Annotated in this window: 48 protein-coding genes, 2 pseudogenes and 2 CRISPR repeat arrays (1 of these 52 running past the window's edge); of the genes and pseudogenes, 34 read left to right on the forward strand and 16 right to left on the reverse strand. The window is 67.5% G+C overall.

The window, feature by feature from the left end; genetic code table 11:
* Positions 1 to 122: 122 nt before the first annotated feature.
* Both Ssi02_RS33775 and Ssi02_RS33780 read right to left on the reverse strand, forming a co-directional pair.
* Positions 123 to 581 carry a MarR family winged helix-turn-helix transcriptional regulator gene (locus Ssi02_RS33775; RefSeq protein ID WP_204031658.1) on the reverse strand — a complete coding sequence of 153 codons (459 nt, stop codon included), beginning with the start codon at positions 579 to 581 and terminating at the stop codon, positions 123 to 125.
* A 100-nt stretch (positions 582 to 681) separates the two neighbouring features.
* Entirely contained in the window at positions 682 to 1,599 is a 918-nt protein-coding gene (locus tag Ssi02_RS33780; protein ID WP_307825852.1) for an alpha/beta fold hydrolase, read from the reverse strand.
* Between the two features lie 212 nt (positions 1,600 to 1,811).
* On the opposite strand from Ssi02_RS33780, the gene Ssi02_RS33785 reads away from it, so the two are divergent.
* A complete protein-coding gene (locus Ssi02_RS33785) occupies positions 1,812 to 2,894 on the forward strand; it encodes a HesA/MoeB/ThiF family protein (protein WP_239130253.1) in 1,083 nt (360 codons plus the stop codon).
* A 611-nt stretch (positions 2,895 to 3,505) separates the two neighbouring features.
* Here Ssi02_RS33785 and Ssi02_RS33790 read toward each other — a convergent pair.
* Positions 3,506 to 3,823, reverse strand: a complete 318-nt coding sequence (locus tag Ssi02_RS33790; RefSeq protein ID WP_204031661.1) for a hypothetical protein — start codon at positions 3,821 to 3,823, stop codon at positions 3,506 to 3,508.
* A 147-nt stretch (positions 3,824 to 3,970) separates the two neighbouring features.
* Between Ssi02_RS33790 and Ssi02_RS33795 the strand changes: the two genes are divergently transcribed.
* Positions 3,971 to 5,299: a helix-turn-helix domain-containing protein gene (locus Ssi02_RS33795; protein ID WP_275410782.1), complete on the forward strand. Its 1,329-nt coding sequence runs from the start codon at positions 3,971 to 3,973 to the stop codon at positions 5,297 to 5,299.
* A gap of 365 nt (positions 5,300 to 5,664) precedes the next feature.
* Here Ssi02_RS33795 and Ssi02_RS33800 read toward each other — a convergent pair whose 3' ends face one another.
* The 4 genes from Ssi02_RS33800 to Ssi02_RS33815 form a co-directional block, all read right to left on the reverse strand.
* On the reverse strand, positions 5,665 to 6,381 hold the full coding sequence (locus tag Ssi02_RS33800; RefSeq protein WP_307825853.1) for an SIR2 family NAD-dependent protein deacylase: 717 nt from the start codon (positions 6,379 to 6,381) through the stop codon (positions 5,665 to 5,667).
* 149 nt (positions 6,382 to 6,530) lie between these two features.
* The gene (locus Ssi02_RS33805; protein WP_204031664.1) at positions 6,531 to 8,024 is read right to left on the reverse strand and encodes a tripartite tricarboxylate transporter permease; all 1,494 of its coding nucleotides are present in this window, start codon (positions 8,022 to 8,024) and stop codon (positions 6,531 to 6,533) included.
* Positions 8,024 to 8,539, reverse strand: coding sequence for a tripartite tricarboxylate transporter TctB family protein (locus Ssi02_RS33810; protein ID WP_204031665.1), 516 nt, complete (start codon positions 8,537 to 8,539; stop codon positions 8,024 to 8,026). The genes Ssi02_RS33805 and Ssi02_RS33810 overlap by 1 nt, the downstream gene beginning before the upstream one ends.
* A 2-nt stretch (positions 8,540 to 8,541) precedes the next feature.
* On the reverse strand, positions 8,542 to 9,444 hold the full coding sequence (locus tag Ssi02_RS33815; RefSeq protein ID WP_204031666.1) for a Bug family tripartite tricarboxylate transporter substrate binding protein: 903 nt from the start codon (positions 9,442 to 9,444) through the stop codon (positions 8,542 to 8,544).
* Between the two features lie 196 nt (positions 9,445 to 9,640).
* Between Ssi02_RS33815 and Ssi02_RS33820 the strand changes: the two genes are divergently transcribed.
* Together Ssi02_RS33820 and Ssi02_RS33825 are read left to right on the forward strand one after the other, a co-directional pair.
* Positions 9,641 to 11,281, forward strand: a complete 1,641-nt coding sequence (locus tag Ssi02_RS33820; protein WP_204031667.1) for a sensor histidine kinase — start codon at positions 9,641 to 9,643, stop codon at positions 11,279 to 11,281.
* Positions 11,278 to 11,952 carry a response regulator gene (locus Ssi02_RS33825; protein WP_204031668.1) on the forward strand — a complete coding sequence of 225 codons (675 nt, stop codon included), beginning with the start codon at positions 11,278 to 11,280 and terminating at the stop codon, positions 11,950 to 11,952. The genes Ssi02_RS33820 and Ssi02_RS33825 overlap by 4 nt, the downstream gene beginning before the upstream one ends.
* 241 nt (positions 11,953 to 12,193) lie before the next feature.
* Here the strand turns inward: Ssi02_RS33825 and Ssi02_RS39075 are convergent, their stop codons facing one another.
* Entirely contained in the window at positions 12,194 to 12,343 is a 150-nt protein-coding gene (locus Ssi02_RS39075) for a GPGG-motif small membrane protein (protein ID WP_239130233.1), read from the reverse strand.
* 175 nt (positions 12,344 to 12,518) lie between these two features.
* Here Ssi02_RS39075 and Ssi02_RS33830 point away from each other — a divergent pair, with 175 nt between their 5' ends.
* Both Ssi02_RS33830 and Ssi02_RS33835 read left to right on the forward strand, forming a co-directional pair.
* Positions 12,519 to 13,679, forward strand: coding sequence for an AI-2E family transporter (locus Ssi02_RS33830; protein WP_204031669.1), 1,161 nt, complete (start codon positions 12,519 to 12,521; stop codon positions 13,677 to 13,679).
* Between the two features lie 255 nt (positions 13,680 to 13,934).
* Positions 13,935 to 14,132, forward strand: a complete 198-nt coding sequence (locus Ssi02_RS33835; protein WP_204031670.1) for a hypothetical protein — start codon at positions 13,935 to 13,937, stop codon at positions 14,130 to 14,132.
* A gap of 42 nt (positions 14,133 to 14,174) precedes the next feature.
* Here the strand turns inward: Ssi02_RS33835 and Ssi02_RS33840 are convergent, their stop codons facing one another.
* Positions 14,175 to 14,783: a TetR/AcrR family transcriptional regulator gene (locus Ssi02_RS33840; RefSeq protein WP_204031671.1), complete on the reverse strand. Its 609-nt coding sequence runs from the start codon at positions 14,781 to 14,783 to the stop codon at positions 14,175 to 14,177.
* A gap of 330 nt (positions 14,784 to 15,113) precedes the next feature.
* Here Ssi02_RS33840 and Ssi02_RS33845 point away from each other — a divergent pair, with 330 nt between their 5' ends.
* Positions 15,114 to 15,800, forward strand: coding sequence for a lysophospholipid acyltransferase family protein (locus Ssi02_RS33845; protein ID WP_204031672.1), 687 nt, complete (start codon positions 15,114 to 15,116; stop codon positions 15,798 to 15,800).
* Positions 15,801 to 15,995: 195 nt separating this feature from the next.
* A complete protein-coding gene (locus Ssi02_RS33850) occupies positions 15,996 to 16,211 on the forward strand; it encodes a hypothetical protein (RefSeq protein WP_204031673.1) in 216 nt (71 codons plus the stop codon).
* A 3-nt stretch (positions 16,212 to 16,214) separates the two neighbouring features.
* Here the strand turns inward: Ssi02_RS33850 and Ssi02_RS33855 are convergent, their stop codons facing one another.
* Both Ssi02_RS33855 and Ssi02_RS33860 read right to left on the reverse strand, forming a co-directional pair.
* Positions 16,215 to 17,141, reverse strand: a complete 927-nt coding sequence (locus Ssi02_RS33855) for an SDR family oxidoreductase (protein ID WP_204031674.1) — start codon at positions 17,139 to 17,141, stop codon at positions 16,215 to 16,217.
* Positions 17,142 to 17,161: 20 nt separating this feature from the next.
* Entirely contained in the window at positions 17,162 to 17,752 is a 591-nt protein-coding gene (locus Ssi02_RS33860; RefSeq protein ID WP_204031675.1) for a TetR/AcrR family transcriptional regulator, read from the reverse strand.
* Between the two features lie 353 nt (positions 17,753 to 18,105).
* Here Ssi02_RS33860 and Ssi02_RS33865 point away from each other — a divergent pair, with 353 nt between their 5' ends.
* Positions 18,106 to 19,245, forward strand: a complete 1,140-nt coding sequence (locus tag Ssi02_RS33865; protein WP_204031676.1) for a DUF418 domain-containing protein — start codon at positions 18,106 to 18,108, stop codon at positions 19,243 to 19,245.
* 61 nt (positions 19,246 to 19,306) lie between these two features.
* On the opposite strand, the gene Ssi02_RS33870 is transcribed toward Ssi02_RS33865, so the two are convergent.
* Positions 19,307 to 21,022 carry a right-handed parallel beta-helix repeat-containing protein gene (locus tag Ssi02_RS33870; RefSeq protein WP_204031677.1) on the reverse strand — a complete coding sequence of 572 codons (1,716 nt, stop codon included), beginning with the start codon at positions 21,020 to 21,022 and terminating at the stop codon, positions 19,307 to 19,309.
* Positions 21,023 to 21,134: 112 nt separating this feature from the next.
* Here Ssi02_RS33870 and Ssi02_RS33875 point away from each other — a divergent pair, with 112 nt between their 5' ends.
* The 8 genes from Ssi02_RS33875 to Ssi02_RS33910 all read left to right on the forward strand — a co-directional run bounded on the left by Ssi02_RS33875 (position 21,135) and on the right by Ssi02_RS33910 (position 30,134).
* Positions 21,135 to 21,962, forward strand: a complete 828-nt coding sequence (locus Ssi02_RS33875) for a TetR/AcrR family transcriptional regulator (RefSeq protein WP_204031678.1) — start codon at positions 21,135 to 21,137, stop codon at positions 21,960 to 21,962.
* 127 nt (positions 21,963 to 22,089) lie between these two features.
* A complete protein-coding gene (locus Ssi02_RS33880; RefSeq protein ID WP_239130234.1) occupies positions 22,090 to 22,908 on the forward strand; it encodes a helix-turn-helix transcriptional regulator in 819 nt (272 codons plus the stop codon).
* Positions 22,909 to 22,934: 26 nt separating this feature from the next.
* A complete protein-coding gene (locus Ssi02_RS33885; RefSeq protein WP_204031680.1) occupies positions 22,935 to 23,687 on the forward strand; it encodes an SDR family NAD(P)-dependent oxidoreductase in 753 nt (250 codons plus the stop codon).
* Positions 23,688 to 23,726: 39 nt separating this feature from the next.
* The gene (locus tag Ssi02_RS33890) at positions 23,727 to 24,266 is read left to right on the forward strand and encodes a GNAT family N-acetyltransferase (protein WP_204031681.1); all 540 of its coding nucleotides are present in this window, start codon (positions 23,727 to 23,729) and stop codon (positions 24,264 to 24,266) included.
* Between the two features lie 748 nt (positions 24,267 to 25,014).
* On the forward strand, positions 25,015 to 25,581 hold the full coding sequence (locus tag Ssi02_RS33895; RefSeq protein WP_204031682.1) for a hypothetical protein: 567 nt from the start codon (positions 25,015 to 25,017) through the stop codon (positions 25,579 to 25,581).
* 9 nt (positions 25,582 to 25,590) lie between these two features.
* A complete protein-coding gene (locus Ssi02_RS33900) occupies positions 25,591 to 26,022 on the forward strand; it encodes an NUDIX domain-containing protein (RefSeq protein ID WP_204031683.1) in 432 nt (143 codons plus the stop codon).
* 877 nt (positions 26,023 to 26,899) lie between these two features.
* Positions 26,900 to 28,807 carry an NHL repeat-containing protein gene (locus tag Ssi02_RS33905; RefSeq protein WP_239130235.1) on the forward strand — a complete coding sequence of 636 codons (1,908 nt, stop codon included), beginning with the start codon at positions 26,900 to 26,902 and terminating at the stop codon, positions 28,805 to 28,807.
* A gap of 610 nt (positions 28,808 to 29,417) precedes the next feature.
* The gene (locus Ssi02_RS33910) at positions 29,418 to 30,134 is read left to right on the forward strand and encodes a YqjF family protein (protein ID WP_204031685.1); all 717 of its coding nucleotides are present in this window, start codon (positions 29,418 to 29,420) and stop codon (positions 30,132 to 30,134) included.
* Here the strand turns inward: Ssi02_RS33910 and Ssi02_RS39675 are convergent.
* The 3 genes and pseudogenes from Ssi02_RS39675 to Ssi02_RS33925 form a co-directional block, all read right to left on the reverse strand.
* Positions 30,049 to 30,624 (reverse strand): annotated as a pseudogene (locus tag Ssi02_RS39675) (aldo/keto reductase); the annotation flags it as partial. The gene Ssi02_RS33910 and the pseudogene Ssi02_RS39675 overlap by 86 nt on opposite strands.
* A gap of 281 nt (positions 30,625 to 30,905) precedes the next feature.
* Positions 30,906 to 32,681 (reverse strand): tannase/feruloyl esterase family alpha/beta hydrolase, encoded by a 1,776-nt coding sequence (locus Ssi02_RS33920; RefSeq protein WP_204031686.1) that lies wholly within the window; start codon positions 32,679 to 32,681, stop codon positions 30,906 to 30,908.
* Positions 32,678 to 33,967, reverse strand: a complete 1,290-nt coding sequence (locus Ssi02_RS33925) for an MFS transporter (protein ID WP_204031687.1) — start codon at positions 33,965 to 33,967, stop codon at positions 32,678 to 32,680. The genes Ssi02_RS33920 and Ssi02_RS33925 overlap by 4 nt, the downstream gene beginning before the upstream one ends.
* A 127-nt stretch (positions 33,968 to 34,094) precedes the next feature.
* Between Ssi02_RS33925 and Ssi02_RS33930 the strand changes: the two genes are divergently transcribed.
* From Ssi02_RS33930 to Ssi02_RS33960, 7 genes are all read left to right on the forward strand, one after another.
* Positions 34,095 to 35,792: a (2,3-dihydroxybenzoyl)adenylate synthase gene (locus tag Ssi02_RS33930; protein ID WP_204031688.1), complete on the forward strand. Its 1,698-nt coding sequence runs from the start codon at positions 34,095 to 34,097 to the stop codon at positions 35,790 to 35,792.
* Positions 35,789 to 37,327, forward strand: a complete 1,539-nt coding sequence (locus tag Ssi02_RS33935) for an FAD-dependent monooxygenase (protein WP_204031689.1) — start codon at positions 35,789 to 35,791, stop codon at positions 37,325 to 37,327. The genes Ssi02_RS33930 and Ssi02_RS33935 overlap by 4 nt, the downstream gene beginning before the upstream one ends.
* Positions 37,324 to 38,064, forward strand: a complete 741-nt coding sequence (locus Ssi02_RS33940; protein ID WP_204031690.1) for a TetR/AcrR family transcriptional regulator — start codon at positions 37,324 to 37,326, stop codon at positions 38,062 to 38,064. The genes Ssi02_RS33935 and Ssi02_RS33940 overlap by 4 nt, the downstream gene beginning before the upstream one ends.
* A gap of 126 nt (positions 38,065 to 38,190) precedes the next feature.
* Positions 38,191 to 38,946, forward strand: a complete 756-nt coding sequence (locus Ssi02_RS33945) for a maleate cis-trans isomerase family protein (protein ID WP_239130236.1) — start codon at positions 38,191 to 38,193, stop codon at positions 38,944 to 38,946.
* Positions 38,947 to 38,975: 29 nt separating this feature from the next.
* Positions 38,976 to 39,653 (forward strand): VOC family protein, encoded by a 678-nt coding sequence (locus tag Ssi02_RS33950; protein ID WP_204031691.1) that lies wholly within the window; start codon positions 38,976 to 38,978, stop codon positions 39,651 to 39,653.
* 2 nt (positions 39,654 to 39,655) lie between these two features.
* Entirely contained in the window at positions 39,656 to 39,901 is a 246-nt protein-coding gene (locus Ssi02_RS33955; RefSeq protein ID WP_204031692.1) for a hypothetical protein, read from the forward strand.
* Between the two features lie 35 nt (positions 39,902 to 39,936).
* Positions 39,937 to 41,154, forward strand: coding sequence for an alpha/beta fold hydrolase (locus Ssi02_RS33960; protein WP_204031693.1), 1,218 nt, complete (start codon positions 39,937 to 39,939; stop codon positions 41,152 to 41,154).
* A 506-nt stretch (positions 41,155 to 41,660) separates the two neighbouring features.
* Here Ssi02_RS33960 and Ssi02_RS33965 read toward each other — a convergent pair.
* The gene (locus Ssi02_RS33965) at positions 41,661 to 41,810 is read right to left on the reverse strand and encodes a hypothetical protein (protein ID WP_204031694.1); all 150 of its coding nucleotides are present in this window, start codon (positions 41,808 to 41,810) and stop codon (positions 41,661 to 41,663) included.
* Positions 41,811 to 43,020: 1,210 nt separating this feature from the next.
* Positions 43,021 to 43,490: a CRISPR direct-repeat array (repeat unit 37 nt; unit sequence CCAGCACCGGCCTTCTGCGGCCGGTGAGCATCGCAAC).
* Between the two features lie 104 nt (positions 43,491 to 43,594).
* A CRISPR array of direct repeats spans positions 43,595 to 46,463; the repeat unit is 37 nt; unit sequence CCAGCACCGGCCTTCTGCGGCCGGTGAGCATCGCAAC.
* 353 nt (positions 46,464 to 46,816) lie between these two features.
* Here Ssi02_RS33965 and Ssi02_RS33970 point away from each other — a divergent pair.
* The 10 genes and pseudogenes from Ssi02_RS33970 to Ssi02_RS34015 all read left to right on the forward strand — a co-directional run.
* Positions 46,817 to 48,991: a CRISPR-associated endonuclease Cas3'' gene (locus tag Ssi02_RS33970; RefSeq protein ID WP_204031695.1), complete on the forward strand. Its 2,175-nt coding sequence runs from the start codon at positions 46,817 to 46,819 to the stop codon at positions 48,989 to 48,991.
* Positions 48,988 to 49,674 (forward strand): type I-C CRISPR-associated protein Cas5c, encoded by a 687-nt coding sequence (gene cas5c / locus Ssi02_RS33975; protein ID WP_239130237.1) that lies wholly within the window; start codon positions 48,988 to 48,990, stop codon positions 49,672 to 49,674. Before Ssi02_RS33970 ends, cas5c begins: the two co-directional genes overlap by 4 nt.
* 4 nt (positions 49,675 to 49,678) lie before the next feature.
* The gene (gene cas8c, locus Ssi02_RS33980; protein WP_204031697.1) at positions 49,679 to 51,409 is read left to right on the forward strand and encodes a type I-C CRISPR-associated protein Cas8c/Csd1; all 1,731 of its coding nucleotides are present in this window, start codon (positions 49,679 to 49,681) and stop codon (positions 51,407 to 51,409) included.
* Between the two features lie 41 nt (positions 51,410 to 51,450).
* Positions 51,451 to 52,311, forward strand: coding sequence for a type I-C CRISPR-associated protein Cas7/Csd2 (gene cas7c, locus Ssi02_RS33985; protein ID WP_204031700.1), 861 nt, complete (start codon positions 51,451 to 51,453; stop codon positions 52,309 to 52,311).
* Positions 52,308 to 52,979, forward strand: coding sequence for a CRISPR-associated protein Cas4 (cas4, locus tag Ssi02_RS33990; RefSeq protein WP_239130239.1), 672 nt, complete (start codon positions 52,308 to 52,310; stop codon positions 52,977 to 52,979). The genes cas7c and cas4 overlap by 4 nt, the downstream gene beginning before the upstream one ends.
* A complete protein-coding gene (gene cas1c, locus Ssi02_RS33995) occupies positions 52,972 to 54,000 on the forward strand; it encodes a type I-C CRISPR-associated endonuclease Cas1c (RefSeq protein ID WP_204031702.1) in 1,029 nt (342 codons plus the stop codon). Before cas4 ends, cas1c begins: the two co-directional genes overlap by 8 nt.
* Positions 54,000 to 54,290, forward strand: coding sequence for a CRISPR-associated endonuclease Cas2 (gene cas2, locus Ssi02_RS34000; RefSeq protein WP_204031705.1), 291 nt, complete (start codon positions 54,000 to 54,002; stop codon positions 54,288 to 54,290). Before cas1c ends, cas2 begins: the two co-directional genes overlap by 1 nt.
* 822 nt (positions 54,291 to 55,112) lie before the next feature.
* Positions 55,113 to 56,223: pseudogene (gene istA / locus Ssi02_RS34005) on the forward strand (IS21 family transposase).
* A complete protein-coding gene (istB, locus tag Ssi02_RS34010) occupies positions 56,220 to 57,005 on the forward strand; it encodes an IS21-like element helper ATPase IstB (protein ID WP_204031707.1) in 786 nt (261 codons plus the stop codon). The pseudogene istA and the gene istB overlap by 4 nt, the downstream one beginning before the upstream one ends.
* A 353-nt stretch (positions 57,006 to 57,358) precedes the next feature.
* Positions 57,359 to 57,671, forward strand: partial view of an NUDIX domain-containing protein gene (locus tag Ssi02_RS34015; protein ID WP_239130240.1) — the 5' end (the start) only. It continues 425 nt past the right edge of the window; the window shows 313 of its 738 coding nt (coding positions 1-313); the start codon lies at positions 57,359 to 57,361; its stop codon lies beyond the right edge, outside the window.

Here is a 57,671-nt window from a genome sequence, read left to right on the forward strand (position 1 = left end):
ACGGGGCAAACCTTCGGGGGTGTCCTCCACCTGCCCGGGTGAGGAGGCAGTGACGGCCGGGGGGAGGCGGGGCGAGGGCGGCGGTTATGACAGGATCCACCGGAAGGCACGGGCCGCCGGTGTCAAAGGGGTGTGGCGCGCATGCGTTCGGCGACACGCCGCTGCTGTGCCACCTGGCCGCGCACGAAATCGGACAGCAGCGAGAGTTGGTCGTCGGAATATGCCGAGAACTGCGCCTCCGACTCCCGCACCGCCTGCCCCCAGGCGTCCTCGGCGAGCGTGCGCGCCTTGTCCGTGGGGTGGATGAGCACACGCCGCCGGTCGGCCACGTCGCGGGCACGCTCGGCGAACCCGGCCCTCTCCAGCCGGTCGACCGCCACCGTGAGGGCCCCAGGGGTGAGCCCGGCGAGCTCGGCCAGCTCGCCCGAGGCCATCGGACCACGCGTGATCAGATAGGCGACGCACCGTGAGTCGGTGCGGTTGAGCCCCATCCGCTCGGAGATCGCCGCATCGGCCATCTCCGAGGCGTTTTGCAGGTCCGTGAGGGCCACCATGAGATCCTCGATGAGTCGCCGCCGCATCCGCAGATCCTAACGGAACACCCCCCTGTGCCCCCGCGAACGATCCATCTCCTTCCTCGCCGAGGTGGGCTCCCGCCGTACTAGACAGGCGGGCCAAGCATCACGGCCGTTCGCCGGCCGCGTGGTTCGCGATCAGCTTGGCCAGCTGAGTGGGGAGGCCGGTTTTGAAGAACCCGTGTCCCATGCCTTCGATCAGCCGCAGCCGTGCTCCCGGCACCGCCTCCGCCACCGCTCGCCCGTGGGCCGGAGGCAGCAGCGGGTCCGCCGCCCCGTGGATCACCAGGGTCGGCGCGGAAATGTGTGACAGCGGCACCCGTCTTGCGTCCGTCATCTGCCGCCCCGCCAGATCGTGCTGCGCGGCCGCACCCGGATTGTGTGCCCGGTCGTGCGCGAGCTCCGAGTGCGCACGAGCGGCTTGTTCGTCGAACCCGGGCGCGTCCCCATGGGTCAGGCGCCACGTCTCCACCGCGACCGCGACCCCCTCCTCGCGTGTGCCATGTGGCGCGGTGGCGAGCTCGATGAGCCGCCGCAAGAAGCTTGTGGTGGGCGCGGGCAGAGTGTGAGGATCGGGCTCCTGCCCGGCCATGGCACGCGCCCAGCCGGGACCGGCGTCGTGACCCATCGGACTCGTCATGATCGCCGTGAGTGTGCGAACACGCTCGGGATGGTGCACGGCCAGCAATTGCACAATCGCACCGCCGAGCGACGCACCCACCACATGCGCCGAGGAAACACCGTGCGCGTCCATCACCGTGAGCGTGTCGGCGGCCATGTCGTCGAGAGTGTAAGGGTGGGCGGAGTAGTCCACCGAATCAGACAGACCGGTATCCCGGTGATCGAAGCTAATAACCCGATAACCACGCCCGACAAGCACCTCCACCATCTCGCCGGGCCACCCGATCCCCTGCGCAGCAGTGCCCATGACCAGCACAATCGCCGGATGTGCGGGGTCACCGAACCCTTGACTCCAGATCCGCAGCGAACCCGACCGCGCATATATCTCTTCGTTTTTGAGCACGAGAGTCAATATAGCCGCGCCGCGAATATATTTGCAGCTCCCATTTCATTCGATATTTACCCTGAATTGTGGTATAATAAAGAGGCGGCGAGAAGAGTCTCCATATTCTTAGCTTGGGCCGCTCCGCATCACTAGTGCAACACCGCGCGGTCGCTTTAGCCTCGCCGGGTAGAGGTGTTCTTGTCGGGGCTTGGTGTGGGAGGCAGGTCGTGATGCGTCGTCCTCGGGTGAAGGTGGAACACACGCCTTATCGGTGTGAGGGGGGGACGGTCCGTATCGGGGGTGCGGTCTACGGGCTGGCCGCCGAGATCGAGGATCGGCGGGGGTGGGTGTGGACGGCGCTGGGGTTGATGGACGGCACGCGCGAGGTTGAGGAGGTCGTCGCGGGGCTGTGCCGTACTCATCCGGAGGTGTCGGAGCGGCAGGCGCGGGCGGTGGTGGAGGCGCTGGTCGGTTCGGGCTATGTGGAGAGCGGGGAGGAGGTCGTCCCGCCGGAGCTCAGCGAGGGGGAGGTCTCGCGCTATGCCCGGAACTACGCATATTTCCGGCATGCCGATCTGACGCCTCGTGAGCACGGCTGGGAGCCGCAGCTTCGGCTTAAGGCGGCCCGGGTGCTGCTTCTCGGGCTCGGCGGCACAGGTGGGCACGCCGGGTGGGCGCTGGCCGCGGCGGGGGTGGGGAGGTTGCACTGCGTCGACCCGGACACGGTGGAGGTGTCGAACCTCACCCGGCAGGTGCTCTACGACGAGAGTGACGTCGGCCGGCCCAAGGCCGAGGCGGCGGTGGAGCGGTTGCGGCGGGTGAACTCGGCGGTCGAGGTAACGGGGGAGCGGCGGCGGGTGGGGACGCGGGAGGAGCTGGCGGCGCTCCTCCGGGGGTTCGATGTGCTGGCGTTGTGCGCGGATGAGCCGCGTGGTCCGGACGGGGTGCGGGTGTGGGCGAACCGGGCATGTGCGGCGGCCGGTGTGCCGTGGGTGGGGGGCGGCTACTCGGGGCCGCTGGTGACGGTCGGGGTCTACGGTCCGGGCGGCACGTGTTATGAGTGCCTGCGCGCCGGGGAGGAGGCCCGGCTGCGGGCCGGGGTGCCGATCGACCTCGGCGGGCCGGGGGTGCTGGCGACGTCGGCGGGGCTTTCCGGGCAGTTTACGGCGCACGCGGTGATCGCACTTGTCACAGGGGTTCCGGAGCTACGCCCCGGCTATGTAACGGGTGTCAACCTCATAGACCCCACCCATCATGTCTATGTGCGGCATGAGCCGCGCCCGGGCTGCTCTATTTGCGGTCATCCGAGTTGAATGTCCTCAATGAGTTGGGCCTTGACTACCGAATGCAGCCAATCAGATGATCGGTTAGTCAAGTTTCATCCGATTCAGAAGTACGTTCATGCGGACTCCAGTGCACATAGGAAGGAGGGCGAATGGACGGGCTGAAGTACGAGGATGACGCGTCGCCGCTCGTGGAAATCACGATCCGGCTTCTCACCAGGCTCGAGACGACGAGCCTTAGCAATTCAATCGGCAACTGATCGACCCGCTCGGGCGGGTCCCCCGCGGGCCCGCCCGAACACACTCGTGGCCGGCCACCCCATTTGACGGTCATTGAATTACCCTTCAAACGGCGCGTCGCGCGGCGCCGTATTTCTCAACGGCGCAGATTCCCGGGAATCGAACAGGAATCTCTCACCTTCCGTCGCGCCGCGGTTTCAGCCACCTGTGGTCACGCCGCTTTCCGGTCGGCGCCCCCGCACACCTCCACCCTTTTCGGTCCCTTAAAATCGGGGGCCCCAACTCCTTTTCGGCCCCGGTTTATCGGGTGTGCCGCGCGGCCCCCACCCCTCTTTGGAAGCCGGCGGATTCCGTGCCCCCGCGCCGCCCGCGCCCCGAGGCCCGCACTCCGGGACCGCCCCTCATGCGGGGAACGCTCCCGTGGACTCCCGGTCGACCGCGATCCTGCGCGCGGCCGTGCCGGGTGATGCCCAGGGGCAGAACGCCCAGACGTGACGGCCGGCCGTGTCGGACCGGCCGGTCCACCACCGGTAGCCCCCCATGTCGTCCACCCACACGTTGACCCCGCATTCCAGCGCCAGCACGGCCAGCCCGCCGCGCTCGTGGACGACGCCGGCGAGGCCGAGCCGGAGGCAGTGCTCGGCCAGGTGCACGGCGGCACGGGTGGCGGGGGCCGGCGCCCTGGGGGAGGGACGGGCCGTGGTCGCAAGGTGCGGCATGGGTCGGACCTCCTGAAGGCCATCCGTCGAGAATCCCTGACGCGGCTTGCCCGCCTGAGGGGTTCTGCCTTGGACAGCGCCGACTGAATGTCATAGTGGTTGTTGCTCAGAGTGTGAGGCAAGACACGGAGAGTTGCATCAGGGTGCATGCAACATGTGCGACAAACCTCAAGGGCGGACGTGGCCGGACATCAGGAACGGAGCGATTCAAGCTGGCACGAGTTCGGGAGGGCTGTGCGGGCTCGGCGTGAGGAGCGGGGCGTGAGTCTGCGTGCTCTCGCCGACCGGATCCGATGGCACTACTCGTTGATCGCCAAGTGGGAGCAGGGCAGGAACCGCCCGTCGGCCGACGCGATCATCGCACTGGACACGGAGCTCGGCGCCGGAGGTGCGCTCCTGGCGCAGGCGCTGCACGCCGCCATGGCCGATCTTCAGCACAGCACGGTCACCACAAACCCCACCGAAGTTGACAAGGATGCCGAGATGGAACGTCGTCAACTGCTGCACCTGGCAGCGGGCATGGGAGCAGGGGCCTTAAGCTCCGACGAGCCGATCCGGAGCCTGCTGGATCCATCCCTCAGCGAACCCCGCACCGTCGAGGATTGGGAGCTGGCCTGCGCCGACCACCTCCACGCCATACACACCCGCCCCGCACAGCAGGTCAACGGCGATCTCCTGGTCGACCTGCTGACGCTCCAGCGGCAGATCACCTCTCCCGGCCGCGTCGACCTCACCGAGCTCCACCGGGTGCTGGCCACTCTCGCCGCCTACGAGGGCAGCGTGCTCACCCGCCTCGCCAACCCCGGCGCCGCCCTCCGGTGGTATCGCACGGCCCGCGCCGCCGCCGACGCCTCCGGCGAGCGCGACCTGCGCGTGCGGATCCGGGCACACGAGGCCGGCCACAGCCTCTACGGCCTGCGGGACCCCGCGACCGTGCTGCGGCTGACCGACCGCGCCGAGCAGATCGCCGGCGACGCCCCCTCGACCGGGCTCGCCATGACCCTCCGCATCAAAGCTCACGCTCTTGCGGCCATGGGCCGCCACGACGAGGCGCGGCAGGCGCTGCGGCTGTTCCTCACCGTCGCCGCCGCCGATGTGCCGGCGGTCGCCGGCTTCTGGGAACCCTCCGCGGACGGCCGCGTCGACTTCACCGCCGCCCAGGTGCACGGCGCCGCGGGCCGGGTGCGCGAGGCCGGCGAGGCGGTCGAACGCATACTGCGCAGCCCGGTCCTGGGTTACCACGCGCATGTGAACGCCCGCCTGGCCGCCGCGCAGTGCACGGTGGTCGCGGGCGGCATCGACGAGGGCGTGCGCCTCGCGGCCGCGGCGATCGCCTCGCTACCCCAGGCATACCGCAACGTCATGGTGACCGAGATGGCCCGCCGCGTCCTCCGCGCCGTCCCCCTCGATCAGCGGGAGCGCTCCCCCGTGACGGAGTTCCGCGTCCTCGCGATCGAGAACGGCGCCGTCGCCTGACCTCGGCCCCACCCCGGTGCCACCGCCGTGACGCAGGGGCCCTGGGCGCGGGCCCGAAGCGGGATTCACGGTGGCGCGGCCTCGGCCATCCCGCCGCCCGGCCCACCGGTCCGGCGGTGGCGCGGCCTCGGCCCTCGTGTCGCGTCGGCCAATCTGTGTGGGCCGGGCCATGTGCGCGGTAACAGCCGGCTCGGCCCTCATGTCGCGCCGGCCAACCGGGTTGACCACGCTCAGCGGGCCAGGCTGTGTCGCCCGGCTCGGGCGGCTTCGCCGTACTGGCCGGGTGGTTTGAGTGCGCGCGGCCGGGCATTCTTGGGATCAAACTCCCGGGCAAGGCGACTGCGGCGAAGCCTGAGCCGGCCGGGTCACAGGGCGGTGAGCCGCCGCACGAGCGCGGGAAGGGCCGTGCCGATGGGGTCGCGGATCACCTCGTCCGCCAGGGCGTCGTAGGGCGTCGGGGAGTCGTTGACGATGACGAGCCGGGCGCCCGACTCGGCGGCGATGCCGGCGAGGGACGCGGCGGGCTGCACCTGGAGTGAGGTGCCCACGGCGACGAACACCTCGCATGCCGCGGACGCCTCGACGGCCCGCCGTATGGTGCTGTCGTCGAGGTTTTCGCCGAACATGACGGTGGTCGTCTTCAGGACGCCGCCGCAGGCGAGGCAGGCGGGGTCGGCCTCGCCGGCGAGGATGCGCTCGCGTGCCTCGGCGAGGGTCGTGCGGCCTGCGCAGGCGGTGCACACGATGCCGAACATGTTGCCGTGGAGCTCCAGCACCCGGCCGGGGTCGGAGCCCGCCCGCTGGTGCAGGCCGTCGACGTTCTGCGTGATCAACCACGACAGCAGCCCGGCCCGCTCCAGCTCCACGAGTGCCAGATGGGCCGGGTTGGGCTGGGCCGTCCAGGCGGGACTGTCCAGGCGGAACCGCCACGAGCGGCGGCGGATGTCGGGGTCGTCCAGGTAGTAGTGGAGGGTGACGAGCTTGCTGTAGTCGGGGTCGGTCCGCCACAGACCGGCGGGTCCCCGGTAGTCGGGGATTCCGGACTCGGTGGAGATGCCCGCACCGGTCATGACGGTGATCACGTTCGCCCCTTGTCTTGAAGGTCTTTCCCGCAGGTCACGGTGCATCGTGAGAAAGACCTCAATTTAGCTGCGCACCGGCAACTCCGCGAACCAGGGCTACTTCGCCCTGGACTCCGGCCGCCTGCGTGAGACAGACGGCCTCCTCTTCATCAAGCGGATCGCCTGACCAGCCGTGCCGTACGGCGGAGCAGCGGCCAGGCCAGCACCAGTGCGATGATCACGTAGATCGTGATGGACACCGGCCCGCCGATGAGCCCTGACAGCTCCCCGCCGGTGAGCTGAAGGGATCGCCGGCCCTGGAGTTCGGCGCGCGGCCCGAGGATGACGCCCACGATGAGCGGCAGCACCGGCAGCCCGAACCGCCGCATGCCGAAGCCGAGTAGGCCGAGCACCGCGAGCAGCAGCAGGTCGAGCGGCTGGGCGTTGACGGCGTAGGCGCCCATGGAGGCGAAGAACAGGATCCCGGCGTAGAGGTAGGGCCGCGGGATCTGAAGGAGTTTCGCCCACGCCGGGGCCAGCGGCAGGTTGAGTACGAGCAGCATCAGATTGCCGACGAAGAGGCTGGCGATGAGGGTCCACACCAGCGCCGGCTGCCGTTCGAACAGCAGGGGACCGGGCTGGATGCCGTACGACTCGAACGCCGCGAGCATCACCGCCGTCGTGGCCGTCGTCGGCAGGCCGATGGCCAGCATCGGCACGAGGGTGCCGGCCGCGGAGGCGTTGTTGGCCGCCTCGGGGCCGGCGACGCCTTCGATGGCGCCCTTGCCGAACTCCTCGGGGTGCTTGGCCAGCCGCTTCTCCGTGACGTAGGAGAGGAAGGTGGGGATCTCCGCCCCGCCCGCGGGGACCGCGCCGAAGGGGAAGCCGAGGGCGGTGCCGCGCAGCCAGGGCCGCCACGAGCGCTTCCAGTCCTCCTTGCCGAGCCACGGCTGCCCCACGGGGATCACCACGGGTTTGGACCGGCGCAAATGGGCCGCGACCCAGAGGGCCTCGCCGACGGCGAAGATTCCGACGGCGACCACGATGACGTCGATGCCGTCGGCCAGTTGCGGGACGCCGAGGGTGAGGCGCTGCTGACCGGTGACGGCGTCGATGCCGACGATGCCGACGACGAGACCGAGGAGCAGGGACGCGAACCCTCGCACGCGGGACGTGCCGAGCACGGCGGACACCGCGACGAAGGCGAGGAGCATCAGGGCGAAGTAGTCGGGCGCGCCGAGGCTGATGGCGAACGTCACGACGTACGGCGTGACGAACACCAGCAGGATGTTGGCGAGGGTGCCGGCGATGAACGACCCGATGGCGGCGGTGGCGAGGGCCTGGGCCGCGCGCCCGGCCTTCGCCATCTTGTTGCCCTCGATGGCGGTGACGACCGAGGCGGACTCACCTGGGGTGTTGAGGAGGATGGAGGTCGTCGACCCGCCGTACATGCCGCCGTAGAAGATGCCGGCGAACAGGATGAACGCCTGGGTGGGCTCCATGCCGTACGTCAGAGGCAGCAGAAGCGCGACCGTCATCGCCGGCCCGATGCCGGGCAGCACGCCGACCGCCGTGCCCGCGGTGACGCCGATCAGCGCGACCAGCAGGTTGGCGGGGGCGAGGATGGCACCGAAGCCGGACAGCAGGTGGTTCAGGCTGTCCATCAGAGGATTCCCTGGAGTACGCCGGCGGGCAGGTTGACGCCGAGCCCGATGGCGAAGACGTAGAAGGTGATCAGCGACAGGGCCACCGCGATGACCAGGTTGCGCAGGTGGTGGCGGCTACCGAGGGCGAAAGCCGTACCCCAGAACAGCAGGGTGCCGCTGATGACCCACCCGGCGGGTTCGATGAGGACCGCGTTGACCGCGAAGGCGGCCAGCACCAGCAGGACGGTGCGCCAGTCGATGGGCGAGGAGGGGTCGATGTCCTCCCCGGCCTCGGGCTCGGCGCGCCCGCCGCGGACCACGTCGATCGTGTAGACGATCGAGGTGAGCAGCAGCAGCGCGCCGAGGATCAGCGGTACAGGGCGGGGGCCGACGGGATCGTTGCTGGAGGGCAGGTGGGCGATCTGCAGCGCGTCGGCGATCACCACCGCCCCGACCAGGGCGAGGAAGGCGCACACACCGTACTGCGCGGGATCCCCGCCCTGAGGGGCCGATCTGGGTGTTTCGGAGGTCACGCTTACGCCAGCCCGAGCTGCTTGAGGATGTCGGCGACGGCCTTGTCCTGCTCGGCGAGGTAGGTCGCGAACTCGTCACCGGCGAGGAAGGCGTCCTTCCAGCCGCGCTTGGCGCACTCCTCCTTCCACTTCGCGGAGTCGCGCGTGCGGGTCACGAGGTCCACCCACGTCTTGCGGTCGGCGTCGCTGATGCCGGGCGGGGCGACGATGCCGCGCCAGTTGGTGAAGATGAGGTCGATGCCCGAGGACTTGAGTGTGGGCACGTCCTGCAGCACGTCGACGGGCTCGGCGCTGGTGATGGCGAGGACCCGCACCTGACCGGCCTCGACCTGGTCGAGGAACTCGCCGTAGCCGCTCGCCCCGAACGCGATCTTGTTGCCGAGGATCGCCGGCAGCAGTTCGCCACCGCCGTCGTAGGAGATGAAGTTGACCTTCTTGGGGTCGATGCCGACCGTCTGGGCGAGCTGCATCGGCAGCAGGTGGTCGGGGCCGCCGGGCGACGAGCCGCCGCCGACCGTCACCTTCGAGGGGTCCTTCTTCCACGCCTTGACCAGGTCGCCGATGGTCTTGTACGGAGAGTCCTTCGAGACCACGATCGCCCCGGCCTCCTCGATCAGCTTGGCGATCGGGGTGGTCTGCGAGAGGGTGGCCTGCGACTTGGAGGTGTAGGACGCGCCCACGACCCCGAGGCCCATCTGCATCGCGAGCTTGCCGTTGCCCTTTTCGTTCACGGTGCGCTGGAGGCCGACGGTGCCGCCCGCCCCCGGCAGGTTGAAGACCTGCACACCGGAGGCGATACCGGTCTCCTCCATCACCCTCGCCAGGGAGCGTGCGGTCGTGTCGTAGCCGCCCCCGGGCGTGTTGGGCACCATGAGGCGAAGCCCGGCGGTGCCTTCCGTCGTCACCGGCGCTCCGTCACTGCGCTCGGCAGTGGCCCCACAGCCGACCGTAAACACAGAAAGCGCCACAAGCCCACTGATAACAGCAGTTAACCGAGTTCTCACAATCTTCTCTTTCGCTTTGCAGACAGCCAGCGCCATGATTGTGTGACTCTGCACGACCCCCGTCTGCCTTGTGTGACCAGCGAAGAATGAGTTCATTGTGGTCATAAGGTCTCGAAAGCTCACCCTCGCCGGGGAGCTCCTGATGCTGCAACTCGTCGTCGGCGTGATCGTCCTCGTCGCCGTCGGCGCGGTGTCGCTCGCCCAGTCGGCGTCCACCTTCGACCGCGTCGAAGGACGCCGCGTGACGGCCCTGGCCGAACAGACGGCGTGGGCGCCGCTCGTGCGCAGCCAGCTCGACCAGCCGGCCGCCGCCGAGGTGCTCGCGTCCCTGACCCAGCGCATCCTCACCGAGACAAACGTCTCCTCGGTGACCATCGCCAACAACCAGGGCATCATCGTCAGCTCCGCCGACCCCACCCTCATCGGCGACCGGCTGCCCGTGGCCGACAAGTCCGTCGCCGAGGCGCGCGGCTGGGTCGGCTACCTCGACGTGGACGGTTCCCACGAACTCGTGTCGCAGGTGCCCGTGCTCGGCGACGGCGAGGCGAACCACGGACGCCACCTCGGCACCGTGATGATCGGCATCGCCGCGCCCACCGTCGCCGAGTCCTTCGTCGGGGCCTCGTGGTATCTCCTCACCTACCTCGGCATCGCCGGCGGACTCGGCATCCTCGGCTCGTGGCTGCTGGCCCGCCGCATCAAACACCAGACCCTCGGCATGGAGCCCCGCGAGATCGCCGGTCTCGTGGAGCACCGCGAGGCCATGCTGTACGGCATAGCCGAGGGAGTCGTCGCCCTCGACCTCCAGCTCAGGCTCACGCTCGTCAACGCCGTCGGCCGCGACCTGCTCGACCTGCCCGAGGACTGCGTCGGCATGAGCCTGCGGGAACTCGGCATCGAAGGACGCCTGTTCGACGTGCTCGCCGGGGACGACGGCCACTCCAGGGACCAGATCGTGCTGCGGCGCGGGCGGGTGCTGGTCATGAACCGCATGACCGTCGTCAAGGACGGGCGCACCCTCGGCTCGGTGACGACCCTCCGCAACCGCACCGAACTCGCCAACCTGGAACGCGAACTCGGGCAGTTCCGCAGCTCCACCGAGCTGCTGCGCGCCCAGGCGCACGAGTTCGCCAACCAGCTCCACATCATCTCCGGCCTGATCCAGATCGGCGAACACGAGGAGGTGGTGAGCTACATCCGCACCCTCAAACGGCAGCGCGAATCCCTCGACCTGGCCGTCACCACCCACGTGCGCGACACGGCGGTCGCCGCGCTCCTCATGGCCAAGTGCTCACTCGCCGCCGAGCGCAAAGTGCGCCTGTGCCTGTCCGAGCGCACCACGCTCGACCGGCTCGCCCCCGAGGACTCCGCCGACGTCGCCACCGTGGTCGGCAACCTGGTCGACAACGCCCTGGACGCGGCGACCACGGCGGAGGGGGAGGGCGGGGCGCCCTGGGTGGAGGTGGAAGTGCGGCAGGATGCCTCCAGTGTGGAGATCGTCGTCAGTGACTCCGGGCCCGGCGTGGCCCCCGAGCTCGCCCAAGAGGTCTTCACCCGCGGCTTCACCACCAAAGCCGCCAAAGGCGGCGAGCGCGGCGTCGGGCTGGCCCTCACCCGGCTCGTCTGCCGCCGCCGTGGCGGCGAGATCGCCGTCGCCAACACCATCGACGGCGCGGTCTTCACGGCCCGCATGTCCGTCGGACAAGGAGCGAAGTACATGATGGAGAGCACGCGTTGATCGAGGTTCTGGTCGTCGACGACGACTTCATGGTGGCGCGGGTCAACCGGGGTTTCGTCAACACCGTCGGCGGATTCCGCGTCGTGGGCATGGCCCACACCGGCGAGCAGGCCATCGCGGCCGTGGCCGAGCACCGGCCCGACCTCGTGCTGCTCGACCTCTACCTGCCCGACATGTTCGGGCTGGACGTCATCACCCGGCTGCGGGCCGACGGCCACGACTGCGACGTGCTCGTCATCAGCGCCGCCCGCGAGATCGAGGCCGTGCGCGGCGCCGCCCGCCAGGGCGTCGTCGGCTACCTGCTCAAGCCGTTCGACGCCGCCGACCTGCGTGTGCGCCTGGAACAGTACGCCGCCCAGCACGGCGCCCCCGGCAAACCCCTGGTCAGCGGCCAGGCCGAGATCGACCGCTACCTCGCCCGCGCCCGCACCTCCACCGGCACCGTCATGCTCCCCAAGGGCATGAGCGTCGAGACCGCCGAACTCGTCGAAAACGCCCTCCGCGCCGCCGGCGGCACCCTGTCGGCCGCCGAGTGCGCCGCCGAGGTCGGCATCTCCCGCGTGAGCGCCCGCCGCTACCTCGAACACTTCGTCACCACGGGCCGCGCCGCCGTCACACTGAAGTACGGCTCAGCCGGCCGCCCCGAACGCCGTTACGGCTGGGCCACCTGAAATCTGGGCTGTGCGGACAACGGATGGATATCGACGCCTCCGTTGTCCTGCACATTGTGGAACGTTGCATCTACCACGGATCCGGTGCCTCTTTGTGATCTCCGGGATGTGGTTCCGCGCATGCGCGAAAAAGAAGGAGTTCGGCGAGGAATCAAGAGTGTGGTTTGCCTCTGCAACGCCGGCGTCAAAGGCGGGAGGGCATTCCGGGATGCCCGGGACGCCCTCCCGCGCCGGCTGCCGCTCACACGTCGAACATGCTCACTCCGCCCGGGCCGACGAGCAGTCCCACCACGATCAGCACGATCCCCCAGATGACCTGTCGGCGTGCGACCAGGACGTAGACGCCCCCGATTACCAGGGCCACGGCAAGAATCCATAGCAAAGTTCCCATAAGCGGCCTCTGCCCGCAGAAACCGGAAAGATGCAGGAATCGGGGAATGCCCAGCTCAGGGCAGTCGCCGGCGAGCCGGGATCGGACGGTCCAATTTCCGGCAAAGCTCGATGTTGTCCTCACATGAGGGCCCGCGCGGGGGAATGGCCTAGGGCATTGGAGGTCCGTACATGCCATGACGTCTGGAGACAAGCCTTCTGAGTCGTCCGATGAGGCGGGGCGGTCTCCCGAAGGAAAAGTTGAGCGGGCGGCCGAGAAAGCCGATGCGACCGCCACCGAAGAGCAGCCGTTCGGCAAGCAGGGGCGGCCATTCGATCGGCGGTCGCCGTTCTTTGTGGGAATGACGGCCGCGGCGGGAGTGGCCATCACCTACGGGGTGATCCTTCTGCTGGGGGCGGCCAAGAACGTGCTGGTGCTCATCGGGCTGGGGCTGTTCATCGCCATCGGGCTCGATCCGGCCGTCGGCTGGCTGATACGGCGGGGACTGCCGCGCTGGGCGAGCGTGTTGATCATCCTTGTCGCGACGCTGGCGCTGGTCGGGGCGTTCCTCGCGCTGGCCATTCCGGTGATCGTCGCCCAGGTGGCGCAGTTCGTCCACGAGGTGCCCGCCTTTCTCCGGGAGGCCACTAGCCAGAACACCTTCATCGGGCGGCTCAACACCCGGTTCAACCTGGCGCACGTCATCGAGGGGCTGGGCACGGGGAAGAGCGAGATCTCGCTGGTCGGCGGGCTCCTAGGTGCGGGCAAGGCGGTGGTGGGGGCGGCCGTCTCGACGGTGATCGTCCTGGCGCTGATCGTCTACTTCCTCGCCGACATGCCCCGGATCAAGGGCGCCGCCTACCGCTGCATACCCAACTCCCGGCGCCCCCGCACGATCCTCATCGGCGATGACATCCTGAACAAGGTCGGCATGTTCGTCCTCGGCAATCTCGTCACCTCTGTGGTCGCCGGTGTCCTCACCTACATTTGGCTGGCCATCTTTGATATCCCCTACGCGCTGCTTTTGGCCATGTCTGTCGCACTCCTGGACCTGATCCCCGTCGTGGGCTCCACCATCGGTGGCGTCTTGATTACCCTGGTGGCCCTGTCCGTCTCCCTCCCGCTCGCTCTGGCCACCGCCGGTTACGTCGTGGCCTACCGGCTCTTCGAGGACTACGTGCTGACCCCGCGTGTCATGGGCAAAGCCGTCGAGCTCCCCGGTGTGGTCACCGTCATCGCCGTCACCCTCGGCGCCGCCCTGCTGGGCATCGTCGGCGCCCTGTTCGCCATCCCCATCGCGGCGGCCCTTCGCCTCATCATGCGAGAGGTCGTGTTCCCCCGCCTCGACCGCTCTTGAGGACCAAAGGCGTGATCGGCCGCTCCAGCGGGTAGGCGCCCCTGTAGGAGGAGCTTCGCGCTCGCACTCCGGTTCGGGCGGCCCCACCAAGGAGCAGCTCTACCAGCAGGCGCGCAGGCGCAACATCAAGGCCCGCTCCAGCACGACCAAGGCCGCGCTGCGCTGACCCCGGGCAAGGGCCCGGCAGACCCCCTCAGGCCGAGGTCGCACTCCACCTGTTCACCGCACGAACATGGCCATATACGAGGAGGGACCATGTCGCACTCCAAACCCGACCACGAGGATGCTCCGCTGGCCGACCGCCGGGCAGACCAGCAAGAAGTCCACGACGAACCCGACTTCGCCGATGAGTTCGCCCCTTCGCCCACCGACCCGGCCGGCCAGCCCGAAGACGATCCCGACACCGATGTCCACGGACAGGACGAGGGCTACGAAAGGCCGACCTCGTCCTAAGCGGCGGCCGAGGCTTCGCTCATCCAGGAGAAAAGGTTCTGATCAGGCCCCTGTGAACACACCCCGGTGGCGCACAAGGGGAAGGTAGACCTCGTCGACGATTTCGACGATGACGCTGTCCGGGGTCGAGGGGGTGCCGCGCACGGAATACTCGTTGCGGAGGAGGGCGACGGCGACGGTGGCCACGCGGGGGTGGAGGGCTTCGGGGTGGACCTCGCCGCGGGCGACGGCGCGGCCGAGGACGGTCAGCCAGACGGCGTCCTCGTCGCCGGGGTGGTCGTGTAGCTGCGCCAGGAGCTCGGGTGCGCCCCCGGAGCTCGACATGAGGTCACGCAGGATCTCTCCGTACGGCGAAGCCCAGTGGCGGTTGGCGCGGCGCAGGAGTTCGAGCGCGTCGGAGCGCAGGTCGCCGGTGTCGGGGAGTTGCGGGTCGGCGCTGACTAGTTCGCGGTAGGCGGCGACGCCGAGGGCGGTGCGGTTGGGCCAGCGGCGGTAGATCGCGTTCTTGTTGGTGCCGGCTCGTCTGGCGACCTTGTCCATGGTCAGTCCGGCGTATCCCGACTCGGTGAGCTCCTGGACCGCGGCGTAGAGGATCGCCCGCTCCAGCGCGGCCCCTCGCCGCCGCCTCCGCACCGCCGGATCACCGGTCATGACACCTCCCGCTAGGCACCCTGCGTACCTTAACTGCTCACGCATTATGCAGCAATAATGGGAATTTAAGGTACGAATCGTACCTTAATCGGCCGAGGTGCATATGCCGCACCGGAGCGGTGAGCCGGTAAAGCGGCCGGCATCGCCTTCCGACATGCCGTGGACGCTCAAGGTCGCTTTCACCGCCCAGGCGGACTACTTTTTAAAGGAGTGGTGTGTCACCAGGTGAGACTTACGTCTTGAGGGGTATCACCACACGGCCGCGCCGCCGGGTTCCCAGTCTTCCCCGCGATCCGGAAGAGTAGGGAGTGACTGGCTGAGAGGGATGGTATGAGAGTCGAAACCGTGATTTATCCGCTGCTGAAGCATGTCCTGCTCGGGCCTGCCATGCGCGTCGCCTTCCGCCCGAAGGTGACCGGCCTGCACAACGTGCCCCGCAGCGGACCGGTCATCCTCGCCGCCAACCACCTGGCGGTCCTCGACTCCTTCGTGCTGCCACTGGTCGTGCCCCGCCAGGTCTTTTTCCTCGGCAAGCAGGAATACTTCGTCCGCCCCGGCGCCGTCGGCCGCATGCAGGCGACCTTCTTCCACGGGGCCGGCGCGATCCCCGTCGACCGCTCCGGCGGCCGGGCCGCCCTCGCCGCGCTCCAGGAGTGCGCCCGCGTGCTGGAGCGCGGCGACGTGCTCGCGATGCACCCCGAGGGCACTCGTTCCCCCGACGGCCGCATCTACCGAGGACGCATCGGCGTCGCCCGCCTGGCCCTGCGCACAGGGGCGGCCGTCGTGCCGGTGGCGCTCGACGGCACCGACCTCGTGCAGCCGCGCGGCACGGTCGTGCCCAGGCCACGCAAGATCAGCATCCGCATCGGAGAGGCGATGCACTTCTCCGACACCAGGGGCGCGACCCACCGCGACGCCACCCGCGCGGTGACCAACGAGATCATGCAGGCCATCCAGAAACTCTCCGGCCGCCCCTACGTCGACGAATACGCCCCCTCCTCCAGCCACGCCCTGTGACGCCGGAGGACCCCTCGCCGTGAGAGCGGGCGGGAGCCGTACGGATCGAACCTGGTCAGGGTGTCTGACCCGCTTGATCGACGATGCTGGAGGCGAGCACCGTCAGGCCTGCGGTCGAGCCGTCCCCGCTTTCCACCTTCACCCCGAGGAAGCGGTAGTCCTTGGCGTCGCACGTCGGGCACCTCGTCGTGGCCGATGTACAACACCACGGAGTGCGGCTGGCCTGTCGGCCAGCAGGCCGTGCCGACCGGCGTCTACAGCGGCGAGGGCGCCATCCGCCGCCTGGCCGACCGGCACAACACCATCGTCCACTGGCCTGAGAGCAACCCCGGGAGCCACCACTTCCTCGCCATGTCGGACCCCGACCCCCTGGCGGCCGACATCGCGGACTTTTTCGCCAAGGTCAGGTGAGCGTCAGAGGGGGTCGCCGAGGGGGCCGAGCTCCTTTTCCAAGGTCTCCGCCCAATAGGCGGCGAAATCCGGCTGAGTGCCGTCGGCGTCGGTGAAACCGTATTCCTGGTAGAGGTGCCAGGTGGCCAGGGCGCGGCCCGACTTGGCCATGATGCCGGGGTCGGCGGCCAGGGCGGCCACGGCGCGGCCGAGGTAGGCGGGGGTCTCCGACTGGGCGAAGTGGGGGTCGGACGCGATGCCGTCGCGCCAGGTCGACTCGGTGACGCCGAAGTGGTCGAGCATCGCCTCCGAGCGCAGGAAGCCAGGGGTGACGGCCACCGCGGCCACGCCATACCGCTTGAGCTCGGCGGCCTGCGCGAAGGCGAGGCGGATGACGGTGGACTTGGCGATGTCGTAGAAGAAGGAGCCGCGGTAGCGGGCGGTGTTGCCGTCGGTGACCTCGACCACAAGGCCCCCGGGGCGGCCGATCAGCAGCGGCAGGGCGAGGCGGCTCGTGATGATGTGGGTCTCGACGGCCTGCCGCAGCAGGCGGAGCCCCGTGTCGAGGTCCTGTTCCCACAGCGGGTGCTCCCAGTCGGTCAGCGGGTCGCCGCCCCACACCGAGTTGACGAGGATGTCGAGCCGCCCGTCCTGCTCGGCCGCGATGCGGTCGACCAGGGCGCGCACCTCGCCCGGGCTGCTGTGGTCGGTGCGCACGGCGATGCCGTGCCCGCCGGCGGCGGTGACGCGTTCGGCGGTCTCCTCGATGGTCTCGGGGCGGGCCATGCCGGAGCCGGCGCCGGCGGAGCTGCGGCCCGTGACGTAGACGGTCGCGCCCGCGGCGCCGAGCTCGACGGCTATGCCGCGCCCGCCGCCGCGGGTGCCCCCGGCGACGAGTGCCACCTTTCCGGCCAGGGGACGGCCGGTGTCCGGTTGGGCGGTGGCGGTCATGGTGTTTCCTCCTATGCGTGTCACGTCGTCAGGTGGGGTGCCAGCAGGGCGTCGATCTCCCGGTGGAGGCGCTCCGTCAACGTGCCTTCACGCTCGAGCGCCCAGGTGAGGCCGGCGCCGGCGATGATCGCCTGCACCGAGCCCGTCAGCGCCGCGACGTCCGTGCCCGTCCGCAGATCGCCGGCCTCCAGCGCTTCGGCGAGCAGCGCCTCGACGGCGCGCCCACGGGTCCGGTGTATGGCGAGGGCGTGCTCGTGCAGCTCGGGGTCGGACAGGTCGAGGCAGAGGAAGGCCAGGTGATTGGCGAAGGTCTCCGGCGTGGTGATCTCGGCGAAGGACTCCGCCGCCAGCGCCCGGAGCGCCGCGAGCGGCGAGGCGTGCTCGCCGCGTGTGCGCTGATGCAGGTCCTGGGCGTCCTCCGCCGATCGTGCGGCGAGGGCCAGCAGCAGCCCGCGCTTGGAGCCGAACCGCTGCATGAGCGTGCCTGGCACCAGCCCGACGGCGTTGGCCACCGACGCCAGCGTGAGCCTGGCCGGGCCCACCCGGCCGATCACCTCGGCCGCCGCGCGCAGGATCGCCGCGTCGTCGATGCCGCGAGGTCGTCCCGCCATCACCGCACTCCTCTCCTGTCGGCCAATAAATGACTGTTCATTTATTAAATCGCGCAGCCAGTGGAGGCGCAAGTCGCCCGGCTCCGGGCCGAAGGAGGAGACGCAGGTCATGCGCCCGCCCTTCGAGCCACCGGGGGAGACCCGGGCCGGCCGCTCGCCCTCCGGGGGGAGTGATCTCTCCTTCGACGGGACAGTCACCTCTCCTTCAACGGGAGGATGTGGCTTCGCCGTACGCGTGATGCCATACAGAGAAAGATCCGGCCAGGCTTCGAAACACATCGGCTAAGCGGCGAAGGCGGTCCTCCAGGAGGGCCGCCGCCGCGTTCTCAAAGGGCGGTCTGTACGTGACATCGGTGGTCGCGCCACCCGTGCGGCGCATTCACGAGGTCGACGCCGTTCGCGGCTTCGCCCTCGCCGGGATCCTCATCGCCAACATCGGCCTGTTCGCCGATCCGCGGATCTTCAGCGCTCCGGCCGCAGGGGCCGACGGAGTGGTGGGCTTCGTCGTCAACACGTTAGTCCTGTCGAAGTTCTACGTCCTCTTCTCCTTCCTCTTCGGCTATTCCTTCACCCTGCAGATGCGCTCCGCCGAACAGGCCGGGGCCGGCGTCGTGGGCCGCATATTGCGGCGGTCCCTCGGGCTCTTCCTCATCGGCCTGGTGCACGGCCTCCTGCTGTGGCCGGGGGAGATCCTCACTCTCTACGCCGCGCTCGGACTCATCCTGCTCACGATGCGCAACGTCAAACCCAGAACGGCGGTCATCACCGCGCTGGTGATCCTCGGCGTCGTCGCGCTCCTCTACGCCACCTTCGCCGTTCTGGCAACGTTGAGCCCGGAGCCCATCACCGCGTCGACACCCCTGACGGAGGCCGAGGGCGCGCGGATCATGGCCGAGATCAGAGGCGGTCCGCTCGAGGTGCTGGGCGTCAACGTGCAGCACTATCTGCAGACCGTGCCCCTTATCTGGTTCGCCCAGGGCCCGACCGCGATGGCGATGTTCCTCCTGGGGCTGGTCGCGGGCAAGTCGCGCCTGTTCGAGCGGCTCGACGAGTGGCCGGGCCGCCTGTCCGCCGTCCAGTGGATCGGCTTCGGCGTCGGCCTGCCCGCCGCCGTCCTCTACGCCTATCTCGCGGGGGACCAGAGCACCGGCTTCTTCGCCGCCATAGCCCTGACCACGCTGACCTCGCCCCTGCTGTCGGCCGCCTACGTGGTCACGCTGCTCCGCGCCGGGCGCCGTTTCCCCGCCGTGCACTCGGCGCTGGCTCCGGCGGGCCGGGTCGCCGCCTCCAACTACATCGGCCAGTCGGTGCTCTGCTGCCTCGTCTTCACGGGGTACGGCCTGGCCCTGGCCGGCCGGATCCCCCCACTCGGCGTGATGGGCGTCGCCGTGGTGATCTACCTCGTGCTGGTCGCGCTAAGTGCGTGGTGGCTGCGCAAGCACCGCTACGGGCCGGTTGAATACGTGATGCGGCGTTTCACCAACTGGCGCTGAACCTCAAGCGGGCTTCGCCGTACTCCCGGCGGCGGCCACGACCGCGGCGACCGGTTGAACCTCAGGCTGGCTTCGCCGTACTCGCGGCGGGGGCCCGGTGCCGGCCGGCGGCGGCCACGATCGCGGCGACCGACGGGTCGGTGCCGAACGCCTCCTCCGGCAGGGTCGTGTTGCCGGACAGGACGACGCCCTCGGGGGCCTCCCCGGGGTCGGCGTCCCAGAAGTTGCCGACGAACTCGACGTTCTCCATCGGCGGTGACACATGCAGCACCACCGGGTTATCGGCGCGGTGCACGACGTTGCCCTCGACGGTCAGGAACGCGGTGCCATAGTCGGTGTAGAGGCCGTAGTTGTAGGGCGTGACGGTGTCGCGCACGACATTGCCGCGCACCAGGCCGCCGCTGCCCTGGGAGTCGCCCTGGCTGCCGGAGACGTAGATGCCGCCGCCGTCGGCGAGCACCTGCATGGTGTCGTGCACCAGATTGTGCAGCACGCGGGTGCCGCGCCCCGCGTAGGCCACGATGCCCGCATGCGGCACATCGTGCACCTCGTTGTGCTCGACGACCGCGCCCTCGGTGCCGCTCAGCAGGACGGCGGGGGAGCCGCTGTAGTCGCGGCCGATGTGGTGGATGTGGTTGTCCACCAGCCGGTGTCCGCGGGCTCCCTCGTCCACGACGACCCCGCCCCCCGCCACCTCGTCGACGGTGCAGTCGCGCACCACGTTGTCCACGCCGCCGCCGCGGAACTCCAGCGCGACCCCGCCCATCCGGGTGAACCGGCAGTGCTCCAAGGTGATCTGTGAACAGTTCTCGAAGACCACGTTGCCGGGCATGGCGGCGCTGTCTTCGCCGGGTACGGTGACCCGCCCCTGGCCGTCGGCGAAGACGACGTCCTGGAGGGCGCCGCCGTCGTAGTAGCCGTTGCCGTGGTAGTGCAGAAACCCCTCGGGCGTGCTCGGCCGCAGCCAGGTCGCCTCGGCGAAGGTGACGCCGCGGAAGGCGACGTCCCGCACGTCGCGGGCGTGCAGCAGGGTCTCAAGCACCGGGGCCACGACGTCGCCGAGGTCCTCGCCGGGCAGCGGCAGATAGTGCAGGACGCCGCCGCTCAACGCGAAGGTGCCCTCGGTGAGGAAGGCCGAACTGTTCTCCGCGGAGGTGGGCGAGTCGGCGCCGTTGCTCTCCCCGGCCTCGGGGTCGTCCCAGGTGATGTGGGCCCGGTAGAGCCGTGCCGCCCAGCCGAAGGCGGGCTGCGCCATGGTGATCGTGGCCGACCCGCCGTCCGAGGTGATGCGCTCCACCTGGACGCGCGCCTCGGACCAGGGGTAGACGCCGCGGTAGACGAACTCCACCCCTTCGCCCCAGGCTCCCGGCGCGGGGTCGCCGGTGACGTAGCCCGTCTCTGTCCTCGTGAGGGCGAGGTCGAGGGGGATGGAGGCGCGTACGGCACGGCGGCCGGAGACGTAGAGCTGCCGGGTGGCCAGGCCGGGCACCTCGGCGCGGTGCACACCGTCCTCGCCCCTTTGCCAGCCGGTGACCCTCCGTCCGCCGCTGACGACGACGTCCTCCTGGGCGGCTGTGCCGTACCCGTGGGCCTCGAAGACGATGCCGGAGTCGGCGGCGGACAGCAGGAGCGGCGCGGTGAGGCGGTGCACACCGCCCCTGAGCGTGATCACGCTGCCGGGCCCGGCTGCCGCGCGGGCCCGGTCCAGCGTGGCGAACGGCTGCTCGATCGTGCCCGGTGCGGCGTCGTCGCCCGCCGGATCGACGTAGAACCTCAAGATTGCCTCCGCTTGTTTATGGCGTACACATAGTTGTACACCATATGCGGGGTTATGTGCGTTGACGTGCTGAGGTGTGATGAAATGTGTGATGAAAAGAGGAGGGGTGGGGATGGCGGATCCGGAGCGCAGCACCGAGTTGCTGTGGGGGGCCAAGGGCAGGCGCGGCCTCAACACGCAGCGCATCGTGCGCGCCGCGATCGAGGTCGCCGCCGCCGAGGGCCTGGAGGCGGTCTCGATGCGCCGGGTCGCCGAGCGGCTCGGCTTCACCACCATGTCGCTCTACCGGCATGTGCCGGGCAAGGCCGAGCTGATCGACCTTATGCGCGACGAGGTCATGGGGGAGGCGGCGCCCGGCGACGGCGGCCCCGGTCGAGAGACGGGGTGGCGCGGGGAGATCGCCTCCTGGGCGCGGGCGTCGCTGGCGCTCTACCGGCGGCACCCGTGGCTGACCGAGTCGCCGGGCACGAGGAGCGTTCCGGGGCCCAACGCGGTGGCGGGCTTCGACTGGGCGCTCGGCGTCGTGTCGCGGACCGGGCTACCACCGGCGCAGGTCGTGGCGGTCGTCACCTTCGTCGGCGGGTTCGTGGAGAGCGCCGCACGGCGGATCGTGGAGACCGAGCGCATGGAGCGGCTCACGGGTGTCGGCGAGGAGGAGTGGTGGGGCGCCAGGGGGTCGCTGTTCGACCGGTTGAGGGACGACTATCCGGCGTTGGAGCGGGTCTATCGGGAGGGGGCGTATGACGAGCCCCTTGACCCGTTTGAGTTCGGGCTGGAGCGGGTGCTTGACAGCATTGAGGTGCTGGTGCGTGATGAAAGGCGTGACGAAAGTCGCTGTCAGGTGTGCGGGAACCCTGTGGAGACCCCTGCGAAGGGGCGCCCGAGGAGTTACTGCTCCCGCGCCTGCCAGCAGCGTGCCTACCGGATGCGGAGGGGGTGACGGCCTCAGGCTTCGTGCCGGGGTTGGCCGCCGTGGGTGCGCCGAGGCCTGTTTAATCACCACATAGCATGACCCAATGGGCATTTCCCGGCTCTCCACAGAAGCGCGGCAGCGGCGCAGTTCCGAGATGCGCGCATTCCTCCGGTCGCGGCGGGCCCGGGTGATGCCCGCCGACGTGGGCATGCCGGCAGGCGAGGGCCGCCGTACCCCCGGGCTGCGGCGGGAGGAAGTGGCGGTGCTCGCCGGCGTAGGAGTGTCCTGGTACACCTGGCTCGAGCAGGGACGCGACATCAACGTCTCCGCCGACGTCCTGGACGCCATCGCCAGGGTGCTGCGCCTCGAGCCCGCGGAGCGCGAGCACCTCTACCTCCTCGCCGGCCTCAACCCGCCGCAGGCGGCGCCGTCCGAAAGACAGGTCCCCGATGCCGTGCGGCGACTGCTGGAGGGCTGGCTGCCGCGGCCCGCGTACGTCATCGACCGGCACTGGAACGTCCTCGCGCTCAACCGTGCGGCGGAGATCGTGTTCCAGTGCAACGAGCACGACCACAACTGCCTGGTCAGCTTCTTCACCAACGCCCGCTACCGTGCGGCGGTCGTGAACTGGCACGACGCGGCCCGAGCGATGATCGGCCTGTTCCGGGCGGACGCCGCCCGCTACCCCGACGACCCCGAATTCGGCCGCCTGGCCGCGGACATGTGCGCCGCGAGCCCCGCCTTCGCCGAAATCTGGGCGGAACTCCCCGTGGGCGGCCCCACTCACGGCACCAAGGCCCTGGAGATCCCCGGCCTGGGAACGCTGACCTTCGAGGCCACCACCCTCCCGCTGCCCGAACTGCCCGGCCACCGCCTATCGCTGCACACCCCAGCACCCGGGACGGGTACGGAGGCCCTGCTGGAACGCTTGGTGGTGGTATCAGACCCAGGCTCAGCCAACACTGCCGCGTAAACTCGCACCGCTCGAGGATCGTCGGCATGAAGCGATTCACGAACAAGACAGTTTTGATCACCGGCGGCACCAGCGGCATCGGCTTCGCGACCGCCCGCAGACTCCTGGACGAGGGCGCATACGTCGTCATCACCGGCCGCGACCAGGCCCGCCTCGACACCGCAGCAGACCGCCTGGACTCCGAGCGGACCCTGCCCGTCCGCGCGGACGTCAGCGTCGACGCCGACCTCGATCTCCTCATGCGGCGCATCGAGACCTGGTGCGGTTCTCTCGACGTGGTCTTCGCCAACGCCGGAATCGCGGACTTCAGGCCAGAGTTCACCCCGGAGGACTTCGACCACACCGTCGGAATCAACTTCAAGGGAGTATTCTTCACGATCCAAAAGGCACTGCTGCTGATGGGCGACGGAGGCGCCGTCGTCATCAACGCATCCTGGACCCTGCACCGCGGCCTTCCTGTGGCCTCGATCTACGCCGCGAGCAAGGCCGCCGTACACAACCTCGCCCGCACCCTCGGCACCGACCTCGCGCCGCGTGGCATCCGCGTCAACTCCGTCAGCCCCGGCTACATCGAGACCGAGATGTACCGCTCCGCCATCGACCCCGCCGCGGAAACCCGCATCACGGCGGAGGTGCCCCTCGGCACCCTCGGCCACCCAGACGATGTCGCCGCCGCCGTCGCCTTCCTGGCCTCAGACGACGCGTCGTACATCACCGGCCAGGACCTCGTCATCGACGGCGGCCTGGTGGCAGCGGCGCCTCTCGGCCTGCGCCTTTGACCGCCACGCCCTCATCGGGGCCACGTCTACCATCATTGCGTGGATGATCAGAGCCGTGACCGCGGAGTGTTACTGACCACGCGACTGTCGCTGCGGCGCCCGGCACCAGAGGACATCGACGCGATTTTCAGCATCCACCGCGACACCGCCACCTGCCTGCAGAATCCCTCCGACGCTCTGTCCCGGCGTCAAGAGGCCCTGGAACTCTTCCAGCGCTGGCACGATCACTGGCGGCGCTTCGGTTATGGATACTGGGTGGTACGACGTGGCGCTTCGGACTGGCAACTGGGGGTTTGCGGAACCAAGTCCATGGACTTGAACGGCATGAGCGTGCTCAACCTCTTCTACCGTTTCGAGGTCTCCTCGTGGGGTCAAGGGTTAGCTGGTGAGGCCGCGACGGTAGTTGTCGGATGGGTGTCTGAACGTGTTCCCGATCTGCCCATCATCGCTCGCGTCCGGCCGGCCAACATCGCGTCTCAACGCGTGGCCGTACGCGCCGGTCTGGTGCGAGTCGAACATATCGACACCACCGGGGAGGACGGTTTGGACTGGATCTACGCTACGAACCTGCCTGGCTAAGCGGGTCTGCTGACGCGGCAGCCGCGGCCGGCCTACTAGCATTACGTGGCATAACGACCTTCGAGCGGCTGACCAGCTAGTTCGCTTGACAGCCCCGGATAAGCTCACGCGCCGCCGTCACGACGAACTGGGCGGCCCTGTTACTCGTCATAGCAGTTGGGGAGGCCGGGATGCTCTCCCGGGAGGTGCCCACATCCCACCAGTTGAGACACTGCGCCAGGACGGCTATCCGGGACCCCCGCTCGATCCGACGGGAGACTCACCCCCATATGTGTGGGGAGGACGAAGGAAGGCCATTTGAGTGCCGTTGTGGATAAAGCCCAGCGTCGGCGAACAGCCCAGAGCCAGAACAGCAGCGTGGACTACGCCGTACATGCAGGGCAGGATATGCACGCCCACCACGGACCCCCTGTGTTCGAAGGCCGAGTGCGCCGGGAATGTCCGGCTCTAGCGGGCCGCGTTATGCCACCGGACGGGGCGTCCGGTCGGCGATGCACACAGCCGACGGCGGGAGATAGGGGCGAGTGGCCTAATCACTTTCACAGGCAATGAAATTGTGTAGTTCAGGCCGTAATGTCATGATTTCGGGCAAAATCATCAGACTTGCGACACGATCAGTGAGATCCACACGGAGCCTAGTTGCGCCTTGTGGCCAGATCGATCTATAGACGCCCAAGGCCAGGTTCGTGATACTGAAACTTGACCACATCAAGCTCATGCCTGACCTCCGAGGGAGAGTGCCGTCCACGTGATCCCGGCTACCACGCGTCAGCGAGATGGAAAAAGCCGCAAGATTACTGCGCTCCGAATCTCGCCAGGCTCACGGTATGCCAGGAAAAAGATCCCCAGTCCAACGGATCAAGATGCAATCATAAAAGACTTCAGTCTTGAGCGATACAAATATATCCTGCAGCAAATACACGTCGTCAACGAGAATGTCTATAAGTTCCTCGCCATATATCAAACCCTTGCCAGCACGCTGGCCACAGCCGGCATCGCGCTCTTCATCGGGTACCGGTCCTGGAACATCACGCCAACCATTACCAAATCAGCCATCATTGGTATCCTTTCTCTCATTTCGGCGATCGGACTATTTACGGTTCTCCTGATATGCATTGGCGTACTCGCATGGCTGGACTATCGACGCGAGGAGTGTGAGCTAACCGACAGGATCGTCTATGTCGGCTTCCGCAAGAAGCCCCGACTGGGTAACTTCTTCCGCTGGTATGAGACCTACATAATCATCTTTATACTGAGCTCGCTTCTATTTATGTGGTGGTATGCATTCTGGCGAATACTGCCTTTTGTTAAATAAGGGGTAGAGGTGACCGGCAGGCCAGGTTTTGACTATATCGGAGTCGGGGTCGGCGCAGTCGTCTTCGACGCCGAAGGGCGAGTGTTCATGGCGCGACGAGGGCCAACATCACGGAACGAGAAAGGAGCATGGGACTTCCCGGGAGGAATGGTTGAGTTTGGGGAGCCTCTGGAGCGCGCGATAACGCGAGAAATACGCGAAGAGCATGGCATGCATATCGAACTTACTTACACATTGGGGACATTTGATCACTTCTTGCCACATCGCGAGCACTGGGTTTCGGTTACCTACTGCGCTAAACACGTGGGCGGCGAGCCGCAAATTATGGAGCCAAAGAAATGTACGGGCATCGGCTGGTTTGCGCTAGGCGAATTACCTAATCGAATCACGGAGATCAGCAGAAAGAACGTCGAAGAGCTTATGCGCCAGCAGGCGCGCTAGGACAGCGATCCTCAAGCGAACCGGGTTCCGGCGCAACGGTCGGCGGCTATGAGCACCTACCGACTCTTCCGCCAGCATCAAGCCAGCCACTTCGGATGTAGCAGCGAACGAGGGACACAGTAGGCAATCGAGTTCGAGTTAGTGGGCGGTGGGCCACTCGGAGAGGACTACGGCCCCGTTCCAGATCCATAAATTTTAGGGCGCTCCACAGCGCTATATATGCCACGGCCCATATCACTGTCCATGAGTCGATCACGATTGATCGGGCCTCCGCGAAGCGGACTCGCTGAACGCAGAAGCGTTTCCTCGATGGTCTGTTAGGCAGTCGGAGCAAAATTCTGCGGGTGTCGGGAGCAGTTCCAGCTGTCTGGAAATTTCGTCCAGTTGCGGCTTACCTCCACAGGGGCGGGGGCAGCGGGACCGCGTGTTCTGCCCGTTGACGTCGGCTGGCACACCCCCGCAGGCGTGGGAAGCAGAAGCTGGTCGGCATCGCCAAAGCCCCGGTCAATGGCACACCCTCACGGGCGTGGGGAGCAGCAGATCGTCAACGTCGTGGGCGCCAACGGGCACGGCACACCCCTACAGGCGTGGGGAGGTCATCTGGCCGGACGAAAGCCGGGAACGCGCATGGACGCCCCCCAGTGGTCGGGTCGCCCTCGAACTACTCACCCGGATGTGCCCGGAAGCATGGCGCCCAGCGAAGGCGTCGGACGTCCGGTGTTGACGTGTCACGCACGCAAGATTACGGTCTGGACCAAAACTAAGCAGTTTTGAATGTCCCGGAGGTGTGGCCGTGCCGCGAATCTATCTTGCGCTGCTCATGGTCCTGGCTGCCTTGCCAATATCATCCTTATCGACACCGGCCGCCGCACAGGCGGTGGCCGCACCGAACTGCGGCGCCCCGGCCGTCAGCACCTACGGCCCAGCCTCCACCACCGGCGCGATCGTGGGCGCCACCGTACATAATGGCCACGCCTACGTGGTCTCCCGCGGCCCGATGCCTCCGGTCGTGGCCGAGATCGACCTCGCCACCCGCAAGGTGACGCGAACCGCGACGCTACCGGACGGCCCTGCGGCAGGCGCGCCGGAAGGCGGCTGGGCCACCGCAGTCGCCGGCGGCAAGCTATACATCGGCACCTACCCCGTGCCCGACCTGTACAGCTACGACCTGGTCACGGGCCAGGTGGCGCACCTGCGCTCCTTCGGCGCGAACGGCGGCTTCGTCTGGAGCATGGCCGCCGCGCCGGACGGCACCCTTTACCTCGGCACCTCCTCCGACGGCCGGCTCTGGGAGTACGTCCCCTCGACGGGCGCAGTCCGGAGGTACGGAGTGCTGGTCCAGGGCGAACACTACGTCAGGGCGGTCGCCGTCGATGAGACCACGGCCTACGCCGGCCTGCTGGAAAAGGCCAGGCTGATGGCCGTCGACCGCGTCAGCGGCGCGGTCAGGGAGCTGGCCCAGGGACCCGCGGCCGTCGGCACGGTCACGCTCTACGGCGACCGGGTGCTCGCGGCGAGCGGGAGCACACTGATCGACGTGCGCAAGGACGGCACGGACCGGCGGCAGTTCGACGCTGGGGTGGGCATCATCGACGCGTTCGAGGTGGCCCCCGACGGCACGGTCTACCTCACCTCGCGCCCCGACGGTGCCGTCTACAGCTACCGCACCGGACAGGACGCGGTGACCAAGGTCGCCGACCCGCCGTCGCCGGGTGAGGAGACCCGGGCGCTGAAGCTGGACGGGCAGCGGCTCATCGGCTTCGCTGGCAGCGGCGGCATGTGGTGGCTGGATCTGCCGAGCAAGACCTCCGAGTTCGTCGACCTCATCGACGCCGGCTTCCCGGCCGGTGCCGAGCGGACCCAAAGCATGCTGCTGGTGCCGAACCGGGCACTGTACATCGGCGGCCACTTCGCCGTGGAGGTGCGTGACCTGCGGACCGAGAAGACACGCAGAATCCGCGTGGTGGGCGAGCCGAAGACCATGGTGCAGCGGGGGAACAAGATCTACGCCGCGCTGTATCCGAGCGGCCAGATCATCTCCATCGACATACACACCGACGAGGTACGCGGCCTCGGCTACATCAGGCATGACCAGTCGCGGCCGTGGGACATCGAGCACGACCCCGTCACCGACACCATCCTGGTGGCCTCTGCCCCGACCGGCGCGAGACTGCAGGGCGCCCTGACGGTGCTCGACCCCGACACGGGGAAGATGGACGTCTACCCGAATGTCATCCCCGACCAGAGCCTGATGAGCCTGAGCGTCGACGCCCAGCGCGGCATCGTCTACCTCGGCGGCGATGTTCTCGGCGGAGGCGGCACGCCGCCGACCAAGACGACGGCCTCGATCGCCGCCTTCGACCTGAAGCAGCGCAAGGTGGTGCGGCAATTCGATCCGCTTCCGGGCCACCGTACCTTCCAGGACCTCAAGGTCCATGGTGGGCTGCTGTACGCGGTCTACAAGCGCGTGCTGGGCGCCTGGGTCGCCCTGGACCCCGCCACCGGAACCATCAAGCACCAGGGCTTGCTCTCGGGACACGGCGAACTGCAGGTCCACAGGGGCCGCGTGTTCACCTCCACCTTCTTTGGCGGCGGCAACGCCTACGAACTCGGATCGGAGGCCAAGCTGCTCGCGACCGGGCTGGGCGACCAGTGGCACACCGCCCCGCAGTTGCAGTTCGAGCCCGGCTCCTACGACGCCTGGACGATCGTCGGCCGGGATCTGGCGAAGGTACGGCTCGACCCACGCTGCCCGCCCGTGACGATTCCGGAGTCAGGAAACTAGCTTCGACCTGCCCCGAAATTCGACCAACATGCCTCGCCTGACTCGACACCAACGGGCCGGGCGAGGCTACGTCCCGTCCAGGACCGCCTCCACCGGACCTTGTGCGATGCCATAACTGAAAATGCCATCCATGCAGTTCAAGCGGCATGCCGGCATTCACGGAGGGTACTGCCAAGCCGCTCTCGTCGGCGTACGTCGAGGTTAGCCAAGCTAGCTGGATCGGTCGGTGATGGGATCCGGAAAGACGGATGGCGAACCAGTAAAACGAACAGAGATAGCTAACAGGTACAAAACCCTGTATTGAGGGTGGGGAAAGAGACATCTCTTCGTGGGAGCAAGTGAACAGGACCCGAGATCCCTGACCCACAGGTGCGCGAGCGGGGCCACGGCCCGCCGCTATACCGCCGCTTAGAAGGCCCGGATCCCCCAACACCCTGATCACCCGGCACAACCTCACCTGCTAGTCGTCCAAGTGGGCTGAGTAGGACACAGTCGCCCTCACCTCACACACCATGTCTGTGAATACGACACAGTCGAATACCGCACTGTGCCGACCATGATCGACATGCCCTCGCCACGCCTTGTCTGCTCCCAGGGGTAGGAGCATAGGGTGCGAACGACACAGCCTCCGCGGATCATCTGGCCGGTGATGTACCACCAGTGGTCTCACATGACCTTCATCCATTGGCGGTATCCCGCCGCCCTGGTCCAGTCGCTGCTCCCTGACGGACTCACGGTTGAGGAGTTCGACGGATCGGCCTGGGTCGGTCTGACCCCCTTCCTCATGGAGAACGTACGGGTGCCCGGGACGCCGGCGCTGCCCTGGCTGTCGCGGTTTCCCGAGACGAATGTGCGCACCTACGTGCACGACAGTCAGGGACGTAGCGGCATCTGGTTCCTGTCCCTGGATGCCGGGCGCCTTCCCGCTGTCCTGGGCGGGCGGGTCGGCTACCGGCTGCCCTACCACTGGTCCGACATGTCCTTGCGCGTGGAGGAGGGACGCCGCTCCTACCGCTGCCGGCGCCGCCGACCTGGACCGGTCGGCGCTCGATGCGACGCCGACGTGGAACTGGGCGCACCGCTGGCGGAGGATGAGCTGGCGCACTTTTTGACCGCCCGCTATCTGCTGTTTACCGTCGTCGCCAGCAGGCTGGCCCACGCCAAGGTCGGCCATCGGCCGTGGCCGCTGCACCACGCCCGGCTGCTCCAACTCGACCAGGGACTTGTCCAGGCGGGAGGGCTCACCGCCCCAGACCACGACCCGGTCCTGCATGCCTCTCCGGGAGTGCGGGTGGGGATAGGGATGTGGAGCTGGAGCCGGCCATAGTGCCCAAGGAACCGATGACAACCAGCAGGCGACCCTCCTTTGAACAGGAGCACCAAATGATGCTGGGGGTCTTGACGCGACACACGTGCACACGCGCCGCAGAGAGCGCTTGGGGGCCCTGTGCGGGGCTCGCCTCGACCTCGTCGGCGACTTCCTGTACGGCTTGGCGCCACGGCGTGCTCGCGCGGCCCGAGTGAACCGAGAGAAGCAGCTCACGCTCGATGTCCCGGTTGAGCAGGCTGTAGGGCGCCTGCAGTGCGGCGAACGGTGTCCAGCCGCGCTGGTCGGCCAGCGTGTTGGCCTGGGCCACGCCCCAGGCCGGGGCGTCGGTGACGCCGACATAGAGGATCCTTCCGGCGCGCACCGCGTCGTTCAGCGCCTGCGTCGTCTCCTCAATCGGGGTGTGGTGGTCCCACCGGTGGACCCCGTACAGGTCGATGTAGTCGCTGCGCAGCCGGCGCAGGCCAGACTCCGGGGACAGGGCGAAATTCTTGCGGTGGTTACCGGTAGCGCATGCTCACGCCGCCACCGTCTCGCGCACGACCGGGCAATCGGGCTTGTCCGTGGTGGTCCGGGCGCGGATCGTCACAGCCGTCTCGTCCGCCGTGATCTGCTTGACGGCCAGGAACCCGCCAAGGCTGGAGAGGGGAGAGAATGCCTCACTGTCACACGATCCAAGAGCATCTCTGATTCGGCGACGCTAGGTGATCAGTTCACGCCAAGTGGATCAGAACCGAGCTCACAGGCCATTGACAGACGCTGCCTCTCGAGTCAGCGCCAAGAGGTGGATGTCACCGCGCGATAACTGTCGGGATCCGCCGGGTCTCCCGTTCCGCTGAATTTGGGAACAAGCGGGTAGGGATAGAGGGGAATCGCTTCTTCACCCGCGGCGGGAGGAGAGGACCGTTTGGCGATGATCTTCTCCGGGGCCGTTCCCTGTTCGACCCAGGTTTCAAGTGCGGACAGGGCGTCAAATCTGTCGTAGCCGACTCCGCCGGAGCAGTGCGCCATTCCCGGGACCTGGAACAGTCTCGCGAAGGCTTGGGTTGCGGCCAGGCCGCCGCTGGCCTTGATGAGCCGCTTGTAGTAGTCGACAGTGGCTGCCAGACTGATCCCTTCGTCGGCGGTGCCATGCGTTATCAGCAACTTGCCGCCGTGCTTCTCGAACTTGCCCAGGTCGGTCGTGGTGGCGTTGTAGACCTTTGCCATCGCCTCCATGTCGGCGGGATCTTTGTCGAAATTGAAGTTCTGGGCCGACTTCTTGGAGCCGTCGGACTGTCTGGCGTATGCCATGTATCTCAGCCACTGGTCGGCGCCGTGTTCCACGAGTGGCGTGCCGGGCACCTCAGGCCTCGCGGTGAGCCAGGGAATCGCGTTCAGTTCCGACCCCGGCGTCTGGCCCGCGGGGTAGACCATACGCCCTTTGGAGTCCGCCGGGGGTGCATACAGCTTCCGCAAGGCTTCGATCTGGGCCTTCGAGAAGCAATTCGGGCCTGAAAGCTCGGACCGGTCGCATGCCATGGCGGCGAAATCGGGCTTACATGCGGCTGGATCATTGAGGATGCCGTCTTTGCGTGCGTCCGCCCCGTCGCACTGGTCCAGGATGGACTCGTGGAGCACCTTGAGGTCGGCGGGGCTGAGCACTGTTTTCCCGTTCTTCTCAAGCGCCTGCGCCTGCCAGGAGAAGGAGGTGCTCACGCGTCCCTGGTAGTCCAGCACCGGTGCGCTGGCCAGGATTCCGTCGAACTCGGCGGGGTAGCGGGACGCGTAACGGACTGCGGAGTTGCCGCCCTTCGAGCAGCCAACCACGTAAGAGTACGCCGCGGGCTTTCCGTAGTAGGCAGCGACGATCTTTTTGGACAGGAGCGTGGCGACGTGATTCGCGCGATAGGCGAAGTCGTGCCGCGCCGCGTTGTCGCGGTGGGCCCACGTGGCTTGGAAACCAGGAGAGCCGGTGTGTCCGCCGTTCGTGGTCACCACTGCGTACCCCCGGGACAGACCCGGGTTGCATGCCGATGAGTTCACTGTCCCGCAGAATCCGGCGCACGCGACCAGCATGAACCGCCCGTTCCACGCCTTGGCGTCCGGCAGGCGCAGTTCGAAGGACACCTGCGGGGCGACATACCCAGACACAACGCAGTGTCGCGGTGTTGGGACGGTCTTGTCCTTCAGGTCGGTCGTGACGGCGCCACCGGCGTCAACCGCCGAGATTTCCGCGTTCCGGGCAGGTGCTACTTGAGTCGACAACAGCATCGCGTCGCCGGCATCGTCCTTAATCCACTTGTTGGCCATGGCGGCGCAGTCGGGCTTCGCCCCGTTGAAGAGGTTTTTGTAGGCATGTTTACCCAAGGCGGCTTCTTGTTCCATGATCGCTACTTGAGGGTCTTCAGCTGATGTTGCGTGCGCCGCCGGCATGCCGGCCAATGATGTCGTGAGCAGTGCGACGAGCACAGCAGCGCAGATGCGGCGCCAGCGGTGAGACTTCTTCCGTCCGGCAACGTGGTTGCCAGTGGGCTTGCCGCCCGAAGTGTGGGCAATGATGTTCATCCGCGTTCTCCCTGTCGCGTGGCCGGCTCTGTTTCAGTGGTTGACCGCATGTGCGGTGATGGCGGGTTCGAACGTCGTGGTGGACCTGCGGGAACGATCACACAGGCCACGCCGCCGAGGATGGCGATGGCGCAGAAGAATCCGAAGACCCAGGCGTTGCCGAGGCCGCTGGAGAGAAGGATGCCGCCGATGGCTGGACCGGTCACGGCGCCGAGCCGGCCGATGCCGGTGGTGACGCCGAGCGCCGTTCCGCGCACGCTCGTCTCGAAGTAGGTCGCTACATAACCAAAGACGATCATCTGCGTGCCGATCGATCCCAGGCCGGCCGCCAAGGTGGCCACGGCCATGACGCCTGCCGGCGGGGCCGAGGCCATGACCGCGATGGCGATCGTAGCCACCAGGAACGTGGCGGGGGCGACGCGTCGGGCGCCGATCCGGTCGGCGAGGGCGGATCCGCTGACGCCACCGACGACGGCTCCGAGGTTGAGGAGGACCTGGAAGGCCAGCGCCGAGGTGAGGTCGTAGTTGGCCGCGCGCATCAGTTGGGGCAGCCAGGTATTGAGGCCGAAGACGAGGAGGAACCCGGCGAAGTTGGCCACCGCGAAGAGCACCAGGGCGGTGATCGCCCGCCCGTTGGTGAGCTGGCGCATCGGCGATTCGTCCGTCTTCGAGGTCTTGTCCCGCGCGGCAGGGGCGGTCTCGGGGATGTAGCGCCAGGCGAGGGGCACGACTGTGACCAGGGCGACACCGCCGAAGGCCCACAGGCCGCGGAAGCCGACGTCGTCGAGAAACGTCAGGGCGGCCAGTGCGGCGAGTACGCCGCCGACGGGGAGTCCGGCGAGCATGATCGCGTTGAGTCGCTGGCGCTCGTGCGGGCGTGCCACCTCGACGACCAGGGCGATGGCGACCGGCGCGACGCCACCGAATCCGAGGCCGGCGATGAATCGGATGACCCCGAGGGTTGGCGGGTTGGGCGCGGCCGCGGCCAGCAGCATCATGGTGGAGTAAAGGATTAGGCAGCCCAGCAGCATCTTCCGGCGGCCGAAGCGGTCGGTGAGTGGCCCGGATGCCAGCGCTCCGAACATCATGCCCAGGAGCGCGTAGCTGCCCAGCGCGCCGACCTCGGCCGGCGTGAGCGCCCACTCCTTGTAGGCGAGCAGCGATGGAACGGTCGACCCGTAGATGATCAGGTCGTAGCCGTCGAAGACGATCGCTGCGAAGCAGATGAACACCACCAAGTACCGGTTGGTCTTGCGGCGGGTGTCGTCGGGGACGGAAGTGGTCATGTCAGCGCTCCCGAAGAGTGAGACCACGGGTGTGGCATGGGCCACATCCTGCGGGCCGGTGACATGCCTGTCAATATTTCGACGAACAAGTTGCCTAAATAACGTGCTAGTCGTTATCGTGACTTATATGTCAGTCGACGCCGCGGCGGCTTCGCCGCCCGAAGATGGCCACGTGCCCTATGACGACGAAAGTGCCGAGCGCTACCGGAGGAAGGGCTGGTGGTCGGGCCGGACCCTGCCTCTCGAGCTAGAGCACGCGGCCGACCTCCATGCCGACCGCAAGGCCCTGATCACCCCTGAGGTCTCCTGGACCTACCGGCAGCTCTTCGAAAACGCGCGGGCCTTTGCCCATGGGCTCGTGGCGACTCTGGGTGTGCGGGCGGGTGAGGCAGCGATGTTCCAGATGAGCAACGTCGCCGAGACCGTAGTCACCTACCTCGGGTGCCTGCTGGCCGGAGTGCGGCCGGTCTGCACCCTGCCGCAGCACGGGACTCGGGAGATCGGCCTGCTGGCCCAGCACACCGGGGCGCGCGTCCTGTTTACCCAGGGTGACTTCGGCGGCGGCCGGCTGCTGGGGCAGGCGGAGGAGCTGCTCGCCCAGGCGTCGATCGAAAAGGTGGTGATCGCCCGCTCGGCGGCCTTCGAGGGCGCGACCGGTTACGAGGAGGTGCTCGCCGCGGGACGCAGCGACACGCCGTTGCCGTACCTGGAAGTCGACCCGGGGAACATCGCGGTCTTCCAGCTCTCTGGTGGCACGACCGGGTTGCCGAAGGTGGCACCCCGGCTTCACGAGGAGTACGTTTACAATTCCCTGGCCTGGGCCCAGGCGATGCAGTACTCACCGGAGACGCGGCTGCTCTACCCGCTCCCGATCGTGCACAACGCCGGCATCTCCCTGGCACTCCAGCCGGCAATCTTTGCCGGCGCCTGCGTGATCATGGCGCCCACAGCCGCCATCCCCGATCTGCTGGCGGTCATCGAGCAGCATCGCCCCGATGTGCTGCCCCTGATGCCCCCGGCCCTCGCGATCCGTCTGCTGGAAGCCCCCCAGGTGCGCGACGCGGACCTCAGCTGCGTGCGTGACTTCGTCGTCGGCGGCCAGAAGTTGCCCGTCGAGGTCGCGGAACGACTCCGCGACAAACTGGGCATTCGGGTGCGGCAGATGTTCGGCATGGCCGAGGGCATGTTCCTGCTCACCCCGGCCGGCGCGACCGAAGCAGTCCGGCACCATACTGTCGGCGCGCCCATCTCCCCCGGCGACGAAGTCCGCATCCTTGCCCCTGGCACCGAGACCGAGGCAACCGAGGGCGAGCTCGGAGAACTCGCCGCTCGCGGGCCGTACACCATCCGTGGCTACTATCGCGCCGAGGCTCACAACAAGAACGCGTTCACGCGTGACGGCTTCTACCGCACGGGGGACCTGGCCCGCCGCCACGTCACGCCAGAGGGCATTTACTACTCGATTGAGGGCCGCATCAAGGATGTGATCAACCGCGGTGCGGAGAAGATCCATGCCGAGGAGGTCGAGGAGCTGATCGGCGAGCACCCCGACGTGAGCACCGTCGCGCTGGTGGCGATGCCCGACCCGGTGCTTGGTGAGAAGGGGTGCGCGTACCTGGTCCTTGAGCCCGGTGCCGAACCCCTCACCGTCGCGAGCCTCGGAGAGCATCTTCTGAAGCGAGGGTTGGCCAAGTACAAGCTCCCCGAGCGCGTCGAGATTGTGGACGCGTTCCCGCTGACCAATGTCGGCAAGGTCTCCAAGAAGCACCTGCGCGAGGACATCGAGCACAAGCTCGCCGTCGAGACTGCCCGGGAGGAGCGATGACGAGGAAGATCGAGCTCATCGGAGGCGGTCCTGCCGGTCTGTACGCGGCGCGACTGCTCAAGCTCAAGGAGCCTGGCCTCCAGGTCACCGTCCATGAGCGGCTGAGCGGCGCTGCGGAGACTTTCGGCTTCGGCGTAGGCCTCACCGAGTCGACCATGCGCAACCTGGCAGTTGCCGACCCCGCGACGGCCGAGCAGGTGCGCGCGGCCTCCTACGCCGGCCACGACCTGCGCCTGAAGGGCCACGACGCGACCGTCACACTGCATGGCGCCCGCAATCTGGCCATCGGGCGGGCCGCGTTGCTGGAGATCCTCAGTACGGCGGCCGCCGAGACGGGCGTGGAAATCCGCCGCGGGAGCGACATCGACGCCGCGCAGTCGGACGCCGACGTGATCATCGCCGCCGACGGGGTGCGCAGCAGTACTCGCGAGAAGTACGCCACCGAGCTGGGCGTGCGCTCCAGTCTGGGACGGACGCGCTTTGCGTGGTGTGGTGCCGACTTTGCGGTGGAGTCGGCCTTCTTCGCCGCCACCCATCGCGGTGAAGACCTCTTCGTCCTGCATGCCTATCCCTATGGGGATGACCGCAGCACCTTCCTCATCGAGGTCGACGACGTCACCTGGCACTCCGCCGGCCTGCAAGTTTTCGACACCCAAACGCCGATCGGGGAAACCGACCACGCCAGCGTCGCGCTGCTCGAGGACGTGTTCGCCACCGAGCTGCGCGGCCGCAAGCTGCTGACCAACCGGACCCGATGGGGCCGGTTCACCAACCTGACGCTCGAACGCTGGTCGACCGACAACGTGGTGTTTCTCGGCGACGCCGCTCACACCGCCCATTACACGCTCGGCTCGGGCACCAAGCTCGCTCTCGAAGACGCGATCGCCCTCGTCGAAGCGCTCGCCGGCGAGTCCTCGATCGCCGCGGCTTTCGCCGCCTACGAGGCAGCACGGCGCCCACCGGTCGAACGCTTCAAGAAGCTCGCCCATCGCAGCCAGGCGTGGTGGGATACCTATCGCCTTCGCGCCGGCCTGCCCGCGGAGCGGCTCGCCCTGTCCTACATGACCCGGTCGGGCAATCTCACGTTGACCGACTACGCCGCCGAGCAACTCGAGAGCGCCAGGCGGGCGCTGGCCTGGCTAGGGGACGCCGTCCCCGACAGCGCGGCGGACCTCGACGAGTGGGTGCTCTCCCGCCCCCTGACCGAACCGGAGCTGACCTTGCCGACTCGGCTGTTGACCAGGGACCGTCTGCGCGCCACGACTGCCGTGCACGAGGTCACCTGGTCCGAGCCGGACGTGTGGAGCGAGCCGGCCGATGCCCTGATCGCCACTCTGACCGGCAGTGGGTGCCTCCCGGTGCTGCTCAGCGGACCGGCGACACCCGAGGCAGTCGCCGCGCGCATCGACCTGGGCGAACGTCTCCGCCTCAAGGGTGAGCGCCTGGTCGGGGTGTTCCTCGAGGGCGACGGTGACCGAGCCGCCGCTGCGACCGCGGTCGCAGCGGGTCGTGCCGACTTTGTGGTGACGACATGACCATTGCATCCGGCAAGCAGAAATCAGCTCAGTACACTGCCAGCATGGCCCAAGCACCCATACCCCAGGAACAGCGCAGTGGCCTGAGCCGGCAGCTCGTCACCTCCGAGCTCCTCGATACGGCCACGGCACTGTTCGCCAAGAAGGGGTATGAGTCGACGACTCTCCTCGACATCGCCAAGGCGCTGGGGATCTCCCGGCCCGGTCTGTATAACTACGTGAGCAGCAAGGAGGAGCTGCTCATCATGCTGGTGGAGCAGGTCAGCCAGGGGCTGGCCGAGGTGCTGGAGCAGCTCACCGCGCGTGCCGACCTTTCCCCCACCCAGAAGCTCCGCGACGTCGTCGCCCTCCTGGTGCGCCAGCGCACCCAACACCCCGACCAGTTCCGGATCCTCGACCGCTCCGAGACGGTCCTGCCCGAACCGGTTGGCAGCGAGCACCGGGAGGCCAAGCGCAAAATCCTGCGCGAGGTCATGGCGGTCATCGAAACCGGCATCGAACGCGGCGAGTTCCGGCCTGTCGACGCGCGCACTGCGGCGTTGTCGCTGCTCGGGATGTGCAACTGGGTCGCCTGGTGGTTCTCCCGCGGCTCCGACGTCGAGGAGACCGTCGCCACCGTGACCGACCTCGCGCAGAACATGCTGGTCCGCCCCGGCGCTCCTGGCCCCGAGGCGGAGACCACCCGCACTGTCGAGGAGATCCGCACGCTCCTCGACCGCCTCGCCCCGCGCCGCTGAACCGGCCCCACCAACCCTTTCCCACCTGCGCCCCAGCCTCGGCTGAGACCTTGCACACCCATCGCTGACAGATATGTTGATATATCGACATGACTGTTACGCTGGGTTGAAATCAGAGGAGACGTCGTGTCCACTCTTCACCGCGTTGGCCTGATCGTGCCGAGCACCAACGTCACCGTCGAGACCGAGATCCCGCGCATCCTGCAGCGGACGGGGATCGAGTTCTCCTTCCACTCCTCCCGGATGCGGATGCACGCCGTCACCCCCGAGCAGCTGCGCGCGATGAACGCCCAGCGGGAGCGCTGCGTCCTCGAGATCGGCGACGCCGGTGTCGACGTCGTGCTCTACGCCTGCCTAGTCGCGATCATGGCGATGGGCCCCGGCCACCACCGCGACGCCGAGTTCCGTATCGCCGAGCAGCTCGGATCCGGTGGCTCCGAGACCAAGGTCCTCTCTAGCGCCGGCGCCCTGCTCCAAGGCTTGGACGCCCTCGGGGCCAAGCGCGTGGCCCTGGTGATGCCCTACATGAAGCCCCTCGCCAGGCAGGTCGTGGCCTACATCGAGGCCGAAGGCATCCAGGTCGCCGACTGGCGTGCACTTGAGGTCGCCGACAACAGCGAGGTCGGGTGCATCCCCGGCGGCCGGATACTCGAGGCCGCCCACAGCATGGACCTGACCGACGTCGACGCGCTGGTGCTCTCCTGCTGTGTGCAGATGCCCTCGCTCGATCTCATCCAGGCCGCAGAGGACGAGTTCGGGCTCCCCGTCCTCTCGGCGGCCACCGCGGGCGCCTACTCGATCCTGCGCAGCCTCGGGCTGACCGCGGAGGTCCCGATAGCCGGTTCGCTGTTGCGGGCCGACGGCGTCCTCGCCGGCCAGTGAACGCCCACGCCCCCACCGAAGGAGATCACATGTCCCGCAACAGCCCCGGCCAGGCCAAGCCGGTCCACCGGGTGCGCGGTGTCGACCACGCGGCCTTCCCCACCTTCGACCCGAACGCGACGGTGCGGTTCTACCGCGACGTCTTGAAGTTCCCCATCGTGCACTCGATCTGCGCCGCCGGCTGGGGCCCGGAACGGCACCCGGACTTCATCCACTTCTTCTTCGACATCGGCAACGGAGACCGCTTGGCGTTCTTCTACTACTTCGGCTGGTCGCCGCAGGGCGACCAGACGGCGCCGGGCGACGCGTGGGCCAGGCTGCCCCACGGCACCCCGGAGTTCTTCAAGAACTCGCGTCACATCGCCCTGAACGTGGGAGACGAGGAGGACCTGCTTGAGTACCGGCGCCGCCTCGACGAGTCGCAGTGGCCCGTGGAGATGCAGGTGATGCACGAGACCATCGAGTCCATCTACACCCACGACCCGAACGGCTACATGCTCGAGATCACGCGACAGTTGCGGCCCGTCGCCCCCCAGGAAGACCTCGACGCCCAGCTCACGATCGCGGCCCTGTGCGACGTCACCGCCGGGGAGGCGCCGTCGATGGACAAGCTGCTCACCCGCAAGGCCGAGCTGATCGTCGAACGTGCCGCCGCCTGGGAGGCCGAGCAGCCGGGCTGGCGCGAGGCTCAGAGGGAGCTGATCTGATCATGCCCTGCATGTACGTCCTCGAGGTCCCTGAGAACCAGGGCGTCCTCGATGTCGCCGAGCAGGACGCCGGCCTCGCTCTCGACTACGTCGGCCCCTACGTCCGGATCACTTCCGCCGCACCGATCGTCATCGACCGCCGCGCCACCGGCTGCCGCCACGCCGTCTGGTACAGCGCCGTCGCGGGCCTTGAGAACTCCGTCGTCACCCAGCACGACAAGGACGCACTCCGCGTGGAGGCCCGATGACCGGCGACGCTGACCGACTGGGAGCCGGTCGGTACATGGCACCCGCAAAGCTGCCGGACGGCAGCCGCACTACCGCCCACGAACTGACCACCCATGACGGCGCCACTGTCAACGGACTGCTCCGAGTCATTCCCGGCGCCACCACCGTCGCCTTCCTCATGCATCCGCGGCAGGACTTCTCCCACCACATCCTGGTGCCCGAACTTCTCACCCGCGGATTCGCCGTATGGACACAAGGCGCGCGCTCACTCGGCAACGACCTGACCCTCCTGCACGAGCAGGCGCTCCTCGACATGGCCGCCGGTCACGCCTTCCTTCGCGACCTGGGCTTCGAGCACGTCGTCGCGGTCGGGCACTCCGGCGGCGCCACCCTGGCAGCCTTCTACCTCCAGCAGGCCATCCGCGCCCCGGCCGCACGCCTGGACAGCACGCCGGGAGGCAAGCCCGTCCCGCTGCCGTCGGCCGCCATGCCGCCGGCCGACGGGCTGATCATGTTCGCCCCCCATCCCGGACAAGGCGCCCTCCTCCAGCGGATGATCGATCCCTCACTCATCGACGAGGCCGACCCCCTGTCCGTCGCGCCCGACCTCGACCCGTACAACCCGGTAAACGGCTTCGCAGCACCGCCGGAAAGCTCCACCTACCCACCCGACTTCATTGAGCGCTACCGTCAAGCGCAACGGGCCCGCATCGAACGCATCGACGCCGCCGCCTGGGAACGCGTCACCGACGCCCGAGACGCCAAGAAGCGCTTCAAGGCTCAAGGGGACCCCCGCGACCGCCGAGCATCACTGGCCAGTGGTGTGATCGTGGTGCACCGCACAGACGCCGACCTCCGGTCGGTCGACCTCAGCCTCGACCCTAACGACCGGCCCTACGGCTCCCTGTTCGGTCGGCGGCCCGACCTGACCAACTACGGCGTCTTGGGCTTCGGCAGGCTAACCACCCCCGAAGCATGGCTCTCCACCTGGTCGGCCAACGCCACTCGCGCCGACCTCGCCGCCTGCGCACCCGACGCCAACGTTCCAGCACTCCTCGTCGAACTCACCGGAGACCAAGCCTGTTTCCCCGCTGATGCGACACGGTTCGCCGAACTGCTGCCTCACCCGGACGTCACCCACGTCCGGATTCCGGGCCGTCACTTTGGAGCCCCACTGCGTGAAGGCATGGCTTCTGGCGCCACACTCGCCGGGGAGACTATGGCCCAGTGGATCGGCGCGCGGTTCCCGGCTGGAGCCTCCGTATCGGCCTAACCTCACCCTTAGCTGACAGCTCGCGTAGACCAAGTAGAGCTTTGGCCTTCGCGTCGGACATCAGCCGGCCATCGGGGCCTTCATAGACGGGAACCGCGAGGCTCCACACCCCCGGAAGAGGGACTCAGACGGCCTGCCCGCTGTCACCAACCTTCTGTCCCGCAAAACCTGGGAGTGTCCTGAAGATCTTGGTGGGTAGGTCGGTATGAGGCGGCCCAGGTAACCCGGCTGGAACGACCTGCAGACGCCGCCACCCCGCTGGCCGCCTCTATCTCGACGGCTTGTTGCAGGGTGACCCGACTGGAACGACCCGCAGACGCCGCCACCAGCACCGCGCCGACCGAAGCGGTCCTCGCCGCCGCCTCCATCGCCGCCCGTCGCCCGGACGGCCCGCATATCCCCACGCTCGATCAACACCATCGTCTGCGAGATCGGCCGACTGCACGACGCTCAGACCAGCGATCCCGAGCGCAAGCTCAATACATCGGAACGCTTCCTGGCGCGCGTCACAGCCGGTCAGGCCCCAGGCCGGGCGTGACGCCCGCCACGGCGGCGGCGAGACGCGCCGCGAGCGTCGCGACCGCGGCGCGCAGTTCCGGCCCGCCCTCGACGCGGAAGGGGAACGGCACATTCGGCAGCCACTCCTGGGCGTACATCGTCGGATTGCTCGTGCTGCCGACGAGCACGCACCCCTACCCCCGCCGACTCGAGCCGTCCCATGGGCGACCGGATCCAGGGCGCCAGCTCGGTGAGGGGAGCGTCGAACACGACGCGCGCGGCGAAATCCCATCCTGTGCCCAGGTTCTCCTCCAGCCTCGCCACCGGGTCGAGGCCCTCGGGCAGCTCGAACACGTGCGTCATCTGTCTGTGGGACGCGCCGTCAGGTTGGGGGAGACCTTGGCATGGTGGGGTAGGGCAAGGTTCGGGTTCCTTGATCGTCGGTAGCGTGGGTGAACATCGAGATTGGCGCGCAGTCACCACGGAAGGACTGACCGGATCGCCTGGGCAAGGTCTCTGGTCCCGAGTCCTGGTACCCCACAGTGCTTGCCAAGCTTGGAGGACAGATCCTGGATTGCCCGGGAGAAGGCCTCTTGATCGTTTTTCTGTTCCGTTTGTTGGGCGGAAGGTAACGGGAGACGGGTCCCGCCCCTAGCCTCCAGCCCGTTTCGACGCCAGCTTTCGGCAGACGTAGGGCCGAGCGTCGCCTGCCCGTAGGTGGCGTGCTTTCAACGGCCTTTCCACAGTTAAGAGTGGACACCCTGACCTCTGCGTGCCGAGTCCAAAGCTTCGCCTGATCTGCCGGCTGTGAAACAAGCTCATCCCGCTGGCGCACGATGCTTACGAGCTAACGCCTAAGGACGCCGGCGCTTTCTCGTCCTATTCCCAACACTGGCGAGCCCGATGCCCCACGCGCCAGAGAAGAGGAATGAGGTCGCCGGCCCCGGTCGGTTCGTAGCCTGCCGCTCGGGCATCCCTGGAGCTCTGGACTCGCGATTCCCGAGTCTCCTCATTTACTGGCCGTGCAATCACCGCTCAAGGCTAGCCTAGCCCGTCGTCATGGCTGCGGGTCATGGTCTGCGCCCTAACTTGCTGCCTCGATTCAATGCACTTTTCGATATGCTGGGTCTTCTGTCGCTTGAGAAGAGAACATGCTTTTCCCATGGGCCACGGTGAGTGAGAGCGCGACGCACCCTGAAAGGTGTTCCCGACGTTGACGTGCCCGCCATGTCAGGTGATCCAGGAACCTCTAGTGCTCATGCGACACGCCAGGGGTTCCGAGGTTCAAATCGGTCTATCGGTACCGTTAGTGCGCTTGTTGGCATGGATGGAGAGCGCCGCCTTCGGGATATTGCCTGTTCAGGAACCCCAGCACCGGCCTTCTGCGGCCGGTGAGCATCGCAACCATAGAGCGGTCGGATGAAAGGGGCCGCTCCCCTCCCAGCACCGGCCTTCTGCGGCCGGTGAGCATCGCAACACCGAGGCGCATCGACATCAGGCCGAGGGCGTATCCCAGCACCGGCCTTCTGCGGCCGGTGAGCATCGCAACATCGCGGGTGCGCTCACCGATGGGGCCGCTGCTGGTCCAGCACCGGCCTTCTGCGGCCGGTGAGCATCGCAACGAGGAGACGATGGCTGCGGGGCGCGAGCAGCCGACCAGCACCGGCCTTCTGCGGCCGGTGAGCATCGCAACCCGAACTGGATGACTCGATACTCCTCTGCCCCCTCCAGCACCGGCCTTCTGCGGCCGGTGAGCATCGCAACCGCGCGGCTCTGCGCCGTCGAGCGGCTTCGTCCGATCCAGCACCGGCCTTCTGCGGCCGGTGAGCATCGCAACAAACTTTCCGTGGTCTTTGTCGAGCAACCTTGCCGACCCAGCACCGGCCTTCTGCGGCCGGTGATCGCAACGTTGAGGAGCCGCTCGCCGCCGACGTCGAGCGGGCCAGCACCGGCCTTCTGCGGCCGGTGAGCATCGCAACCTCACGCTCGCCACGTCGAGGCCGGCCGACATGCCCCCAGCACCGGCCTTCTGCGGCCGGTGAGCATCGCAACCGCCTCGCCTACAGCATCGAGTCCGACATCCTCGACCAGCACCGGCCTTCTGCGGCCGGTGAGCATCGCAACTCAAAGAGGTCCTGATCAAGCCCAAAGATGCGGACCAGCACCGGCCTTCTGCGGCCGGTGAGCATCGCAACTCGCTCTTGATCGCGGACCGGACCAGCTCTGTCCCCCAGCACCGGCCTTCTGCGGCCGGTGAGCATCGCAACCTCGGTGGGACCTACACGGCCACGCAGGACGCCGATCCAGCACCGGCCTTCTGCGGCCGGTGAGCATCGCAACCTGCGGCGAGCCCGAGCCGCCACCACTCCCCCCGCCCAGCACCGGCCTTCTGCGGCCGGTGAGCATCGCAACAAATGCATCGCTCGCTTCCGTGCTCGCTTGCACGGCCAGCACCGGCCTTCTGCGGCCGGTGAGCATCGCAACGGTGCACTGGAAGCGGCTCATCCAGCCGCCCCCGGCACCAGCACCGGCCTTCTGCGGCCGGTGAGCATCGCAACTACAGCACCTGGTATCAGCCCGCGGAGTAGCGCACCCCAGCACCGGCCTTCTGCGGCCGGTGAGCATCGCAACGCCAACAACATCAAAGACCTCGCGAAACGCGGCCTCCAGCACCGGCCTTCTGCGGCCGGTGAGCATCGCAACTCATCTGTTACCAGGCGTGCTGTCGAGAGCGCATACCAGCACCGGCCTTCTGCGGCCGGTGAGCATCGCAACCTCCCCGGAGGCGATGGAGAGCAGCACATCGGCGTCCAGCACCGGCCTTCTGCGGCCGGTGAGCATCGCAACTGGCTGATTGCGTCGCCCATCCTGCTGGCGGCGGCGCCAGCACCGGCCTTCTGCGGCCGGTGAGCATCGCAACGCTCAGATGGCCCGTGAGGGCCGTTCGGGGGATGGTCCAGCACCGGCCTTCTGCGGCCGGTGAGCATCGCAACCGCCGAGCTGTTTGTTGAGGTGAGCTGATGGCCGGCCAGCACCGGCCTTCTGCGGCCGGTGAGCATCGCAACGACGACGAGCTCGCCACCACCGCGATGCGGGACTACCCCAGCACCGGCCTTCTGCGGCCGGTGAGCATCGCAACTCCATGACTACCAGTCCTTCCATAAGAGTCAGTTCCAGCACCGGCCTTCTGCGGCCGGTGAGCATCGCAACCTGCAGCTCGTCACAAAGGCGTGGAGCGGCCTGCGCCAGCACCGGCCTTCTGCGGCCGGTGAGCATCGCAACGACTCGCTCCAGCCCGCGATCGACCGATTTACGGACCCCAGCACCGGCCTTCTGCGGCCGGTGAGCATCGCAACCGGGAGAGGACGGCGGCGAGGTCGGCTACGCCGAGGCCCAGCACCGGCCCTTCGCGGCCGGTGAGCATCGCAACCGCCACGCTGGGCGAGAACCTGACCGAGGCGATCGCCAGCACCGGCCCTTCGCGGCCGGTGAGCATCGCAACCAGCACGGTGCCCGGAGCTGCACCGCCGACGGCGGCGCCAGCACCGGCCCTTCGCGGCCGGTGAGCATCGCAACTTGCGGGCAGGTCGGCTCCGGCCGCGGTGGGTGTCCAGCACCGGCCCTTCGCGGCCGGTGAGCATCGCAACTCAAGGTGATGGCGGGCCCGACATCGGAGACCCGGCCAGCACCGGCCCTTCGCGGCCGGTGAGCATCGCAACGCAAAGACCGCCCCTCTTGCGAACCAGATCATTGCCCCAGCACCGGCCCTTCGCGGCCGGTGAGCATCGCAACACCCCGGTGTCGATGAGACCGACGAGGGCTGCGGCTCCAGCACCGGCCCTTCGCGGCCGGTGAGCATCGCAACAGCTGCTGGACGCCGTCGATGAACAGCCAGAAGAAGTCCAGCACCGGCCCTTCGCGGCCGGTGAGCATCGCAACAACTCAGGCCACATTCCAGGCAAGGTCTGCCCTCACCAGCACCGGCCCTTCGCGGCCGGTGAGCATCGCAACTTGGTGGAGGTGGAGGTTGCGAATCGGGCAGTGGTCCCAGCACCGGCCCTTCGCGGCCGGTGAGCATCGCAACATGTGGTTTCTCCGTTCCTGCGTGCAGATGCGCCCCAGCACCGGCCCTTCGCGGCCGGTGAGCATCGCAACCCTGATGTCATGACCGGCGAGCCGACAGGCCCTCGACCAGCACCGGCCCTTCGCGGCCGGTGAGCATCGCAACCAGCTTGTGGGGTAGTCCCACAGGCGCGGCTCGGGTCCAGCACCGGCCCTTCGCGGCCGGTGAGCATCGCAACCGCCAGCCGTCAGGAACCGCTTACCCCCGCCCTTCCAGCACCGGCCCTTCGCGGCCGGTGAGCATCGCAACCAGCCCGATCACCAGGGCAATCCGGCTCACGCTCGTCCAGCACCGGCCTTCTGCGGCCGGTGAGCATCGCAACCCAGCAGGCCCAGCTCTTCAGCGCCCCACCAGGCACCAGCACCGGCCTTCTGCGGCCGGTGAGCATCGCAACGCCCGTGCCAACGAATGGATCATGTGCATCCAGTCAGCCCAGCACCGGCCTTCTGCGGCCGGTGAGCATCGCAACCAGCTGGAGGCCCGCTACCGGCGCAACCGGCACGAGCCAGCACCGGCCTTCTGTGGCCGGTGAGCATCGCAACGTTGACCCGAAGCTCAAGGAGCTGAGCCAAGCTCGCCCAGCACCGGCCTTCTGCGGCCGGTGAGCATCGCAACTCCACGGGCAACCTCAGCGTGACCGGGTGGTGCCCGCCAGCACCGGCCTTCTGCGGCCGGTGAGCACCGCAACTGGCCCGGTTGTGGTCTTCTGAGCGGAGATATCCCCCCAGCACCGGCTCTCCGCAGCCGGTGACCCTCAAGGTCATCTACCCCGATGGGGGAGAAGGAGTCAGCGTCAGGTCTCAGCTACAGGTTACTAACACAGAGGCATGGCTGCTTTCCCAAACCGAGATGGGACGCCCAGCGTAGTAACGGTAGCAGTTAGCCCAGAATGTTCGATTCGGGAAATCGGTAGTCAACAACGCCTAATAGCTGCTGATATTGGTCAAACATGGACTAAGACTCCCGTGTGTTGAGTAGCGATGAAAATGTCAGTGCGATCCCCTACAGTGCGTGTCGCTCGCGGATTTCAGAAGGAGCGACATGGCCGATCGGTTATGGGCACACAGCGCAAGAGGCGGTGACGGGGTTCGCCACGAACTTGGCGACCACCTGCGTGGCACGGCATCCCGCGCAGGTCTTTTCGGTCAGCCCTTCGACGCCGGCCCGCTGGCTGCGCATTGCGGCTTGGTGCACGATGTCGGAAAAGGCAGCTGTGATTGGCAAAAACGCCTGATCCGCGCAGAAAGCCACGGCGGCCGAGTAGGAGGCATGCACAAGCACGCCGGCACTTGGCTGCTGGACCAGCAAGGTCTAGGGATCATGGCGGCGATCGTGTTCGGCCATCACGGCGGCCTACCCAATCCGACCAGGCTTAAGGCGGAGTTGGAGTTCGCCGACAACCACCCCTTGGTGGCCGAGGCGATCCAGCGGGTGGCGGAGATCGTGCCCGAGATCCACCTGCCGGGCCCGATCACGCTGCCCGCATGGTTGCCAGAGGCAGTGGAGGCAGACCCCTACGCTCTGGATCTTCTGGTGCGGATGGTCTACAGCACCGTCGTGGACGCCGACTACCTTGACACCGAAGCGCATTTCGAAGGCGTCGCCCGCTCGCCGCATCCGGCAAGTGCCGCCGACCTGGTCGAGCGTTACGAACAGGGAAGACTCGAAGCGCTCGCCCGCTTCAAGGCGTCGCCCGTCGACGCTCAGCGGCAGGAGGTCTACGCCCAAGCAGTCGAGGCCGCTGCCGGCCCGGGCGGTATCTACCGCCTGCCTGCCCCGACCGGATCCGGCAAGACGTTTGCCAGCGGCGGTTTCGCCCTGCATCATGCGCGCCGCCACGGTATGAAGAGGGTCATCGTGGCGGTGCCGTTCATGTCGATCACCGAGCAGAACGCCGCAGTCTTCCGTGATCTGCTGGACCGCCCCGGCGAAGATCCGGTCGTTCTTGAGCACCACAGCGGCATAGACCTCGACGACGGCGCGCCCGGCAGGCGCTGGCAGCGGCTGGCGGCCGAGAACTGGGATGCACCGGTGGTCATCACCACGACCGTCCGCCTGTTTGAATCGCTGTTCAGCAATAAACCTGCAGCGATGCGCCGTGTGCACCGGATGGCTGGATCGGTCATCGTGCTCGACGAGGTCCAGGCTCTTCCCGACCGCCTTCTCATCCCGATCGTATCGGCGCTTCGCACGCTGACCGAGCGATTCGGCACCACCGTACTGCTCGCATCCGCCACTCAGCCGCCTTTCGAGTTGCTCAGCCCCCTGCACAGTGCATCCATCCACGACGTGATCGCCCAACCCAAGCCGCTGTACAAGGCGTTGAACCGCGTGCAATACCGCTGGCTATTGGACCCCAAACCGACGATGGCCGAGATCGCCCAGCAGATTGCGGCGGAACCTCAGGCACTCGCGGTGGTCAACACGACCAAGGACGCCCACCGCCTTCACCGGCTTGTCGAAGAAGAGCGGTCCGCCCTGCACCTGTCGACCCGGATGGCAGCAGCCCACCGGCGCAAGACCTTGGAGAAGGCGAAGCAACACCTCGCCAAGGGCCTGCCCATCACGCTGATCAGTACACAATTGGTGGAAGCAGGAGTCGACCTGGACTTCCCGGCAGGCTTCCGGGCCTACGCCTCAGCCGACGCGATGCAGCAGGCCGCCGGACGGGTCAACCGAAGCGGACACCTCACCAGCGGCTATGTGACGATCTTCGACCCGGAGGACGGCAACCAGGCCGCCGGACGGATCTACGGAGCGGCCCTTGAGGCGACACGAGACCGCTTCGGCCCGCACTGCCCGCCCGACGACCTGGACGCTCTTGAGGCCTACTACCGCGCCCGCTTCGACTTCCACAACGTCGAACAGCAAGGCCAGGAGATCCAAGCCGAGCGCCGCGTCCACGACTTCCCCAAGGTGGCCGACTTGTTCCGCATGATCGACGAGTGGACCGTTCCCGTGGCGGTCCACTACGGCGACACCGACCAGCTGGAACGCATCCTCGCCCACCTACGCGCCGGACACCCGGGCTCGGCGACTCAGCTGCGGGCCCTGCGGCCGTACATGGCGACCCTCCCTCGTGCCCTCGCCTTCCGCGCGGTCGAGGAAGGCCTGGCCGCCCCGGTCATCGGAGACCTCATCGAATGGCTGGGCGACTACCACCCGCAACGAGGTATCGAGATGACAACCCCCGACCCCCAGGAGCTGGTGTTTTGACGACAGCCCGTTCCCAGCCCACACCGCTGGTAGTGGAAGTGGAAGGCCCCTATGCCTGCTTCACCCGACCTGAGTTCAAAACCGAGCGCCTGAGCTATCCGGTGATGACCCCGTCGGCCGCCAGAGGACTCCTCGAAGCGATCTTCTGGAAGTCGGAGTTCGACTACCGGATCGAACAGATCGACGTGCTGAAACCCATCCGCTGGACGTCGATCCGCCGCAACGAGGTCTCCTCCATGCTGACCATGAACTGGATTCGGGAGGCGATGGCAGACATCTCCGTCCGCTTCGACGCCGAAACCGACCGGGACCAGCGCAACATGGTGTGCCTGCGCGACGTCGCATACCGCATCCACGCCCAGGTCGACCTGCGCCCCCACGCAACCGATCCAGAGGCCAAGTACCGCGACCAGTTCAGACGCAGAGTCACACGCGGCGCCTGCTTCTCCCAGCCGTTCCTCGGGGTGCGGGAGTTCTCAGCCTCCTTCGGCCCGCCCACCGCCCGCCCGCCGATCCCACACTCTGAGGTACTCGGCGTGATGCTGCACACCATCGAGTACGGCGAAGCCGGCGAAACCTACCGCTGGTTCATGGCCGAGATCCAAAACGGCGTCCTGGTCGTGCCACCCCAGGGCGCCGAACTCCCGGGCAGCGGGGCCGTGAGAGTCGGAGGACGGCGGTGAACCCATGCTGATCAGGGCTCTCGCCGAGCATGCGGGTCACCGTACCGACCTGCCCGCACCGTACTACCGCCGGCGCAGCGTGCGCTGGGCCCTCGACCTGACCCCCGACGGCAGGCCGCGCGGCAACAGGCTGATCGATCTGAGCACGGCCGAAGCCAAGGCGGGACAGCTGATGGCCACCCCTTATGTGCAGCGGTCCGGCGTCGCGCCACCGCCGTTCCTTCTCACCGACACCCTGCAATACGTGCTGGCCATGCCCAAAGACGACAGCGACAAGCAGGCCGCCGAGGCCGAACGCCGCGCTGAACACTTCGCCGAGCTGATCGCCCGATGGGCTGCCGACGAGCCGCTTGCCACGCCGGTGCTCCGCTTCCTCCAAAGCGGCGCCCACCTGCGTGTCGGAATCCCCGAGGACGCGAAACCGACAGACGTCGTGGCGATCAGAACTGACCACGGCTGGGTCCACGACCTGCCCTCGGCGGTAACCGCATGGGGATACATCGTCCGCGAGCGGAAAAGCTCGGACGGTGGCGAGGGCATATGCCTGGTCTGCGGGCAGCCGGGATCGCTGCTGGACACCATTCCCGAACCCGTCAAACCCGGCGCCATCCCTGTTGCCGACGGCCGCGGCCGAGACGCCCAACTGGTGTCGATCAACAAGAGCGCGCAAGGCCGGGGCGGGACAACCCAGCTGGCCAACACCCCCATCTGCGACCTGTGCGGCGGCTCGGCCATGTCGGCGCTGAACGCGCTGCTGGCCGACCCCCACCACCACTCCCGCGGCACCGACAGCGTCCTTGCGTGGTGGCTGCGCCGCCCGGCGCCGATCTCCCCGCTCGGCGCGGTCCGCAAGGCGGTCCCGCAGGAGGTCAACGCGATCATCGAGCAGGTACGGCTCGCGCCCGATCGGCGAGCCCCCTGGCTTGACAGCAACTTCTTCTATGCGGTCACTCTGTCGGCCAACCAGAGCCGCGTCGTCGTCCGCGACTACATCGACGTCCCGCTGATCGAACTGTGCGAGAGCGTCGACGCCTGGTTCACCGACCACGCCATGACCGACCCGCGCCTCGACGGACCCCAGCGTGTGCCGCTCTGGCGCATGGTGGCGGCGCTGGGCAGGTTCGGCGACCCGGAATACGTCAAAGGCAGCTCCCCGCCATCGGCCGAACGTGACCTCCTGGCCGCCGCCCTGCGCAACAAGCGGCTTCCCGCCTACCTGCTGCCCCGCCTCATCCAGCGCATCCGCGCCGACGGCCGTACCGACCTGCCCCGAGCCGCCCTGCTGAGGTTGCTGCTCGTGCGTGCCGACCCCGCCATGAAGGAGATCCTGTTGGAAAGCCTCAACCTCGATGCCACCGACCCCGCCTACCTGTCCGGACGGATCTTCGCCGTCATGGAGAACATCCAGCGGACCGCCCTGGACAACATCAACACCACCATCGGTGACAAGTTCTTCGCAGCCGCCATGGGCAGGCCCCTGGCTGTACTGACCATGCTCCGCAAGAACTCCGTCGGCCACCTGCGCCGGCTCCGCGGCTCCAAACGAGCCGCCGGCATCGCACTGGACAGGCGCCTGGACGAGCTGTTCAGCAGGTTCACCACCGACCTTCCCGCCGTGCTGGACCTGCCCGGCCAAGGCCGGTTCATGCTCGGCTACCACCAGCAGCGCGCCCACGACCGCGAAGCCGCCCGCGCCACCGCCCGCGGAAACGACACCCCACCCGAACCCGCCTGACCACCTTCACCATCCCCCCGACCATGAAGGGACCCTTCCCGATGAGCACGCACCTGGACCCCGGCCGCAAGCACGACTTCGCCTTCCTGTTCGACGTACGCGACGGCAACCCCAACGGCGACCCCGACGCCGGAGGCATGCCCCGCATCGACCCCGAAACCGGCCAGGGCCTGGTCACCGACGTGGCGATCAAACGCAAGATCCGCAACATGGTCGCGCTGCTGCAGGAGGGCAAACCCGGCTACGACATCTACGTCGAAGCCGGGGTAGCCCTCAACGCCCAGCACGAGCGTGCCTACGCCGCCCTCAACCTCGACCCCAAGCAGCGACGCAAATCCGAGGCCGAGGCGCAGCAGTGGATGTGCCAGACCTTCTACGACGTGCGCATGTTCGGCGCCGTCATGAGCACCGGCACCAAGCCGTGCGGCCGGGTGCAGGGCCCCATGCAGCTCACGTTCTCCCGCTCCGTCGACGCGGTCCTCCCTCAGGAGCACGGCATCACCCGAGTCACCCAGACCCGCCAGAGCGACATCGACAAGGGCGAGTCCACCGAGATGGGCAACAAGCACATGGTCCCTTACGGGCTCTACCTCGGCTACGGCCACTTCAGCGCCCCGCTGGCCCGCCGTACCGGGGTGGGGGAGCAGGACCTGGACACCTTCTGGCGCAGCCTGACGATGATGTTCGAGCACGACCGCGCCTCCACACGCGGTGAGATGGCACTGCGTGGGCTGTATGTGTTCAGCCACGACGACGCATTCGGCCGTGCACCCTCCCACGAACTGTTCAGCCGCATCGAGATCCCGCCGACGAACGGTACGCCCCGCTCGTTTGCGGACTATACGGTCGCGGTCGCCAACGACCTGCCGGAGGGTGTCACCCTCACCAGGCTCGTGGGATGAACCGATCGCACCCTCAGGCGTTCATGGCCGGCAATCCGGTGCAGCAGGTCACCTTGTCCTCGTTGGAGCACTACGCCTACTGTCCTCGGCAGGCAGGGCTGATCCTGCTTGAGGACGGCTACGCCGACGATGCGGCCACCGTACGAGGCACCCTTATGCATCAGCGGGTGCACGAGCCGGGGCACGAGACGCGTGGTGCGATCCGGACTCTGCGTGCACTGCCCGTGTGGCACGACGAGCTTGGGCTTGTTGGTGTATGCGACGCCGTTGAGATCTACCACAGTGGTCGCATCGTGCCCATCGAGCACAAATCCGGTGCCTACGTTCCGGAGGGTCCTGCGGACATCCAGGTGGCGGGGCAGGCCATGTGCCTGGAGGCCATGTTCCGGCGCCCCGTTCCGCAAGGCGTGATCTACTCCGGCGCCGATCGCCGCAGGCACACCGTCACCATCGACGCAACCCTCCGCCGGCGCGTCACCGATCTTGCGGAGTCGGTCAGGCGCATCCTCATCGCGATGGCCCTTCCCGCCGCGCCTGCCGACCAGCGGTGCCGGCGGTGCTCGATGCGCGACATGTGCATGCCCCGTGTGCTGGCCCGCGCCCAGGCGTTCGCCAAGGCGGCCTCGACGCTGTTCACCCCGCAACCGGAAGCGGCATGGGATGACTGAATTCCTCAACACCCTGTACGTGCAGACCCAAGGGGCCAGCCTGCACCTCCACCACGACAGCCTCAAAGTGGTCGCCCCCGAGGTTCCCAAACGCACGCTGCCGCTGCGGCGACTGGACGGCATCGTCGTCTACGGGCACGTCGCCGTGTCCGCAGACCTGCTGATCAGATGCGCCGACGAGGGCCGCTCGGTTGTCTGGATGAGCCTCTCGGGGCGGTTCCTCGGACGGGTCGACGGCCCGGTCCGCGGCAACGTGCTGCTGCGTCACGCCCAGCATCTCGCGCACGCCGACAGCGGAAAACGCCTGCAGATCGCTCGCAGCTGCGTCGCGGGCAAGCTCCAAAACTCTCGTCAGGTCCTGCTGAAGGGAGCACGCGACGCGGCACCGGCGTTGCAGACCGCGTTGCGCGGCTTGAGCGAGGACCTGCAAGAACTGCTGACACGGTGTTCTGAGGCGGCCGATCTCGACGAGCTGCTGGGAGTCGAGGGTCACGGCGCCCGCCTGTACTTCGAGGGCCTGTCCGGCATGCTGCGCACCGACCTCGACATCCCTGCCTTCACGGTCCGGATCAGGCGCCCGCCCACCGACCCGGTCAACGCTCTGCTCTCCTTCCTGTACGGTCTTACCCGGGCACTCGTGCATGGGGCAGCCGAGCAGGTAGGTCTTGATCCCTACCTCGGATTCCTGCACGGATTGCGCCCGGGGAAGCCCGCGCTCGCTTTGGACCTCATGGAGGAGTTCCGCTCCATTCACGCCGACCGGTTGATGCTCAATCTGCTCAACCGCAGGCAGTTGCGGGGCGAGCACTTCGAGACCTTGCCCGGCGGTGCCGTACAACTCACCGATGACGGGCGCAAGCTCGTCCTTACCGAATGGCAGGGGTGGAAGAACAGGGAATGGCCCCATCGGGTGCTCGGCCGGAAGGTCTCAGCGTCCCTGCTCCCGGTGGTCCAGTCCCGGCTGCTCGCCCGCCATATCCGAGGAGAACTGCCTGCCTATGTGCCGTGGACGGTCAGCTGATGCAGCTGCTGCTGACCTATGACGTGGTCACCACGACACCGGAGGGGCGACGTCGGCTGCGGAAGATGGCCAAGCTGTGCGAGGGGTACGGCCATCGCGTGCAGCGGTCGGTCTTTGAGATCGTCTGCGACGACGCCGAGTTGCTGACCTTGCTGGACGGTGCGCGGCGGATCATCGATGCCAGTGGTGATTCGGTGCGGGTCTATCGCCTTCCTGCCAACGGGTTCGCGGCTGTGCATCGGCTTGGCGTTGCCGAGCCGGCACCTCATCATGACCCGTTGATCTTGTAATCGGCTCGGTCACGCTATCAGGATCGCCATCCTTATGGGGGTGGTCGTGCCTTGTTGCTTGAGAACAGAACAGTGGTCCTGTTTCGCCCCTTCCAGGTGTCTTCCTGAGCCTTCTTTGCGAAGGTAGTTTGAGGCCGCAGGATGATCTAGGAACCTCTAGTGCTCATGCGACACGCGGGAGGTTCCGAAGTCCATACCGGGCTGTTGGTGACGAAAGAGCTCGCTGACGACAGCCCGGAGATGTTCTGATACACACAATTCCTGCTCAGGAACTCCAGCACCGGCCCTTCGCGGCCGGTGAGCATCGCAACCCAGAGGCATGGGAAGCGTACAAGTCCAGCGCTGACCAGCACCGGCCCTTCGCGGCCGGTGAGCATCGCAACGGCAGATTGCGTAACATCCGATCGGCGTTCCGCTCCAGCACCGGCCCTTCGCGGCCGGTGAGCATCGCAACACGAGTGCTGAGGTGCGGTGGAAGAGCCCGCGACAGCCAGCACCGGCCCTTCGCGGCCGGTGAGCATCGCAACTGGGACGACTGGCGCGGCGAGCCGACCCGGCCGGGCCTAGCATCGACTCTTCGTGGCTGGCGATCATCACAACCGGTGCTGCCGTACATCTCGCCCGACCGTCGGTGAGCATTTGCAACATCACATGATCGACGATCCCGTGGCTCTGTAGGTGAATGTGGGAGCCAGATGTCGGTCAGTGGCTCCGTGGCGCTTGGCGGGGCTGGGGCCGTATTAGCGAATTCCAGAGCCACCTGAGGGTTGGCGGTGCGAGTATCGAAGCGTTACTCCGTGTGAGGAGACGCAGGTGGCGCACCTGAAGTCCAAGGTGGAGGTATTCGCAGCGATTCGCCGGGATTCTCGTGCGGGGCTGTCGGGTCGGCAGATCGCGATCAAGTATCGGGTCAGCCGGAACACGGTGGCTGAGGCGCTGCGTCAGCCGTGGCCGGAGCCGAGGAAGAAGATGGCCCCGCGGGCGAGCCGGTTGGATCCGTTCAAATCGTTGATCGACGAGATGCTGCGAGCCGACCTGGACGCGCCACGAAAGCAACGGCACACAGCCAAGCGGATCTTCGCGCGGCTGATGGACGAGCACCAGGCGATGGAGATCTCGTATCAGATCGTCCGCGCCTACGTCGCTCACCGGCGGGGCGAGATCCGAGTAGAGGCCGGCAGGGATCCGCCGGAGGCGTTCATCCCGCAGTCGCATCTGCCGGGCGTCGAGGCCGAGGTCGACTTCGGGGACGTGACGGTCCGGATCGCGGGTGAGCAGGTGAAGTGCTTCCTGTTCTCTTTCCGCCTGTCGTATTCGGGCAAGGCGGTCCACCGGGTGCTGGCCACCGGAGGGCAGGAAGCGTTCTTCGAAGGACACGTCCACGCTTTCAGCGTGCTGGGCGGAGTCCCGACGGGCAAGGTCCGCTACGACAACCTGAAGGCCGCGGTCTCCGCGGTGCTGGGGTTCACCGGGCCCGGACCGAGTCCGCCCGCTGGACGGCGTTCCGCGAGCACTACGGAATCGAGGCGTTCCACTGCCGGCCGGGGATCAAGGGCGCCCACAGTGGGCGGCGGCGTGCAAGGCCCACGGCGACCGCGACGGCACCCGCGCGCTGATCGAAGTGCTGCTCCTGGCCCGCTACCTCCCCACCGAGCATCTGGTCACCGGCCTGGCCGCCGCGCTGCGGGCCGGCGCGCTCACCGCGGACGCGGTCGCCCTGGAGGCCCGCAAAGCCGCTGAGGAAGACGAGCAGGCCGCTCCCGAGCCCGCCCAGCACGACGGCCACGAGGCGACGGTGACGTTCCTGACCGAGCGGCGCCTGGCCCAGCTTCCCCGCGACACCCGGCCGCTGCCCTCGGTGACGGCCTATGACCAGCTCCTCAAACGCGCCCGGCCGTCCGGCGAGCGCCCAGCCCAGGGAGGAACACTATGAGCACCCCCCAGCGCGGCATAACCGAGCACGCCGCCCAGGCCTCCATCGACCATGCCTGCCGGATGCTCCGCCTGCCCAGCATCCGCGCTGCCTTCCCCGAAATGGCCGAGCAGGCGACCCGCGAGCAGATGTCCTATCTGGGATTCCTCGCCGAACTGCTGCTGACCGAATGCGACGACCGCGCTCGCCGCCGCTCTGAACGCCGCATCAAGGCCGCCCAGTTCCCCCGCGACAAGACTTTGCGCGCCTTCGACTTCGATGCCAACCCCAACGTCGATCCCGCCGTCATCCACACGCTCGCCACCTGCGAATGGGTGAAGAAGGGCCAGGCCCTCTGCCTGATCGGGGACTCCGGCACCGGTAAGTCCCACCTGCTCATCGCCCTCGGAACCGAGGCTGCGATGAACGGCTACCGGGTCCGCTACACCCTTGCCACCAAGCTCGTGAACGAACTCGTCGAGGCCGCCGACGACAAGGTCCTGGCCAAGACAGTCGCCCGCTACGGACGCGTCGACCTACTCTGCATCGACGAACTCGGCTACATGGAACTCGACCGGCACGGCGCCGAGCTCCTCTTCCAGGTCCTCACCGAACGCGAAGAGAAGAACAGCGTCGCCATCGCGAGCAACGAGTCCTTCTCCGGCTGGACCCGCACCTTCACCGACCCGCGCCTCTGCGCAGCGATCGTTGACCGCCTCACCTTCGCCGGCAACATTATCGAGACCGGCACCGATTCCTACCGGCTCGCCCAAACCCGAGCCCGCGTCGAACAAGCCATCTGACTATCACCCTCAGCAACGAGAGCCATGCCCTGCTCCGGGGGGCATGGCTCTCGTTTTCACTGACAGGACAAACCCCGACGATCATCAACTGGCTCTCGAACTCACCGACATCCGGCTCCCGCCCCAGCTTCATAACCAATCCCGGCGTCGTGTCGGCGTGCCAAGACGAGATCAGCGGCCTATGGAGTGAGCCCGAGGCTCTCTGCGACTTCTTCCAGCGCGAGATTGCGCATCTGGATCCGCCGGTCTCTTTCCCAAGGCGCGCCATGGGTCGCACTTGGCCCGCAATCTCTTGACTAGAGCGATCCTCGTGTGCGAAAAGCACCGCCATGTATGTTGCCTAGGACGAGCCGGTGACCGAGCCACAGCCGGACGGCGTCGAACTGCTGGACGTTCACCGTCTGTGCCTGGTCGAGACCGCCGCGCCGAAGGTGCCACTCAAACACCGATTGGCGATGGATAGGGTGTGGGATGAGGCGGTGAGGGTCAACCCCGGCAGTCTGTTCGAGGGGCCGGTGGTGGCGTGCGCGGGGCTGGAGCGGGACGAGCCGTGCAGCCTGGTGCTCTCCTGGACACGGGTGACCTACCGGCACTACGCGCTGCGCTGGGTGCCGGGTGCCGAGGCGTTGGCGTCGTTGTTCGTCGTCGCCGTGCAGCCGGCCGATG

Source organism: Sinosporangium siamense (genome assembly GCF_016863435.1).
GTDB lineage: Bacteria > Actinomycetota > Actinomycetes > Streptosporangiales > Streptosporangiaceae > Sinosporangium > Sinosporangium siamense.

Bases quoted from the DNA above. Each gene is read 5' to 3' on its own strand.
- Ssi02_RS33775 (WP_204031658.1), bottom strand. From the start codon at position 581: ATGCGGCGGCGACTCATCGAGGATCTCATGGTGGCCCTCACGGACCTG.
- Ssi02_RS33785 (WP_239130253.1), top strand. From the start codon at position 1,812: ATGCGTCGTCCTCGGGTGAAGGTGGAACACACGCCTTATCGGTGTGAG.
- Ssi02_RS33790 (WP_204031661.1), bottom strand. From the start codon at position 3,823: ATGCCGCACCTTGCGACCACGGCCCGTCCCTCCCCCAGGGCGCCGGCC.
- Ssi02_RS33795 (WP_275410782.1), top strand. From the start codon at position 3,971: ATGCAACATGTGCGACAAACCTCAAGGGCGGACGTGGCCGGACATCAG.
- Ssi02_RS33805 (WP_204031664.1), bottom strand. From the start codon at position 8,024: ATGGACAGCCTGAACCACCTGCTGTCCGGCTTCGGTGCCATCCTCGCC.
- Ssi02_RS39075 (WP_239130233.1), bottom strand. From the start codon at position 12,343: ATGGGAACTTTGCTATGGATTCTTGCCGTGGCCCTGGTAATCGGGGGC.
- Ssi02_RS33830 (WP_204031669.1), top strand. From the start codon at position 12,519: ATGACGTCTGGAGACAAGCCTTCTGAGTCGTCCGATGAGGCGGGGCGG.
- Ssi02_RS33835 (WP_204031670.1), top strand. From the start codon at position 13,935: ATGTCGCACTCCAAACCCGACCACGAGGATGCTCCGCTGGCCGACCGC.
- Ssi02_RS33840 (WP_204031671.1), bottom strand. From the start codon at position 14,783: ATGACCGGTGATCCGGCGGTGCGGAGGCGGCGGCGAGGGGCCGCGCTG.
- Ssi02_RS33845 (WP_204031672.1), top strand. From the start codon at position 15,114: ATGAGAGTCGAAACCGTGATTTATCCGCTGCTGAAGCATGTCCTGCTC.
- Ssi02_RS33850 (WP_204031673.1), top strand. From the start codon at position 15,996: ATGTACAACACCACGGAGTGCGGCTGGCCTGTCGGCCAGCAGGCCGTG.
- Ssi02_RS33855 (WP_204031674.1), bottom strand. From the start codon at position 17,141: ATGACCGCCACCGCCCAACCGGACACCGGCCGTCCCCTGGCCGGAAAG.
- Ssi02_RS33860 (WP_204031675.1), bottom strand. From the start codon at position 17,752: ATGGCGGGACGACCTCGCGGCATCGACGACGCGGCGATCCTGCGCGCG.
- Ssi02_RS33875 (WP_204031678.1), top strand. From the start codon at position 21,135: ATGGCGGATCCGGAGCGCAGCACCGAGTTGCTGTGGGGGGCCAAGGGC.
- Ssi02_RS33880 (WP_239130234.1), top strand. From the start codon at position 22,090: ATGCGCGCATTCCTCCGGTCGCGGCGGGCCCGGGTGATGCCCGCCGAC.
- Ssi02_RS33885 (WP_204031680.1), top strand. From the start codon at position 22,935: ATGAAGCGATTCACGAACAAGACAGTTTTGATCACCGGCGGCACCAGC.
- Ssi02_RS33920 (WP_204031686.1), bottom strand. From the start codon at position 32,681: ATGAACATCATTGCCCACACTTCGGGCGGCAAGCCCACTGGCAACCAC.
- Ssi02_RS33925 (WP_204031687.1), bottom strand. From the start codon at position 33,967: ATGACCACTTCCGTCCCCGACGACACCCGCCGCAAGACCAACCGGTAC.
- Ssi02_RS33930 (WP_204031688.1), top strand. From the start codon at position 34,095: ATGTCAGTCGACGCCGCGGCGGCTTCGCCGCCCGAAGATGGCCACGTG.
- Ssi02_RS33935 (WP_204031689.1), top strand. From the start codon at position 35,789: ATGACGAGGAAGATCGAGCTCATCGGAGGCGGTCCTGCCGGTCTGTAC.
- Ssi02_RS33940 (WP_204031690.1), top strand. From the start codon at position 37,324: ATGACCATTGCATCCGGCAAGCAGAAATCAGCTCAGTACACTGCCAGC.
- Ssi02_RS33950 (WP_204031691.1), top strand. From the start codon at position 38,976: ATGTCCCGCAACAGCCCCGGCCAGGCCAAGCCGGTCCACCGGGTGCGC.
- Ssi02_RS33955 (WP_204031692.1), top strand. From the start codon at position 39,656: ATGCCCTGCATGTACGTCCTCGAGGTCCCTGAGAACCAGGGCGTCCTC.
- Ssi02_RS33960 (WP_204031693.1), top strand. From the start codon at position 39,937: ATGGCACCCGCAAAGCTGCCGGACGGCAGCCGCACTACCGCCCACGAA.
- Ssi02_RS33965 (WP_204031694.1), bottom strand. From the start codon at position 41,810: ATGTACGCCCAGGAGTGGCTGCCGAATGTGCCGTTCCCCTTCCGCGTC.
- Ssi02_RS33970 (WP_204031695.1), top strand. From the start codon at position 46,817: ATGGCCGATCGGTTATGGGCACACAGCGCAAGAGGCGGTGACGGGGTT.
- cas8c (WP_204031697.1), top strand. From the start codon at position 49,679: ATGCTGATCAGGGCTCTCGCCGAGCATGCGGGTCACCGTACCGACCTG.
- cas7c (WP_204031700.1), top strand. From the start codon at position 51,451: ATGAGCACGCACCTGGACCCCGGCCGCAAGCACGACTTCGCCTTCCTG.
- cas4 (WP_239130239.1), top strand. From the start codon at position 52,308: ATGAACCGATCGCACCCTCAGGCGTTCATGGCCGGCAATCCGGTGCAG.
- cas1c (WP_204031702.1), top strand. From the start codon at position 52,972: ATGACTGAATTCCTCAACACCCTGTACGTGCAGACCCAAGGGGCCAGC.
- cas2 (WP_204031705.1), top strand. From the start codon at position 54,000: ATGCAGCTGCTGCTGACCTATGACGTGGTCACCACGACACCGGAGGGG.
- istB (WP_204031707.1), top strand. From the start codon at position 56,220: ATGAGCACCCCCCAGCGCGGCATAACCGAGCACGCCGCCCAGGCCTCC.